Here is a 57,671-nt window from a genome sequence, read left to right as displayed (position 1 = left end):
CCTGATGAGCAAAAGGTTTATGATATTATTACCCGACGTTTTATAGCAGTATTTTACCCTGACTGTAAGGTCGCTAAAACGGAGGTGAATGCTGAGGTAGAAGGTGTCAAATTCATAGCCAGAGGTAAGGAGATCCTGGAAGAAGGTTGGCGCGTACTATTCCCTAAGGAGAATAAGAAAAACAGCTCCGATGGCGATGACGAAAATAATAATGACGATGATGAGGGAATCTTGCCATCGTTCGAAAAAGGAGAGCAGGGGCCGCATGAACCTTCTTTTGTAGAGAAAATGACCAAGCCTCCTAAAAACTATACGGAGGCATCGCTGCTTAGGGCAATGGAGACCGCGGGAAAGCAAGTGGATGACGAGGAGCTGCGCGACCTGATGAAAGCGAATGGTATAGGCAGGCCTTCTACCAGGGCCAGTATCATAGAAACGCTTTTTAAAAGAAAATATACCCAACGAAGAAAGAAGCAGGTAATACCTACTGAAATGGGCATACAGCTCATTAACACTATTCGGAATAAGTTGCTTAAGTCAGCAGAGCTAACAGGGTACTGGGAAAAGAAGCTGAAGGAAATAGAGCATGGAGAGTTTGGAGCAGGGCACTTCATAGCCAATATGAAGAAAATGGTGGATGATCTGGTCACTGAAGTACGTGAGGAAACGGGTAAACCCGTAATTGCACCGCCCCCTAAAGGTGAAAGCAATAAAAAGGAACGAAAAAAGAAAGCGCCTTCGGAGATGAAGTGTCCAAAATGCGGCTCTGGCAATATGCTTAAAGGCAAATCCAGCTATGGTTGTAGTGAGTGGAAGGCCGGATGTAAAATGCGGGTACCTTTCGAATTTATGGGTAAAAAGCTTACCGACAAACAAGTGCAGCGCTTAGTGGATAAAAAAGCCACTACCAAACTTAAAGGCTTTGTGCTTGACGGAGAAAAAGTAGAGGGAATAATAAAGCTTAGTGATACTGGCGAGTTAGAATTTGAAAACAAATCAAAGCCAAAAGCTCCGAAGTCTACCAAAAATGACATGCCGACATGTCCTAAATGTGGCAAGGGTAGACTGATAAAAGGGAAAACAGCATATGGCTGTAGCGAATGGAAGGCAGGGTGTGATTTTAGGTTCACCTTTGCGGATATAAAATCAAAAGCCAATGGGCGTCCACTCACCAAGGAGTTGGTACTGCAAATCATCTCATCATAAGTTGCGATAATGGCGTAAGCCCCTTCAATAAGGTTTACCCTGACCGGTAATGCCTCCGGGTATTCCGTATTCGTGGCAGAGCTCTTTCATCTTTTTAGCAAATGCCTTTTGATAATAGGGCGGCATCTGGTAGCTATTTTGAAAGAAGCGCTTATATCTTTTCTCTAAGTCAGGGAAATGCTCCCTTATGGCTTCCATTACTAAAGTTTTGCTATCAGCAGGTCCATCGCCAAACAAAGTGAGTGTAGCTGGCAGGACATAGCCTACATTCAGAGCTTTAAAGGTTGAGAAAAATAGCTTGAGATTTTCTGTAGTATCTGAAATGAATGGCAGCAGAGGCATTAGGCTCACGCCTGCATGAAAACCCTCTTGAATTGCTTTTTCGAGTGCTTCTAGTCGTTTGGCAGGCTTGGTAGCTCCTTTTTCAAATATACTGGCAACATGGGCGTCCAGCGTTGAAAAGGAAAATGATAAGAGGACTCCTCGACCTGGAGACAACTGCAAATCATGGGGAAGCAAAGCGCTTTTGTCTATTTCATGAAGCAGGTCAAAGTCACGCTCTACCAAGTCTGATTTAGTAATGATATGAACCGGGAACCGGTGCTTGGCTATTACTTTTAAGGCCTGACGGGTGAGTTCAAATTTCTTTTCCACCTGAAGGTATGGGTCAGTAGCAGATGAAAGGACAACATAGCCATATTGTCCCTTTTTTGCTCGATTGGACAGTTGCCGGTCTAAAACTTCAATGGCATTGGTTTTTATAGTCAGACCTTGCTCGAGGTTGGAGCCGTACTTGCTACCACGGATATAGCAGTAAAGACAGTTGAAGGAACAACTGCTATATAGGTTTACGGTATAGTCGTCAAGAAACCAACTGTCCCTTTTTTTGGTTTTGTTCAGAACCGACTTGACCTCTATCTCCTTTGGCATAAGACCTTAATTTCGATCTGAAGTAAATATAAGTACTTTATTACCATCTCTCATATTACCTACCGGCTTAGCGAGTAATGTTTGGGATACTGAAAACTTTAGGTTAGCGAGCTTTTGGGTTATTTTTGTTAGTGGGGATTACTTCATCGAGCTATCTTGAGAATTGGAGGAATGGGAAAAAGTAATCGATAACTGGTTGTTATACCCGTTATCGACTACCGGTAAACGTAGAACTTAATCTTTCTTAATCTCAAAAAAATTAGCCCCTACACCTTTAACGCCTGGTACAGTCGCAAAAACTGCACCTGCCTTTGAATATTTCGATTTTTCCTTATCATTCATGCCAATGCTGGCAGTGGTGATCAACAAAGTGTCAAGGTTAGATCCGCCAAAAGCACACGAGGTTACATTTTTAGCAGGAACTGGTATCCTGGTCAATAGCTGTCCATTGTCAGGATCATAACGAACTACACTAGAACCGCCCCAAAGGGCTATCCAGAGTTTACCTTCGCTGTCAATTGTCATGCCGTCAGGGAAGGCATTTTCTTCTTCAATCTTAATGATGATTCTTCCGTTTTCAATTGCCCCTGTCTCATTATTGTAGTCAAATGCTTTAACCGCTTGCGTAGGTGTATCTATGTAGTACATGGTCTTCTTATCAGCAGACCAGCAAATGCCATTGGAAATGGTAATGCTATCCAGTTTTTGTATAATGGAACTGTCCCCATCGAAACTATACAGCGCAGCCGCATTTGACTCTTCGCTGAGTGCCATGGATCCAACCCAGAACCTGCCGGCAGGATCACACTTACCATCATTGAACCTGATTACTTCAGGGTCAAAGGGCGCTTTTTCCATCAGTTGCAATTCCTCTGTTTCCAGATTGAGTTTATATATTCCGTTTTGCAAGGCAACCAGTACAATATCATCCTTGGATGAAGGAACTATGGTACCGACCCTTTGCCCCACATCAATGATCTTTATTTGATCCAGCTGTGGGTCAAACGTAAATACTTCACCTTTCTCAATATCAAGCCAATGGTAGACTGCTGATTTCTGGTTCCATATAGCACCTTCGCCCAGGGCAGCAATGGTATCTATATAAAGAACGACTGGATTTTTAACAGTATCATTTACCTGCTCAACGGCCATAGCCGGTTCCTTTATCGTCTCTTTTTGCTTTTTGCAACCTATGAATGCAAAGAGTGCCACGACTGTTCCAATTACAATTTTTTTCATTAATTCTGTTGGCTTTCTTTATACACTACACTCACTTCCTGATCTTGAACTACGAAGTTGAATACGCCAGGTTCGGTAACACTCTTGCCTTGCGCGTTGATGAAAGCTAGATCTTCAGGAGAGATCGTGAAAGAGACTTGTTTCGAAGCTCCGGCAGCAAGTTCTATCTTTTTAAATTTTCGAAGTCGTTTAAAGTTTGGAGTTATCGAAGCGTACAGGTCTTTAGAGTAAAGTTCAACCGCTACTTTACCGGCTTTTTCTCCAGAGTTTTTTACCGTTACGGTTAGGCTCAGTTTTTCACCAGCGCTAAAAGCTGCTTTGTCACTTTTTAAGTTACTGAACTGGAAAGTGGTATAGCTCAGGCCATAACCAAATGTCCATTGCGGTCGATAAGCGCCATCAGAGTAAGTGTTGGGCTCATCTTCTCTAACACCCTCAGTGTACTTGTGGTCATATTTGACCAGGTCACCGGTATGTTTAGGGTAAGAGTAAGGAAGTGTCCCGTTGGGGTTATAATCGCCAGTCAATACTTCAGCAATGGCCTGAGCCCCCATAGTAGAAGGTCTGTAGGCCAATAATATGCCAGGGATACCTTTTTCTATAGAGGAGATAACCCTGGGGCGTCCCTCTACCAGCACCAGGATCACTGGTTTACCAGTTTCTATGGCTGCTTCCGCCAAGGCAAGTTGCCTGCTATCCAGTGCAAGGTCATCAATATTTCCAGGAGTTTCGGCATAAGCATCTTCACCCAGGCAAAGTACAATATAATCTGCTTTGGCAGCATCTTTTTTCAGCTGACTAGCATCAAAATTAGCGGCGTTGTCATAGTCTCTTTGAGCTGAACTCATAACGTTGGCTTTACCTAATTTGTCTTCCAGAGCCTCTTTGATGGTTGCAGTTGATTTTGGATACTGGCTATCATCTTTACCCTGCCATACATATGACCATGAGCTGTGTAAAGAGGTGAGGTTGTTGGCTGCAGGACCAGCTAACAGTACTTTAGTATCTTTTGACAAGGGCAGTACTGATTTTTCATTTTTCAAAAGCGTAAGTGTCTCTCTCGCAGCATTCAGAGCAACTGCTTTAGATTTTTTTTCATCCACTTTTGCCAGGGCCGCTTTTTCAGGGTAGGGGTTGTCGAAAAGTCCTAATTTGTACTTCAACTTGATTATTCTGCGAACAGACTCGTCAATGCGATTCTCAGAAATAGCCCCTTCTTTAACAAGTTCTAATAACAGATTATAAAAAGAATAGTCATAGGGTACCATGCTCATATCCAGTCCGGCTTCTACAGCAAGTCTTACTGCCTCTTTGGGAGTATCGGCAACTCTATGTCTGGTGTGTAGGCGGATAACATCCTCCCAGTCAGAAACAGCGACACCTTCAAAGCCCAGCTCTCCACGTAACAGGTCTGTTAAAAGATATTTGCTGGCATGTACGGGTACACCATTAATCTCTCCTGAGTTGATCATTACTGTTGAAGTTCCTGCCTCAACAGCACTTTTGAAAGGAGGTAACAGATATTCACGAAGTGTATATTCTGGTATGTATGCAGGAGTACGGTCTTTTCCACTGGCAGGAAGGGAGTAGCCCAGATAGTGTTTCATACACGAGGCAACGGCTGTGGGGCCTTCCAGGCCATCTTCCTCATAGCCCTTAATGGCGGCAGTGCCCATTTCTGTTACCAAGTGTACATCTTCACCAAAAGTTTCTTCAAACCTTGACCAAAGGGGCTGTCGGCCTAAGCCCAATACAGGGTCGAAGTTCCAGCGTATACCACTGGCACGGGTTTCAATAGCGGTAATTTTTGAGGCTTGTTTCACCAGTTCAGGATTACGGCTTGCAGCCATACCTATGTTGTGAGGAAATAGCGTAGATCCCTCAATATAATTTGCACCATGGATGGCATCAATCCCATAAAGTATAGGAATGTTATTGGGAGTTTCTTTAGTAGCCACTTCCTGAATGCGTTTTTGTATTTTATGCCATGTCTCCATGGAGTATGCATGCCCTTTTACATTGAGGATAGAGCCCACATTTTTATTGATAATAGCTTCTTTTAATTTTTTATTGTTGATATCCACCAGGGAGTTGTCTTCCATTATGACGTCGAGAGTCACTTGAGTCATCTGCCCTACTTTTTCTTCAATAGACATTTTAGAAAGCAAATCATCTACTTTTTTGTCTATCTCCCTTTCACTGGTTTTCTGGGCATGGACGATACCGCACCCCAGAGTTGCAATAACCAGAAGTCCATGCTGCATGACCCTTCTAAAACTGTTTCTGAAATTCATATGCATTATTAATTGTTAAACGATATATGGGACTGTAAAACTTGAAAATTAGGGGCTATATTAACCTTGGTAAATACATCAATTGAAGGTGGTAATTGTTTCAAGCAATTGACATTACATCTATTAATATGGTAATTCATATTTATGTTTAAAAGTATACTGACCATTATACTCCTGCTTTTTTTCTTTTTCAGCAGTGGACAGGAAAACGACTCCAGGTTTTACCCCGTATCCAAAGGGTTGTCGCAACACTCCATTACTGCGCTTTTGCAAGACAGTAAAGGGTTTCTCTGGATAGGCACCCGTCATGGACTGAATCGGTATGATGGTCTGGATTACCTGACCTATGAGCACATCAATGGCGACACCACACTGATCAGTAACAGCACGGTTCAGTGCCTTGCTGAAGATAAACTGGGCAATATCTGGATCGGTACTTATGGAGGGGGGTTAAATTACTATAATTATGAAGAGGATCGCTTTTACGTTTATCGAAATGTTAAAGATAATCCGTACTCGTTAAGTGACGATTTTATTACAGCGGTCTTTGAAGATTTTAATGGAAACCTATGGGTGGGTACTGAAAAAGGAGGCTTGAATCTTTTGAATCAGGAAAAGCGGACTTTTACCAGGTTCATGTCTAACGAAGCTGATCCTTTTAGCATCTCTTCAAACAACATAACATCAATTAATCAGGATCTGAATGGTAATATCTGGGTGGGCACCTATGGTGGAGGCATCAACCTGTTTGATCAAAACAAGAAAAGCTTTATTGCCTTTAAGGGCGGGGAGTCAGAATCTTTGGTCAGCAATGTGGTCAGGTACATTTATAAGACTTCCAAGGGAGCATTGTTAGTGGGTACGCACCAGGGACTTAAACGCCTGGTGTATAATGATGGCCGCTACATATTTAAAGATATACTAACTAACCATCCGCTGGGCAAAGCACTGGCTAAAGTTAGGGTACTGACCATTTGTGAGGATCAGCAAGCCCGCATTTGGGTAGGGACAGAAAATGAAGGATTGTTTATGGTAGATCAGGCTAATGGCAAGGCGCAGCATTTCTTTCATACCCCTGAAAACAATTATGGAGTTAACAGTAATTCTATCTGGTCACTAAGCACAGGGCGACATGGTACCGTCTGGATAGGTACTTATAATCAGGGGTTATATAAAATGGACCCTTATGAGCAAAAATTTGATGGCCTTTACCAGAGTGGTATTTCTGCATACACGCTGAGCCACAATGTGATCAGCTCTTTTGCTGAGGATAACCTGGGCAATTTGTGGGTAGGAACCGATGGGGGAGGTTTGAATTACTTTGATCGAAAAACCGGTAAGTTTTATAGGTATCAGCAAATATCAGGTGATAGCACCAGTTTGTCTAATGATGCAGTAGTGAGTATAATCATTGACAAGAAAAACAACTTATGGGTAGGTACCTGGGAAAGTGGTATTTCTATACTACCGAAAGGTGAAGGTGCATTTAAGCACCTTATTCACAAACCTAATAATGACAACTCCATATCGGGAAATGATATTTATAAACTGTTTGAAGACAGCAAGGGAAGGATCTGGATTGCGGCTTTTCGCGATGGGTTGGACATCTATGACCCTGAAGAGCAACAGTTCTATCACATTAATGAAGATACCACCCCAGGACTAAGCGGAAATAAGGTAAGGTCTATACTGGAAGACTATGAAGGAAATATGTGGATAGGTACCGAAGGGGCCGGGCTTAACCGCATCGAGGTGGATCATGAGATGAACATAATGGGAAAACGCTTTTATTGTCATGGCAATGCGAATAATTCCGGCCTGCACAATAACACGATAACCTATCTGTTCGAAGATTCAGATAATGTACTTTGGGTAGGTACAGAAGGGGGAGGTATATATCATTACAACCGGACCTCTGATGTGTTCTTACCTATAGAGGGTAACCAGAGACTGCAGAATAATGTGATTTATGGTATTCTTGAAGACGATCATAAAAACATCTGGATTAGTACTAACAATGGTTTGGCCAGCTACTCCAAAGAGAATGGGAACATCAAGGTCTACAATGAATCCGACGGTTTACAGTCCTCAGAATTTTATAAGTCAGCTTGTCTGAAAACGAGTGAGGGCCACCTGATTTTCGGCGGAATTAAAGGTTTCAATATGTTTAACCCCAACCATGTAAAGAAAAACCCTAACGCTCCACCCGTCTACATTACTAAATTCCTGCTTTCTGATGAGGTGGTTAAAACGGCTCCTAACTCGCTGCTAACACAGAATATCGTCAACACCAAAAAAATACAGCTCGACTATGATCAGAATGATTTCAGTTTTGAGTTTGCGGCATTAAACTTTTCTCAGTCTGCCAAAAATGAGTATGCCTACAAGCTGGAAAACTATGATGAGGACTGGCAAAAAGCTGGCACCCGAAAGGAAGCGTATTATACCAATGTGCCTCCGGGAACTTATACTTTCAGGGTAAGAGGCTCTAACAACGATGGTATTTGGAGTGATCAGGAAGCTGCTATTATTATTGACATCAGCAAGCCTTGGTATAGTACCTATTGGGCTTATGCGGCATATGCTTTGGTTATACTGGCCATCTTGCTCTGGGCACGTCATACGATTATCTATAAGGAACGTTTGCAGGCACAGTTGCAGCTAGAGCATCTGGAACTCACCAAAATGCAGGAGCTAGATCAGCTGAAATCAAGGTTTTTTGCCAATATTTCTCACGAATTCCGCACACCGCTAACCTTGATCCTCAGTCCGTTGAAATCGCTATACCTGGATGAAACCAAAAACGAATACAAAAAACAAATGCGGATGATGATCCGCAATGCGGAACGGTTACTCAGGCTGATCAATCAAATTCTTGACCTTTCGAAACTGGAATCGGGCAGTGTAAAACTGAAAGCCAGTGAGCAGGATCTGGTTAAATTCCTAAAACCGATAGCTTTTTCATTTGCCTCCTATGCTGATAAGCAATTTATTACCTACAAAACCAATCTGCCCAAAGAGCCGATATACACATACTTTGAGCAGGATAAACTGGAAAAAGTATTCACCAACCTGCTTTCTAATGCCATCAAGTATACACCGGAATTTGGAGAAGTATGCCTGACGGTACAGGAAAAGGGTAATAATGTGGAGATCATCATAGCCGACTCAGGTATTGGTATACCACAAGACCAGGTTTCTTATATCTTCAACAGGTTTTACAGGGCACAACATCATGTAAACCTAAAAGGTACTGGCATAGGCCTGGCTCTCACGAGGGAGCTGGTGGAGTTGCACAAAGGTAAAATAGAAGTGAGCAGTGTAGAAGGCAGAGGCACCACATTTAAGGTGCAACTTCCTTTGGGCAATAAACATTTGGAACCTTCGGAGATCTCTGAGGATCGCATCATACATCAGGCAAATACAGACAACTATGAGCATGATGAACTGTTGATAGATAAAAATCAGGAGCCAGGTGTATCAGCCGAAAACCTTAAAGTGGAAAATGACCTGCCGCTGATACTTATCGCTGAAGATAATGCTGATATGCTGTCTTTCATAAGTAGCTATCTTGAAAGTGAATACCGCATACTGGAATGTAACAATGGGAAAGAGGCTCTTGCTTTGGCTTTGGAGCAGATTCCTGATATTGTTATCTCTGATATTATGATGCCTGAAATGGATGGCTACAAGCTCTGCGAAAAACTGAAAAGTGACGAAAAAACAAGCCACATTCCAGTGATACTGCTTACAGCCAAAGCCTCCAACGAAAGTGTTGAGCAGGGGTTTGAGTTGGGAGCTAATTATTATGTAACCAAGCCCTTCAACCCCAAGCTACTAGCCCTGCGCATTAAGAATATCCTCAAAAGCCGTAAGATGTTCAAAGATCAGGTGCTTAATAATAAAACCATCAATCTGGAACCTAAGCATGTGGTCATCTCCACAGCAGATGAGAGTTTTATCAAAAAAGCCGTGGGGTTTGTTGAAGACAATATGGATAATTCCGAACTTCAGGTAGAAGACCTCTGCTTACATTTAGGGATGAGTAAAATCCAGCTTTACCGAAAGCTTAAGGGGCTTATTGGGCAGTCTGCCAATGAATTCATCCGTACCATTCGACTCAAAAGAGCTGCTCAGCTTTTGAAGCAACAAAACCTGACTATAGCCGAGGTCACCTATCAGGTAGGCTTCAATGATCTATCCTATTTCAGGCAGTGCTTTAAGAAGCAATATGGAGTCAACCCTTCTGAGTTTGCCCAGCAAGGAAATGTGTGAGGCTAAAGGAACTTAACTAATATGGGGCTATTCGTTCTCCACGACGACACTATTCGTAGTCTACCGCAGGGACTACGAATAAATAATGGGGAAAGAGTGTCTGCGACACGGTAAATAGAAGGCCAAACTTCATAGTTCTGATACTTTTTCTAAATTGTCGCCCATGTCATATAGGTATAAAATAAGAAATTAGTTTGGCATTCTACAATAGAATTAGAATGCATTGAATGTACTACAAATAAACCGTGTCACAGACACTCGTTATCATTTTGCATCCTTAGTCACCCTTTCGGTAGACTAAGGATAGATCTGTAAGACCCGCCCTAGACCAGGCTTACTGAATCTAACCACCCAAACTTCCGAAGGTTACTAAAGCCGTTATTACAAGTGCGCTTGCTTGCCTGCCTAATTATGATCTAAAGGTAAAGTTTAAAAAATAAAATATCCTGTTCGATCCGTAAAATGCTGTTATACAGCACTTCAGGAAACGTTTGCAATAAATACCCATCCTAAAAGAAAGGTTTATCCCCGCAAGAATCGCCTTCAGTCGATGATATTGACCTAAACTTAAAACAATACATCGCTTATGAAGAACCTTAACCCCCTTAAAGTGATTATCCTTTTGGCATGCCTCTGGGCACCAATTGTTCTCTACGGACAGGATAGACAGGTATCCGGAAAAGTTCTGGATACAGAAACCAACACCGCCTTACCCGGCGTAAGTATTATTGTAAAGGGTACATCAACAGGTACAACTACCGACATTGACGGAAACTACAGTCTCCAGGTGCCTGAAGAAAATACAACCTTAATATTTTCATTTATTGGTTATGCTACCGAAGAAATAAATATCCAAAACCGCTCTGTAGTGGATGTTAGTCTGACCACCGACGTAACTGCGCTGTCAGAGGTGGTTGTGATTGGTTATGGCGAACAACAAAAAAGTTTGTTAACGGGAGCCATATCCAGCATTGAAGCAGAACAAATTACCAACACCTCAACTCTAAGGGTGGAGCAAGCCCTTCAGGGGCGAACCGCCGGTGTTAACGTGCTGGCCAATTCCGGTTCTCCGGGTAGTGGCCTTAAAGTGCGTATCAGAGGTACAGGCTCTAATGGAGACTCCGGCCCCCTTTATATTGTAGATGGTATCAGAACCGGCGGAATAGAGTATCTTGATCCGAGCGAAATTGCCTCGATTGAGGTGCTGAAAGATGCAGCCTCAGCAGCTATCTATGGTGCTGAAGGTGCCAACGGCGTGGTGCTGATCTCTACCAAAACGGGTAAAGCGGGAAAACCTCAGATCAACTATAATTTTCAGTACGGCATCCAGACCGTGGGGGATCGTATGGAAATGATGAATGCTCAGCAGTATGCTGAGTACCTCAATGAAGCTGGAGCCTCAGGCACCTTGCCTGACCCTGCCGACTTTCAGGGTGTAAAAGGTACAGACTGGCTGGATGAACTCTTTGAAAGTGCTCCTCTCCAAAAGCATAGCCTGAATCTTAGCGGAGGCTCTGAAAACTCTACCTATCTGGTGGGCGGAAGCTTCTACACCCAGGACGGTGTTGCCGGTGGTGACAAAGCTCAGTTCGACCGGTATACAGCACGTTTAAATTCTGACCATCAGGTAAAGGACTGGCTGAAGGTAGGGAACAGATTGTCGTACTCACACTTTAAAAGAAGCACCATTGCTGAAGATGATGAATTTGGCTCAGTAGTGGGTAATGCCATTCTAATGGACCCAACTACCCCGGTAATTTATACCGACGGACTACCTGCACATGCACAGGCTGCGCTTGACGCTGGAGAAACACTTACAAAAGATGATGACGGAAACTACTACGGCATATCAAGGTATGTGCAAGGAGAGATAGGTAATCCGTTGGCAATGATCCAAAATACCAGAGGAGAAATAGTTCAGGATAAGATAGTAGGAAATATCTACGCAGAGCTGACGCCCATCAAGCATATCAAATTCACTTCACGTTTTGGTATAGATGCAGCTTTTCAACTTAATCATGAATGGTTCCCTTCTTATTATTTCTCTAACGAAAGAAAAAACAACACGCCAACGGTAAGAGACAACAATGAAAAGTGGTTTACCACTCAGTGGGAAAACTTTGCTACTTATACCAACAGCATCGCTGAGCATGATTTCTCTATTTTGTTAGGAACATCTGCTATTAACACAGTTTACAATAAACTGAATGGTTCAGGTGGACCCATGTTTGACGAAGACGACAAATTCGCATACTACGACTATATCCCTGATGAAAGTGATCGTATAGGAAGCACCAGAGAAGACAAGAGCCTTTTATCATACTTCGGACGGGTTTCCTATACTTTCTCAGACAAATATTTGCTCAATGCTACTTTCAGGTACGATGGATCTTCTCTGCTTCCTGATGGCAACCGGTGGGATCTTTTTCCTTCGGTATCCGCTGGCTGGGTAGTATCTGCTGAGGATTTCTTTCCCGAAGCTTTTATCAACTTCCTGAAAGTAAGAGCCAGCTGGGGTGAAAACGGTAATCTCAGATCACTTACTCCAGGACAGTATGCCTCTATCATCACTACACAAGGTATACGCTACCCTACAGGTACCGGAGGTTTCTATGTAGGGGCAGAGCCTGACTTCCTTCCAAACCCTGATCTGGTTTGGGAAACCAGCGAGCAGATTGACCTGGGCCTGGATTTCGGGTTACTTGATGACCAGTTGAGGGTTACTGTAGATTATTATAATAAAACTACCAAAGGCTTACTAACAGCTAGTACACCTCCTCACTACATCGGTAACGATGGAGCGACTGTGAATGGTGGAGATGTTAGAAACAAAGGTTTTGAGTTTGAGGTGGCTTACTCCAAGTCTGCAGGTGACTTCTACTATGAGATATCTGCTAATATGACCACAGTAGATAATGAGGTGGTCTATCTGAATCCATTGGTGCCGGATAAGATCCAGGGTGCTGGTGTTGGTACTGGATGGACGGCATCGTATTTTGAAGAGGGCCTGCCTATCTGGTATTTCAGAGGTTATAAAACGGATGGAATTTTCCAGAATCAGGAGCAAATTGATAACTACATCAGCCAAAATGGTATTACAGAATATAGCCCGGTCCCGGGAGATCCTGTAGTCATGGATATAAACAACGATGGGCGTATTACCCCTGAAGATCAAACTTATATCGGTGACCCTCACCCTGACTTTTTATATGGAGGTCGTGTCAATGTAGGTTACAAAGGGTTTGACTTGACGGTGTTCTTACAAGGTTCTAAAGGCAACGATATATTAATGGGCTTTAACAGAACTGACAGAGGTACTGTGAATAAGCCGGAATTCTTTTACAAAGACCGCTGGACTGGTGAAGGAAGCACCAATGATTGGTTTGCTGCGGATACCGACAATCCATATGTCTACAATAGTGACCTAATGGTGTTCAATGGTTCATACGCGCGTATCAAGCAATTGCAATTGGGCTATACTTTACCGGAAAACCTGATCAACAGGTTGAAATTCAATTCTGTCAGAGTTTATGTATCTCTTGAGGATTACTTCACCTTCACTAAATACCCGGGCCTTGACCCTGAAGCTGGTAGTAATGACGACAACAGCCAGGGTATAGACCGAGGGGTATACCCCATTCCTAAAAAGTTCATGACTGGTTTATCACTTAGCTTCTAATTACAAAACGATGGAGATTATGAAAAAGAATTATATAAAAATATGGGTACTGGGCATGTTAAGCACGCTGATCTTTCTGGCTTCATGCTCTGACGACTACCTCGATAAAGAGATTTATGGAAGAAAGTCAACCGAAGAGTTTTATAAAACTGATCAGGATGCATTCAGGGCAACAATCGCCATTTATGACATCCTTCAGTATCATTACAATACGGGCTGGTCTAGCAACTATCTGGTAAAAACACTGCCTTCAGATGAGGGGACTGCCGGTGGTGGGGGTAGCGGCGACCAGCCACAATATCAAAACCTGGATGATTTTGCTTATGACTCCCAGAATGGAGGTGTTCTTGGTACATGGAGAATGGCCTATTTTGGTATATTCAGGGCAAACAAAGTCATCAACCTCGTTGAGCCGGAGAATGATTTCAGAAAAACTCTGATTGCTGAGGCCAAAGCACTTCGGGCATACAATTATTTTGAATTGGTTTCTATGTTTGGCGATGTTCCTATGATACTGACCGAGCCTGACCAATCTGAATACGAACAGGTGCGTGTAGCCAGCAGTATCGTTTATGATCAGATAGAGAAGGATTTGCGTGAAGCTATTGAATTACTTCCCCTGAAAAGTGAATACGGTGCCGCGGACCAGTTCAGGGTTTCCAAGGGTACAGCCCAGGCACTGCTTGGTAAAGCCTATCTCTATCAGCAGGAGTGGGACAGTGCAGCATATTTTCTCGATGCCGTAATTACTTCCAACCAATATGATTTACATGATAACTATGCCGATAACTGGACTGAAGCTGGTGAATTGGGCAAGGAGTCGGTCTTTGAAGTTCAGTTTGTGAGCTCTGTCGGCTATGATTGGGGCAACTTCCCGTGGGATAATGGCAGGCTTCAGGAGAGTAATATCCACATTCAGCTTATGGGCTCTCGTGGTGGGTTTTATGAGCCAGCTCCCGGTGACTCACTGATTGCAGGGTGGGGGTTCCTATATCCATCAGAGAAAATATATAATGTCTTTGTCAATGCTGGCGACAGTGTCAGAAAAGTAAATACGTTGATGTCTGAAGCTGAACTGGTAGCTGCCGGTGGAGCATGGAATGGAGAAAACGTATGGGATTATAATGGTTTTATAAGAAGGAAGTATGGTACATATAGTAACCAAACCAATGCAGATGCTGTGGCAGAACTAAATTATGCTACTAACTGGAGGTTGATTCGTTATTCCGATGTGTTGCTTATGGCTGCTGAAGCATTTTACAATGCAGGAGATGAAGGGCGTGCTCGTACCGAGCTAAATAAGGTACGTGACCGCGCAGACCTTGACGATGTGGTAGCAACGGGCAATGATCTTTTTGAAGCCATAGTTACGGAAAGACAATTGGAACTTGCTTTTGAAGGTTTCCGTTTTCTGGATCTGATACGTTGGGGACGTGGCTCACAAGAGCTTGGCGATCTGGGTTTTGTTGAAGGAAAACACAACTTATTCCCTATTCCCTTTGACGACGTGGTGCGTGGCAATTTAAGTCAGAATGACAAGTGGTAGGCTGGGGCTAGTGGCCTGAGCTGAGAACCTGCTAATGAATATGTGATTATTTGCAATTAATCCCCGGCCGGGAGACGACGTTTGTCTTTTTGGCCGGGGTTATTTATTTGTCTTTAAATAAAGTTTACATCATGTGGGTATATAGGCTAAATTTCCTCTCAACCATAGCTTCAGTTCTAGCGATTCATCCTCGGATAGATAAAACAAAGCTTTCCTGTATTCTTTTCTAAATAGCGGTGGATGAAAGCTAACTTTTCGAAGCACGATCTTATAGTATTCCAGCATGGATGTTTTCATTGCTTATCTCTTTAATATTTAAAAAAATGCCTTCGGCCTTTTCGTTAATCTATAGGCCATGAGAAACTACTATGGCCAAAGGGCTTTTAAGGTTAAATTACTTAATCACTATTTGCCATGTTAAAGCAGCCATGATGTGCCGCTTAAGGCCTAAATGACAATAATGAAAATCAAGGACGGCGTTATACACGCTAAGCCTTTGGTGGGGGCGGGATGACCTCGATTATGTAGTTTCTATAATCTATATTTGGAAATAAGGGCTTATTCAACAGACTATTGTCGGATACACTTGTTACTAAACAGAGCGTGTCATTGTAAAACCAATCTGTATAGCTCTTTTTTGAATTTTTCTCTTCTTTTTGAGAAGTTTCAGCATCTGGTATAGCTTGGTAAATGTCCCATCCCACTTCCAGTACCTGGGTAAAGAAATTGGCTGATTCTTGGGTATCACAGATGGTATCACATACCTGCACATCAGAAACACCAGTTTCTTTTTCAGGCTGCTCTGGCGATATGCCAATGTTAATAAATGTCACAGCGAAGAACAAAGCAACCAGTTTAAATGCTATATTTCCTTGCCTGTTTATCATAATGTTAATAACGCTTGTCAAGCACCCGTATTTTATTGTAAGTAGGGTTAATTACAAGTAGTGCTTGATTTCGGGTAGGGAATTTACAAAAAAAATTAAAAAGATGCCATTTGATATAGTAGTTTTATTGCTCATGTAATATTAAAGATATTTATACAGTCTGAAGCTGTACTTAATCATAGAAATTTGACGATTCTGGTAGTATTTAAAGCTCACTTCTCATTTTTTCCACTATTTCGAGTGCTACATCGGTTCCCATAGCTTCCAGTTGCTCAATGATCTTTTGCTTCGTAGGATCATCATAATTTTCCATCTCAGAAGGAGCCTCCTCATGAGGTTCAATGATGCCAGTCTTAATAAATAGTGATCTCATCCACTCATTTACCTGGCAGTCGATCACCAGATGCACACGGTCTGTTTTCCCCAGGTTTTCCACGCTATGCACCTGACTGAAATCAGCAAACCAACACTCTCCCTGCTGCATTTTAAGCTGCTGGTTGTTTAGCATAAATTTTACTCGGTCATTGGTAGTAACGGGTATGTGTAGTCTGACAAAGCCATCCCAAAATACTAGGTCATAGTCCTTGTGTGGTTTAATTTGAGACCCCGGGGTTAACCGTAAATACCTGACGGCACTTTTAGGAGCTTTAATTTGCTCAATTACCGATCGGGTATAAGGAATGCTTTCCAGTATAGCCTCATCCACGAACTTTTGGCTATCAGCGTGGCCTGCAGACAACTCATGGCTCTCACCTTTGGGTGATCTTAATGGTATACCGCTCCACTCGCCAGAATAATAGGCCGTATTAAAGTGCCTGGTCCAGTTTTGTTTGCAAACTTCAAGCTCCTGATATAGCTGTACGGAATCAAATTGAAAGGGCAACTGTGCATAGCTTTTCATGAAGAATGTTGATTAAATTTAAAGTGTGGTTGGTACGCCTACTCATTAAAATTAGCATTTTTAACCACAAACTTTTAGTAGTGTTAATAATAACGTTAAGCAAAATTTCATATGGCCCTGAATAAAACTGATACTCCTGAGCAAGCTGACTTGGATAAATGGATACCTATTGCCTTGTGATACGGAAAAGGAAGAGGTACGATAGGGGTATGCCGGTGGTGTTGCAGAAAAGCTTCACCAGCCTTTCGGAAGTTTTGTAAATGAGCTGTCTGGTTCTGTTAAGCTGCTAACCAAAATATATTTAAAAGATAAAGTTCTGTAAAGGAGACACTTGTGCAAAGCACTTAAAAATCGAGGAATTTAATAAGCACAACCCTTGTATGGGTGAAAAACCTTTTCTAAAATCAAGTGTTTTTCAATTTTAAGTAAGTAGAAAATAGTATTCAATATCAATCCTAAAGCATTGTAATCCCATGGGGTCAGAAAAACTTAAAATTAGGTTCGCAGGTTTGTTTATGATAGTTGGTATGGTAGCCGGAATTTTTAGTGTGGCCCCGGCCATTGACTCTGGCGACTACCTCACTGAAGCAGCAGCAAACTTCAACCGTGTGATCGTAGGAGCTGTGTTCCAGTTTGTTATGTCTCTTGCATATTTGGGTTTTGCCATTTTGTTATATCCCATCATCAGGAGGTTTAGCGGAAGTCTGTCTGTTGGTTTTTTAAGCTTTCGGGTAATAGCCGCTAACCTGGTAATATTTGGCACTATACTTTTACTATTGATCTTAGCTTTAAGCCATGAGTTTGTAAAAAGCTCTCCCGGGAATGCTCTGGATTTTAAGACATTGGGAAATGCCCTCAAAATAACAAGAGACTACATTAACCATGTTTTTATGGTTTTGGTTTTATGCATTGGTAATGTCATTTTGTATGTTTTGCTAATAAGAACCAGGCTGATCCCCAAATGGCTTTCGGTTTGGGGGTTACTGGGTACGTTTTTGTCAGGAGTTGCCAGTATAATGATCTTGTTTCGTGTAGTGGATGTTATCACCAGCGAGTACTTGGTCCTGAATATGCCAACAGCCGTGCTGGAATTGATCATGGGCATGTGGCTGATAATTGTAGGCTTTAATAAAAAGGTGTTGTATGCTTATCGAAGAAGATAAGAATACTCCATTAGCCATCAAAATTTTCGGGAACGGCAAGGTATAGCTATGCTATTGATTCCATAGCCTGTATCAAATATAACTTCCTACTTGGAAGCAGACATGCCTTGGTCTTTACATGGAAAGTGCTACCCTAAAATATGATAGGAGGGAAAGCTAATCACCGATATAGTCTTCGCTGATTGCCACCCCATTCATGATGTTTCAATGTTCTAAGTACGCCTTGCGTATAGGCGTTAACAATTATATTTGCCTTAACGGTTGGGTTTGATAATATTTTTTCTTTAGCCAAAATGCTACGTTAACCAGGGCGATCAATGCAGGAACTTCTACTAACGGGCCTATTACTCCAGTGAAGGCCTGTCCACTGTTAAGTCCGAAGACCGCGATCGCCACCGCAATAGCCAGTTCAAAATTATTACCGGTAGCCGTGAAAGAAATGGAAGCATTCTGATTGTATTTTGCTCCCATTGCCTTGCTAACAAAGAAGCTGATGAAAAACATGAGCCCAAAATATATGAGCAAGGGTATCGCAATTCGCACCACATCAAATGGTATAGTTACAATCAGCTCTCCTTTAAGGCTGAACATCACCACAATGGTGAACAGCAGGGCTATGAGTGTGATTGGGGATATTGCCGGAATAAACCGCTCTTTATACCACTGCTCACTCTTCACTTTTACAAGTATGAGCCTGCTTAGCAGACCTGCCAGGAAAGGAATACCCAGATAAATGGCCACACTTTCTGCTATAGTTGCTATTGAGATGTTGACAACGGCACCCTCAAACCCAAACAAAGGAGGGAGCTTGGTAATGAAGACCCAGGCATAGAAACTGTAAGCAAATACTTGGAAAATACTGTTTAAGGCCACTAACCCTGCACCATATTCACTACTGCCATCTGCCAGGTCATTCCATACCAGCACCATGGCGATACAACGTGCCAGGCCAATCAATATCAGACCGACCATATATTCTGGGTGGTCTTGCAGAAAAATTATGGCAAGAGCAAACATCAGCATAGGTCCAATGATCCAATTGAGCAAAAGCGAAACCCCAAGTATTTTAAGGTTGCCAAACACTTTGGGTAGCAACTTGTAATTGACCTTAGCCAGAGGTGGATACATCATCAATATCAACCCTATGGCTATAGGGATGTTGGTAGAACCATGGCTGAAAGAATCAATGAACGCAGAAGTTCCAGGAAACATATAACCACCTAAAACCCCTACAGCCATGGCCAGAAAGATCCATAGCGTGAGATGGCGATCAAGAAAGCTTAATTTTTTAGTTGTTGATGACATTAATCGGTTCTTTTGATTTTTTAAAACAGTTGTGAAACTTCAAAAAACAGGGGGCACCCCTGTTTTTCAAATGCGTTAACTGTACTGAAGATCTGATATCATCCACGCTTAGCAACATCCGCCGCCAGGAGTACAGTTATTTTGAACTTCGGAAAGGTTCACCTTTTTCTTCCCTGGCTTTTCGGCATATACAGTTATACTGAAAATACCGGTAGTGCCGCTTTTAAAGTTTTCCAGTTCTGCTGATGTCAAATATTTGCTTAAGATATCATCAGGGATGATAATTGGTTTCTCCTTTTGAATAGTGATAGTCTGAAAACCCTGCTCATGGATGAAGCCGAGGTATTCATCTTTTTGAATGGCACCAGATACGCATCCAGCATACATTTCAGCATCTTTTCGCAATGCCTCCGGAAGCTGGCCTACCAACACGATATCGGAAATACTGAAGTGTCCTCCTGGTTTTAGTACCCGCGATATTTCTGCTATAACTTTTTGCTTATCCGGCACCAGATTAAGTACGCAATTACTCACTACCACATCTGCCGAGTCATCGGAAATCGGCATGTCTTCAATATCTCCAAAGCGAAACTCTACATTGTTGAAATTAAGCTTTTCAGCATTTGCTCTCGCTTTTTTGATCATGGCTTCCGTAAAGTCTACGCCAATGACCTTTCCCGTTTCTCCAGTTTCGTGTCTGGCCACAAAGCAGTCATTTCCCGCACCGGAACCTAGGTCTATTACTACATCCCCCTTTTTTATTTTGGCAAATTGGGTAGGTAATCCACAGCCAAGCCCCAAGTCGGCATCGGCATTGTACCCGTGTAGTTCTGAATAGTCATCGGTCATTATATTGTAGACCTCTGTTGAGCATCCCCCAGCGCCACAGCACGAGGCAGCATTCATGTCCTTGTCCTGTTCAGCGATCTGACTGTATTTATCGCGAACAATTTTTTTGAGTTCTTCAGATGATGTGTTCATAGTCTTTTTTATTGTAATTTTACGATAAGTATATGCAAATTTTTTTAACAGCAATCTCGGCCTGATGGCGTTGTAAACAGAGTAAACAAGTTGTTAAACAAGTTTTTTACTTCTTCCCAACGCTCCGGATTAATACAATAGCTAACAGAAACGCCCTCGGTAGTGCCCTGTATGATGCCAATAGCCTTAAGCTCTTTTAAGTGTTGGCTGATCGTTGGCTGTGCAAGCCCAAGCTCCTGAACCAGGTTGCCGTTTATACAGGTATTAGCCTTGAGCAAATACTGGATGATGGCTACCCGTGCTGGATGCGCAAACGCTTTGGCAACTTGAGCCAGGTCATTTTGTTCTGCAGTAAAAAGTTCGGTTTTCGTTACACCCATCAGCTCATTATTATATTGCAATATTACGATAATATAATTAAACCCGAATACATATTCAGCAAATTTTTACTGTTTTTTTTAGCACTTGCCCTTAGTCCACCCTAATATTGCAAGTACTCTGTGAAGGAGATGCCTTAAAAATTCTCTTCGTCATGGTCATTTTCAAAGCGGGTTTTGAAGTGATACCTTTCGTAGAGGCTTTATTAATCCTACGAAACAAACATCTTAGGGAATAGCATACATAAGATTGTTTTTTGTATCGTTATCTCATGTAAACATTCCATTTTGATTAATCACCATTTCTTTTTCATATTGACTTTATCATTAGATTTCAGGGGGCAATAATAAAAATGGAGTGAGGAGTGGACAAGAAAAAAGGATCCGGCTATAAAAGATGGAGATATTGAGCTTCTCGGACAACTGTGTAATGAAATTGCGAATAATTATGCCTACCTGATAGCTGCATGGTACCAGGTAGGTCTGTCTAATGAGAAGCTTAGTACTAAATTAAAGCAGATCGATTCAATATAATGATCTTCCTTTTGATAGCAGGTTAATTGCAGCTGCCTTACAGTTAAAATAAACCCTTGTCTCAATGGAAGGAAATATTCCATTTTGGACAGCAATCCCTACATTTTCGTGGCATGAAAGAGGATTGCCTTAGCTCATCAAAAAAAGCATTAGGGATAGGCAGCTGATGTATATACCCAATTATTGAGCGGATGCCTGAGCTAACCTTCGGTTGGGCTACGACGAGCGGGATACTTTCTTCGACAGTGCTACTATTTTGTCAATAACAAAACCTAAAATCAGGCCACCAATACCACAGGCCAGAGCCTTGACCAGCCAGGCCACCAACTCGGTTTCAGCTAAAGCATGCTCTAGGTTGTGCAGTATGTTATTGGTAAACGGAATGCCATGGGCAATAATTTCGGCACCCACCCAAAGCATAGCAGCAGTACCCACATAGCTTAGAATGCTTAAAAAGTGGGGCATGAATTTTACAATATTACGACCGAATTTCTGAATAGCAGGATGATATTTGTCCTGGGCCAAGTGTACCCCAATGTCGTCCATTTTAACGATCAAGCCAACAAACCCATATACTGCCAATGTAATGAAAATAGCCACAGCCAGCATGACTATAATCTGATTTACTATCGGTTGACCGGTTATTTGGCTATAAGCAATAGCAACAATTTCTGCAGATAAAATAATATCTGTGCGAACAGCTCCTGTCACCCGCTGCTTTTCCAATTCCTCTGGAGTAATAGGTTTTACTGGCTCACTTTCAATATTTACATCGTGGTGCTTGCTGAACATGGAGTGTACCTTCTCATATCCTTCGAAACATAAGTAAGCACCACCCAGCATTAAAATAGGTGTAATAGCCCAAGGGGCAAAATACCCGAGCAACAGGGCTGCCGGACTTAATATAAATAGTTTATTGATCAGCGATTTTTTAGCGATCTGATATATAATTGAAAGCTCTCGAGATGCATCAAGCCCTACAACATACTTGGGTGTCACAGCCGTATCGTCGATAACAATGCCTGAAACTTTTCCGGTAGTTTGAGTTACCTGGGTGGGTACATCATCTAAACTGGAAGCACTTGCTTTTACCAAAGCAGAAATGTCATCTAGTAGCGCAAAAAATCCTGAAGCCATATTCTATATATTTTCTACTGAATTTTCCTTTACGGTTTATCTCTTTCCCCCTTCAGCAGGCAGTAATGCTGGTTCTACTTTTAGGAATAGGTTTATTGGAAGTTGCGAAATAGTTGATAAAAATCCTTAAATGCCAGACTTAACCCAAAAAGCTTTAACAAGGGGCTTAAAGTGTCGCTTAGAATAACCTCCAACGGTTTGGGTAGTACGTGATCCACTGTAAGCACCCTCATTTTAGAACTACCTAAAAGTATAAAACCTTATAATAACAATTTTGAAGAAAAAAGTTGAATTTAGAGTAATCCAAAAACTGGCTAGGCTTCAGTAGAAGCACGTGATCGCTAAAGAGATAAGATACTTAAAACAGCAAGTAAAGAATTAGAAGGTCGTGGGTATCGTTTGAGGAGCTTGATCTGCCTCATCTTTCAAAAATTGAACGTTATAAGGTTCGAACACAAAGGGCATAAAAAGCAAAAACCACTTCAACTTTGAAGTGGTTTTATTCCTGTGGGCGCTGAGGGATTCGAACCCCCGACCCCCTCGGTGTAAACGAGGTGCTCTGAACCAACTGAGCTAAGCGCCCTTTCCTTTAAATCTCCTTCGCTTGTTGCGAATGGGAATGCAAATGTAATATAGTTTTTTTTATGCGCAAACATTTCTGACAAAAAAACTATAAAATTTATGTCATCGTATTCCGTTTGATGTTTAACAACTAAAAATGTAGCTTTCGGAAGCTTTTCAGCAATAAACATTTTACTCAATTGAGCATCAAGAAAGTACTCAGGAAAACCTTTCTATACCTGCTTCTTGCAGCAGCTGTAGTTGTTGTCAGCAGCGTACTGGTCACTTTTTTGTATCGTGACCAACTCATAGACCATTTCATTAGGGAGTTTAATAAAAATATCAACACGCCTGTTCATGTAGATAAAATCCAGGTTTCTTCACTCAGTAACTTTCCTCAAGTATCCCTATCCTTCAATGACGTAACTGTTGAAGAAAGTTATAAAGATAGCTCCTATCCTCTTCTTTCTGCAAAAAGGATAGACTTTACCTTCAACCCTATTGCTGTTTTTCGTGGCAACTATACTATTGAGGAAATTCATCTAACAGATGGAAAATGCCATTTAAAGATAAACCAACAGGGAGAAACTAACTATGACATTTTCAAGCAACCGGATACCACTCAGCATCAGGCAGTAAAATTAGATCTCTCAAAAGTCAAGCTTAAAGGTGTTACTTTCACTTACACCAACGAACTCAGGAACGTACACCTGGAGGTGACCACAAAATCGACCGCTGCCAACCTCACGGCCTTGGGCAGTGCCTATGATGTAGAAACCACAGGAGATATCTTTCTCCATTACCTTATGGTAAACAAAAGCATGTGGGCTGAAAACAAGGACCTCATTGTGGATTCAAAACTTAAATACGACGATAGTGAAAAGTACCTTACTATCAACTCTTCAACTGTTAAGGTCATGGGTTCGGACTTCAGTGTATTCGGAAGTTATTCCTTTAAAGAAAAACAGTTGATCGACCTTGCAGTAGAAGGGAAAAATACAGACATTCAGACACTGCTCTCCTTGCTGCCAAAGGGTTCCTCGGACAGGTTCGGCAAATACCGAAGCAAGGGCAATGTTTACTTTGACCTGGTAATGAAAGGTGAGTTCAGCGAGAAAAAGTCCCCATCACTCGAAGTAAACTTCGGACTGAAGGATAGCAAGCTCTATCACCCCGATACTGATGCCCAGATCACCCATGCAGACTTAAAGGGCACTTTCCTCACCCCCGAAATGTCCAAACTAAGTATGGCCACTCTGAAGCTTGAAAATGTACAGGGACAACTGGAAGGTAATAGCTTCAAGTCCAACCTTTACCTCAAAAATTTTGATGACCCATATGTTAAGTGCGATTTTAATGGACGCATTGACATCAATTCCCTTTTTAAGTTTTACAAAGCTGAAAACATCAGATCGGGCAAAGGAGTATTGGATGCCAATATCAATTTCGAAGGATTCCTGAAGGATCTGAAAAAGAAAGAGACCGCCCAGAAAATAAAGACTTCCGGAGAAATTAACCTCGAGCATCTGTATCTGGCATTGAGAAACTTCCCTCTGCCCCTGGAGGACCTGCAAGGCAACCTACTGTTCAACAACAATGACCTGGCACTTAGTGATGTATCCGGAAGCCTTGGCAACAGCGATTTCCTGCTTAATGGATTTTTTAAAAATATCATTGCCTACCTCCTGTTCGACAACGAACCTGTCGGGATCGAGTCAGACCTCAAATCTAACTTCATAGACCTTGACCAGTTACTATTGGCAAACAGCGGCGAAAAGAAAGGGGACTCAAAATATTCCTTCAAAATATCTCCTCGTTTGGTTCTCAAGTTTGATTGTGATATCAAAAACCTCAAATTCAGACGTTTCAAGCCAACTTCTATTCGTGGCGACCTAAAGGTGAAAAATCAAATCGCTGTTTCTGATCAGATCAAACTCAATGCTATGGGAGGGTCCATCGCTTTATCGGGTCTTGTTGACGCCAGCAAAAACAAGCTGGTAAAAGTCAATACGAGCTTTTCATTACAAAACATTGATGTGGATAGCATATTCTATGTATTTGAAAACTTCAACCAGGACTTCCTGGAAGATCGCCACCTCAAGGGTAAGATCTTCGCCAATGTAGATGCAGAAATGACCTTCAACGACAATCTTTCCCTATATTCTGAGACGCTGACCAGCAATATCAGCACCTCAATCAAGGGAGGTGAGTTAAACAACTTTGAACCAATGCAAAAGCTGGCGAGGTACCTGGATGAAGACAAACTAGATCATTTGCAATTCTCTGAACTTAAAAATGACATCCACATAGAAGACCGCACCATATACTTGCCTGAAATGGAGGTTAGCAGCAACATTACAGACATTAAAATCACCGGCACCCATACTTTTGATCAGCAGATCAATTATAAAGTGGTAGCCCCATTGAGAAGCCAGCAAAAGATTGATAAAGACGAAGCTTTTGGGGCTATTGAGGAAGATCATTCAGGAAGAACTATGCTGTTTCTGAAGATCGTGGGCACTACATCAGACTACAGGGTGATGTATGATAAAGAGAGTGTAAAGAAAAAGGTGGTTAGCGACCTGAAAAAAGAAGTGAAAGAGCTTAAGGATGCTTTCAAAAACAAAGGACGTGACGAGCAGAAAACCATCGAACTTGAAGAAGACGATTACTTTGACTGGGACAACTAATACGCTGTAATTTAAAACAAGCGGCCAAGTTTCAAGCCACCTTAATATTTTGTATCTTCCGTAACAAATATGCCGTACAACCCTTAGTCTATTTAATCAACTAAAATTTTCCCTACCATGAAAAAAATACTATTTCTTACGGGCGATTTCACAGAAGACTATGAAACCATGGTACCTTTTCAAATGCTGGAAATGGTAGGTTATACTGTCCATGCAGTTTGCCCCGACAAAAAGAAGGGGGATACTGTAAAAACAGCTATCCATGATTTTGAAGGTGACCAAACCTACACCGAGAAACCGGGGCACAACTTTGCACTAAACTACAGTTTTGATGATGTTAAAGCAGAACAGTATGACGGACTTGTAATTGCCGGAGGAAGAGCACCTGAATACCTTAGGTTAAACAAACAAGTGATCGATATTGTAAAGCATTTCTTTACAGAAAATAAACCGGTAGCTGCCATATGCCACGGCATCCAGATATTGACGGCTGCCGGAGTAGTTAAAGGCAGAAAGCTCACTGCCTACCCTGCCGTAGGGCCTGAAGTTACACTCGCAGGAGGTGAGTACCAGAACATCGCGGTTGATGAAGCTTATGTGGATGGCAATCTCGTTACTTCGCCTGCATGGCCGGCACACCCTAAGTTCATAGCTGAATTTTTGAAGGTCATGGGTGCAAAAATTCAGATCTAGCATAATCACCTCAATTAAAAACACTCAAAAGCCGATCTTCAATGTATCGGCTTTTGCTTTTAATAATCCATTAATATGACGCGAATAGAGCCTATTATAGGTGTAAATGATGTTGAAAAAAGCTCACAATAGTTCAGCACCTTCTTAACTGCAAGCATTCTTTGCAGGTAATAGCCATCAATTAAAAGACCTGAATAGGAAACAAACTAAAGACCGGTCACCATTTACTCAAGTGACAGGTCTTATACTAACCACAATTAAGAAACTACCTATTCATACCTTAAAGCCTTCACTGGATTACTTAAAGCTGCCTTAACCGCATGGAAGCCCACCGTTCCCAAGGCTATGAATAGCGATAGCAAGGTAGCCATGACAAAAGTGATGAACCCTATATTGATTTTGTAAGCAAAGTCTTCCAGCCACGCGTCCATCAGGTACCAGGCTATAGGGCAAGCCAATGCCGCAGAAATAATAACCAGCCAGGTAAAATCCCTGGTCATCAGGCCTGTAATATTCAAAATACTAGCACCAAGGGCTTTTCTTACTCCAATTTCCTTAATTCTTCTCTCAGCAGCATAAGCAGCCAGAGCAAATAACCCAAGGCATGAAATGATAATCGAAAGCACGGCGAAATAATTAAAAATAATCCCGATACGTTCCTCAGCCTCATATTTTTCGCTCCATTGATCATCCACAAACTTATATTCAAAAGGGTATGCAGGAGCATACATTTTATGGTACTTTTCCATTACAGTAATGGCTCCATCCATATCTCCACCCCTTGCCCTGACTACTACATAATTGAACCAGTCCGGTTCAAGAGCAATCAACAACGGCTCGATTTCATCATGCGACGATGAAAAATTAAAATCTTTAATTACTCCCACAATCTTACCTTTTCGATCTCCCCAAAGTGTTAAGGGCTGCTCTGCCGCATTACCCTCAAACCCCATTTTTCTTGCAGCCTCCTCGTTAATTAAGAAGTTAGCCGTGTCCGTACTATACTGCCTGTCAAACCCCCTGCCCTCTGCTAGTTCCATCTCAAAGGTTTGGGTAAAATCAAAGTCAGCAGAAATGTTATTGAACAAAATCATTGCATCAGGATCCTTGCCTTCCCACTCCAATCCATAGGTTGAATTACCAAAATTAAGAGGCGCCATGTTCATAGCGGTTACATGCTCAACGGCAGGATCGTTTAGCAATTCCTTTCGGATAGTTTCATAATTTTTACCCACGTCCTGATGCATTTCCATATACAAAAGGTGATCTCGGTTAAATCCGATATCCTGATTTTGGAGGAAATTCAATTGCTGATAAACCACAATAGTACTTACGATCAATACAATGGCTAAGGTGAATTGAATCACTACCAGCACTTTCCTAAAGCTAGCAGCTTCTCCTCCCGAACGAATGATCCCTTTAAGTACCCTGGCGGGTTGGTACCTGATGAGATATAGTGCCGGGTAACTGCCCGCAAACAATCCGGTAAAAACAGTAATAAGCAACATGTAAAAAAGCAACTCACTGCTAAGGATGTCGAAAGTAAGCTTCTTGGCAGTCAGTTCGTTAAAGTAAGGCAATAGTGCATACACAATTAAGCCAGCAAGCACTGCTGCTATCAATGAATAAAGTAATGACTCTCCTAGAAACTGAAAGGTCAATTGCTTGTCATAAGCTCCAACAACTTTTCTAAGGCCTACTTCCTTAGCTCTTTTGGTCGCCTGGGCCGTACTCAGGTTCATAAAATTAATACAGGCAATCAGTAAGATCACAAATGCTATTATGGAGAAGATCTTAACATTGGTAATTCTACCGCCTACCTGCTTCCCGTTTTCAAATTTAGAATACAGGTGGTAATCACTAACGGGTTGAAGAAAAAGTGTGACATTAGACCCCTCATTTTTATCCTTGATATCATCTGCTATCTTCTCTTCAAAAACCTTGGCACGGGTATTATCTGCTATCTGCACAAACCCACTAACATTGTTATTTCCCCATTGGTCTAGCCACGATTTATTTTCATTCCAAAATTTTTCAAAGGTCAGCAGGTATTCAAAAGTAAGGCTTGAGTTCGCAGGCAAGTCTTTGATGACTGCCGTTACATTAAGCTCAGTGGTATCGTTTAAGGTTATTGATTTGCCCATAGCCCGTTGATCACCAAAATATTTTTTGGCAAGCGACTCTGTCATTACTATCGCATTAACAGGATCTAATGCCGTGTTCAGATCTCCTTCTATAGGCTCAAAAGTGTACATCTTCAGAAAATCCTTATCCACATGTCTCCCCACTTCAAAATTACCGTCTTTATCTGCTCTAAGCAGATTTTCCACGGGCCAGGTATACCTACTGGCATATTTCACCTCAGGGTAGGTCTCTTTCAGATAGGGAACCAGAGGTGCGGGGTTAGATGAAGTAGTAAAAATATTTCCATCCGTATACTGCTGATTCTCCAATATCCGGTGAATACTATTTAAGTTTTTATGAAAATGGTCAAACTCCAACTCGTCCTGAACCCAAAGAATGATCAGTAACGTAGTCGCCATCCCAAATGAAAGGCCGAAAATATTGATTAAAGAATAAATATTATTTTTGACGAGCATCCTGTAGGCTATGGTAAAATAGTTCTTAAGCATGGTATTGTTAGTTTTAGTGCGTTAAAGACAGTGGTTTGACAAAAAGGATGCATAATATTGCAGAAAGAAATACTTCAAAATCATAAATAGGTTACAAGCCCAACATGTCTGATAAAGAATTAATAGAAGAAGATGACGAGTTATTCGAACATCACCGGATAGTTGCAGATCCTAAGCAACAACTGCTGAGAATAGATAAATTCTTAATGGACAGGTTGCCCAATGTAACTCGGAATAAGCTGCAAAATGCCATTAAAGATGGCTTTGTAAAGGTTAACGATACTGAAATAAAGCCCAACTACAAAGTAAGACCGGATGATGTGATCACCATTGCATTACCGGAACCTCCGCGCGATACGGAAGTAGTGCCCGAAAATATTCCTTTGAATATTATTTATGAAGATGAAGATCTGCTAGTAGTCAATAAAGAGGCTGGTATGGTAGTACACCCGGCTTACCAAAACTGGACAGGCACATTGGTAAATGCGCTTACCTATCATTTTCAAAACCTTCCGGAAATGAAAGGTAATGAAGGCCGCCCAGGATTAGTCCATAGAATCGACAAGGACACCTCAGGGCTTTTGGTAATTGCCAAATCAGAAGCTGCTATGACTGGCTTGGCCAAGCAGTTTTATGATCACTCTATTGAAAGAACTTATCTGGCATTGGTCTGGGGTATACCTGCGGAACCGAAAGGAACTATAGATATTAACCTGGGGCGAAGTCTGAAAGACAGAAGGGTAACCGTTGCCTATGAAGATGAGTCCATTGGCCGTAATGCAATAACTCATTACGAATTAGTGGAAGACCTCCGGTACGTATCACTGATCAAGTGTAATCTCGAAACAGGAAGAACACACCAGATACGCGCTCACATGAAGCACTTGGGGCATCCGCTTTTTAACGATGCCACTTATGGTGGAGACAAAGTGCTTAAGGGTACTCCATTCTCCAAGTACAAGAGCTTTGTTGACAATTGCTTTAAAGTAATACCCAGACAGGCCTTACACGCTAAATCCCTGGGGTTCATTCACCCTGTAAAGAAGGAATTTATGCAGTTTGACAGTGAGCTACCGGAAGACTTTAAAGCTGTACTGGAAAAGTGGAGACACTATGTGCAGTACACTTAAGAAAGTACCAGCTCCGCTTCTCCCTTTTCGTTCTTTAAGGCACGCTGTATTTCACGCATGGCCTGCTGTTTAACTTTTTGATAATTTGAATCATTAGAAGGATTGTAAAGTAGGTCTTTGATATAATCAAGGACCTTTTCCATCTCCGAAGCATCCATGGCTTCCAGAGATTGCAGGATAGCTTGTTTTTTTGTGATTGCTTTCATTTTTAGTAGTGGTTGTAAGTAAAACTAATGCTTTCTCCACTACGAGGTAAGTCCCGAAAGGAAACTTAACAATTTAAAAACATAGCTATCACTAGCCTCAAAACACCAAAGCATTTGCTTGTTCAGGTTTAGCATCAAAGGATCTAAAAAACTTTCGGACCACCAACACAGCTGCGATATCGCAACATTAGAGATTATGTTTTCGTCCGCCTATTTAAACAACTTCAGTTTTTCGGGAATAGTAAATTTGATATCAAAATTGGAAGCAAAGTGAGATTCGTTATCAGTCCAGTTTCGCTCCAGACCCGCAGATATATTGCCCCAAACACCATCCATAATGAGAAACTCGCCCCCTAAATTGGCGAAGTACATGTTGGCCCCCAGGTTTTCATCACGCTCATATTGCAGCTCGAGGAATCCCTTGTATTTATTCTCGCCGCCATATATTCTGCTGGCAATAGAATTGGTTGTATAACTATCCCCTCCTTCAATGTTGCCTGAAACATAGTTGAAATTCCATCCCAGCAATAACTGTCCGTGCTGCCCCAGTGGTGTACCATAGGTTGCCCACACAGAAAATTTATTGAATTTCGTATCCTTTGCCAGGCTATCCGGTGAGGTCCCTAAAACTGCTACGGCAACATCCAGCTTTTTCTTATTCCAGTTTTTCTCCTTATAAGCAGTATTCAGAGAGTCTATGGCCGCGTCATAGTCTCGTTTAAGCTGTTGGTTTACATAGTTTTCCTGCTGCTGTTCCAAGCTAGCTTTTTCAGCTACCTCCTGAGCGGTGAAATTATTTTGCTTGAGATATTCTAACTGGTAAGCATCCTTGGCCTGAACTTTCTGGTCGAGCAGATCAAAAAGCTGCTGTCTGTATTGCTTGTCATTTTTAAGGTCTCCGTCATCAATCAGAGTCATGCGCGCACCCAATGCCAGGTTTGTAGTAATATCATTGGCGGGATCACGCTGGGTACCAATAGAAATACGCAAGCTGTATAGCTCTGAGTTATTATCATACTCCCTAAGGGTCAGACTATTGGATTTAAGCAAAATATAAGGGGCAATTTCAGCCGCAAAAGAAGACGGTAAAATAACCTGCCCCCCTTTTCCAAAATCAGAAACCATCGCGGCAAGCGCTTTGGGAGACGAAGGCCTGAGTATATTACTAGGGTTTGTGCCCATGATCTTAAACGCCGGCAGATCAGGAATAGCAAAGTTCAGTCTAAAGTTTTTTACCAGAGTAGTATCCTCCGGACTGATTTGAGCTGAAATGCTGCTCCAATAGGCACACAAAAGTACGATTAGTGTTGCGCGGATATACTTCATTGCTTGCTAAGTAATATGTAAATGAGAGAGCTTTGTGACTTGCCTGTATTATCACCAGCATCTTCGTCTTTTCCCAGAGACTGATCTCCCTGAAACACTTCTGCTGTAATGGTGTATTGCTTTACATTTTCCGGATCAAGTGCTTTGAATTCTGTTCTAAGTTGTATCATCCTTCCATCACAGCTTGCAACTGGGGGCGGTAGTACATAGCTGTCATCATCGGGGTTTTGGTTGTTACCTTTTTCATACACCACCCGGTTATTGCTGTTGGTCTCCCAAAGTGTATATGAATAAGAAGCCACAATAAGACCTTCAAATTTAAATGATACCTTAAGGTCTTCTCCGTTAGGGTTAAACTTAATCGTTTTTATCATGGTTAAATGGGTTATGATTGATCAGGTCTTGGTTCAGCAGTATTTGTGTCGGAATTGGTGCTTCCCCCCGTGTTAGCACCAGCATCTGTTTGATTCTGAGGAGTGGTATTTTTATTTTCCCTGGTCTTTACAAACGAATAGGTACCGGAACTCAGTCCCAGTAATATCAGCTGATTTTCACTAAACTCTGGCATAGCAAAATTACTAGCAACATAACGGATAAAGATCAACCCAAAAATCATGTTGAAAATAAGAGTTTGCAGCCTATGAATGCTAATTCCCTCATGATCAGAAAGTACATCAACAAACCAACCCTCTGTAGCTGTATTTTGATGGCGATCTTCAGTAGGTTCGCTACTATCAATAGTTGTTCCCACTGCAGCGGTGGCTGCACTTATACCTAATAAGGTAACCGCCGTTAAATTCAATAAATCTGTTTCCCCGGTAACAAGGTATATAAATAGGTATGATGTTAAAATGATGAAAGTCCACCAGGCCAGTTGAGATCGTGACAAGCTATAGGTCCTTGTCTTAAGAGGTTGGGTACTTTTATCCCGTATCAAGGATGTTTTCTTACAAAGTACCAGAAGGACAATGAAAAGTATCACACTAAAAATGGATGATATGATAAATTCATCCTTAAACTTAGTCAGGCCAATAAATATTTTTTTGCTACACTTATAAAATACATCGGCATTTTTGATCTGGATACCGATCCCAACCTCTTTCACAAATAACCCCGGCAGTTTCTTAATGTAGCTCTTCTCCTGCGAATTAAGCAAGCGCTCGTTGATGATAAAACAAATTTCATTTTTGTCATTTACACATCTTATCGGAATCAGGCTGGTTAAAGCGAACTCATTAATGTATAAAGTTATTTCATTAAGGCTAACCTTATCTTGATTCAGAAGCACATCCATATGTTCCAGCTGAACTACTAAAGTGTCTCCAAAATCAAGTGTATCCGGAGCATTAATATTTCTTCTTTGATAAGATCTGGTAGCTTTTGTGCCTCGGCTTTTATAAACGTTTATAACATAAACACCGGTAAGAGAAACATCCTTCTCTATGTTTAACTCAGAGCTATCATTTTCATTTTGAACCGGTTTGGCTACCACATGGACTGTAAAAGCAAGAAAGAAAATTACCGAGATTATTTTTTTCATAAAACACTATAAGTAAAGATGGATATGTAAGTCTAATCATTTTTCGCTGGAAAAAAAGTTAAAAATAATAGGTCAAACTTACATCAACATAAAGCGCCTTAGCGTTTAATGACCATAAGCCGTTTCTGCCCCTCAGAGCAAGCCCCCCACGGTATTCCCTTTGAAAAGAAAAAGGCATCCCCGACTGTTGTCAAAGATGCCTATTTAAGTACAATCAAAACCAATCTGTATTTTTGGTGCCATTTTACAAATGGCAGATTCATTTATTAAGCATACTGTATTTTAGCCAATAATGGAATTTTACAATCTTCATATCTCATTGGCTCCTTGTTTTTAGCTACATGAAGGTCTTCTTCTTTCAGTGCCTTTTTAATAGCATATATTAGCGAGTTGTTCAAGTAAGGCTTGATTAAAAAAGCACTGGCACTGATATTTTTGGCAGTACTTATGTAATCCAACTTCAGCTCTTCATGAAGGAAAATCATTGGCATTTGCCTAATCTCTCTTTCACGCCGGATCATTTTACACATTTCGAGACCATTTAAGATGGCAATGTTCACCTCACTGATGATCAAATCCGGATTTCCAGATTTCGCCGCATACAAGCCGTGCAGACCATCATCTGCATAGGTCAGGTTGAAATCAAAATGAGAAAGAATATCGTGCATTTCTCTTCTGGCCTGATCGTCTTTGTGGATTATTAAAATATTCTTCTTCATTACCGCGCTGTTTAATTAGCAACAAGTTATGAATCAGCAAGCATTATTTTTTGGAGTTACATATTGGAAGAGAACATTTATTACACTAAAAAGTGTACTAATCGCCTATTTTAACCTAAACAAGGCGATTTTAAAAATGAGTATAAGTATGCTAATTAGGTAAATTTACCTATGAAATTAGGTAAATTTACCTAATGGAAAATGTTAGAGATTCGGAGGCTTGTATTCGAATGTAATCACTCCAGAAGGCCGGTGTCGTAAGCAAACCTCACCAGTCCAACAGTATTCCTCACTCCTAATTTGTCCATGATTCTTGCGCGGTGGTTATGAATGGTTTTTTCTGAAAGTGAAAGCTTTTCTCCAATTTCTTTCATGGTCAGTTCGCGGCATATCAACAGCAAAATTTCTGTTTCACGATCCGTCAAGGTAACATTACTTTGGAACACTGGGCGTCCTTCAGACTTCTTCTTATCCATGGCACCTTTACGAAGAGCATTCACAACTATTTCGTTTTGGTAGAAGTCATTCTTCATTACTGCAAGAATAGCTTCTTGTACCTCTTCCGGTTCAGCATTTTTGAGAAGAAAAGCATGGGCTCCCAGTTCCATAAGATAAAAAATATGCTGTTGGGTGTCATGCATGGATAATACCACAATCTTGATATTAGGGTAACGGTTAATGACCTTTTCAGTGGCTTCAATACCATCCATTACGGGCATTTCCAAATCCATCAATATTACATCGGGTTCTTCTTCCTTGATCAACTCAAGTAGTTCCTTCCCATTGCTGGCCTCCTTAACTTCACTCACATTAGGAAACGACCTGACCAACCTTCCCATACCTTTTCTGAAAAGTGTCTGGTCATCCGCAATGTATACCTTAATCTGGTTCATGGTCGTTTTTTATTGTGATGTTAATTGTAGCTCCTGCTCCAGGCTGGCTTTCAAAGAATACCTCTCCCCCGATCAGGCTGGCCCTGTTTTCAATGCTATATAACCCGACCCCTCTCTTTATATCGCCCCGTATTTCATCCGGATTAAAGCCCTTACCATCATCCTGTACTGTAACTGTCAAAGGGTCATTCCAGCTGATATCAACATTAATAACTGAAGCCTCCGCATGTTTTAGAGCATTATTTACCAATTCTTGAATCATACGATAAATCAGCAACTCCTGTTGTCTAGTCAGGGTAACCTCTTCACCTTTAACCTCATACTCTACATGCGTCTTCGGGTTGTCGAGTTTCTCGCAAAGTTCCTGAACGGCTTTTGATAATCCAAAAACTTCTAACGAAGAAGGCAACAAATCTTTGGAAATTCTGCGAACGGTTTCAATGGTCTCATCGATCATGTCTTTGGTCTCTCCCAGTGCCTCTGCTAGCTCCTCCTTGGGTATAGCCCCACTCTTCAACATATTGAGGTTGAGCTTAGCAGCAGACAACATGGCTCCTACCCCGTCATGCAGGTCGGAGGCTATACGCTTACGTTCCTTTTCCTGAGAATCGATAGTAGTTAAAAGCAATTGTTTTTGATACCCAGACTCCAGCTCCTGAGTAGCAATTTTATTCTGGAGCATACGCTTTTGGTAATAGATAACAAAAAATACGATGGAACCAGCCAAGAGTAACATTACTGATGTCCCTACTATTAACAACACTAAAATATTTGATGCCTCACTTTCCATATTCAAATAGCCTTAACGTACCGGTTCTTCCAAAAGCCTACTGCAAAAAGTACATTTTTCAAAACCAACAATATATTATGAAACATATATGATATGACAGCTGATGCTTCATTGACTTTTGCAAGAGGCTCAAAGAAAAGAAATAAAAACAACACCCCCGAAAAGTATAATAATACTGCAGAATTAGCCCAAAAAAGAGGGTCCATAATTGGGTTGGGAACATTCATTTCCAACATCATCTTTCGAAAATAACTTATTGAATAAATACTGAACAGTACACTATTTGTAATGCGTATCGGGGTTGCTTCAAATTTCAACACAAAGAAAAATAAAAATGGAAGTAGAACCTGTAGGCTTCTGACAATTGCCCTATTATATCGACTATTGAAAATATTCAAATAAAACTCAAGAATTATAATTAGTTCGAGAATCCTATAAGTTGAACCTATATAAGGCACATGTATATGAAATAAATCTGTAGTTACGCCTATTAAAAGGTCAGCGGTAAAGGAAATGAACAAAATAACCTGAATAAACTTCAGATCACTTCGTAGGATTCCTTTCCTTAAAGAAAAAACTATGGCACCAAGAGTACTTGCCAGAGATAAATAAAAGATAACATTAAAAAGAAAAAGATAACTCATTTAATTGAAATTACTTGGATAAGATTACCCCGAGCAAATTTCACAAATTAAATTCATAATTTAACAAAAACTGCAGCATTACAGCTGCAGTTCTAAATATTAAGCCAAAGGATCATCAGGATCCTGAGGACAATTTGGAGGGCAAGGTTTTCCATCATCTAGAATCAGTCCCCCTCCATCCTTTCCTTCATGCTTTGGCAAGATATTGTTTTGCTTTGCGTCAGCTCCAGTTAGGATCAACCTTGGGTTACCGTCATCATCAGTTGCAAAATATACTCTAATGCCCTCGCAACACCCATCGCCTTCTAGCAAAAGTTGCTTGATATAGTCTTTCCCAAAGAAAAATGCTTTGACCTTTCCTGGGTTTTCATCCCTGTATCGTTTGGTCCATCTTTTTGCCATACCTAATGAGATCGGCTTACCTTCTTTTCCATTAAATGCCATAACTATAATTTTTAGTAAAACATAAGTAGTAATAAAATTCTAAATATATAGATATTTAAATAAAGCAGTATAATTATTAGAATTTTTAACAAAAAAAACTGTTAAAAAAGTAAATTAATGTGGAATGAGTTCAGCTCAACTCCACATTAATTCATATGTTTGAAAATATAGCAATAATTCCAACACCTACTTAATGAAACCATCAAGATGGTCTTTGTAGGAGCAGGCTATATACTTTCCCTAGCCAAATTTAATTTCCACTTGATGCTGTGCTGGGATCAATTTCCTCAGGACAAGGGGGGCAGGAATTACCACGATTTCCAACCACTCCTTCTATCATCAATTCCCCATTTTCATTAACTGCAATTAACACTAAATGCTCAACCTCATCCGCAGAAAGGCCACGAGCAAAGTATATACCGGCACTCTTTTCCTGTGCTAATATTTCCTCCGCAAGTGCTTTTCCATACAAATGTGATTTTAATTCTCCTGGATTGGCTGTGGTATATGCCTCCATCCAGTTGTTTGCCATTTCATCACTAATTTTATTACCGATTGAGACTACACGGGGATCTATTTCTTCCGGATCTTCCTCAGGGCAATAAGGAGGGCAAGCAGAACCATCATTGTAAAAAGACCAGATTTTCCCACCAGCATTATCAGTCCCATTCAGAATGAATTTAAAAGTACCTGATTCTGTCAACCCATAAGAAATTCGAATACCTTTTACACCCTCTGCGGAAAGCATTTCCTGAAGCATCACCTTCCCGTAAGTAAAGCCTTTTGGTTTATCCGGGTTTTTACTTTTGAAAGTTTCAATCCATGATTTGGCCATTTCATTATCTATGACCCTGCCAATTTTTGAGATATCTGAATGCTGTTGAGATATGGCCGCAATTGGAACCAGAAACAACATGAAAATTAATAATTTAGCTTTTCTCATAAGAGTTTTGTGTTTTAGTTGGTTACTGAAATATAAATCATTTTATCAAAAACCCTTCAACCACTTAGTACATCTTATCATTGCAAGATATAACTTTAATTGATTTCTAATCATTATTTTTGAACGCTGACATAATATGATACCCTCCCCATATAAAATAAGCTATTGACTATATTTTGTTTACGGTAAAAACTTATTTTGTAACAAATTAATAATATGACCCTCATTCAACTAGAATATGTAATAGCGGTGGATAACTACAGGCATTTTGGAAGAGCCGCTGAAGCATGCTTTGTCACCCAACCAACGCTGAGCATGCAAGTACACAAACTTGAAGAACAGCTTGGTGTGCTTCTGTTTGACAGAAGCAAATCTCCTGTAACTCCTACAGACATTGGCAAACGTATAATAGAGCAGGGTAGGGTAATATTGGCCGAGTCAAAAAAAGTGCAGCAAATAGTAGATGAGGAAAAGGGTGAAATGGCCGGGGAACTAAGAATAGGTATTATTCCTACTTTATCTCCTTACATACTGCCTCTTTTTATTAATCGCTTCATTGAAAAATACCCGAAAATAAAGTTAAAAGTTGAGGAGTTGATCACTGAGCAGGTAGTAAATAAGCTCAAGCATGAATTACTAGACATAGGAGTCATAGTGACTCCTTACGATGATCCAAACCTGGTCACCAAACCGGTTTTTTATGAAGAGTTCTATGCCTATGTATCGCATCGTAGCCCCTTCTACAAGGAAAGCGAACTCTCTATAAATGACATCCCTGCCAATGAGATTTGGCTGCTCAATGAGGGGCATTGCTTTCGGGATCAGGTTTTAAGTCTTTGTCAGACCTATAAAGACCGCGAAGCTCAGTTTAAATATGAAAGTGGCTCACTGGAAGCCCTAAAGAAAATAGTAGACAAACATGGGGGTATGACATTACTTCCTGAATTGGCAACTCTAGATTTTGATAAATCTGCCAAAGCCAAGCTAAGATCATTTAAAGACCCTAAACCCGTAAGAGAGGTCAGCCTGGCGATGCATAAAAGTTTCTTAAAAAGAAAACTTGTAGAGGCTCTTCATAAAGAAATACTAGACTCTATACCGGATTACATCAATGTTCAGAAACACGGTGCAGTTATTAAATGGAAATGATGAAAAGTAATAGCAAAGCAACACAATGTGTACATAGCGGTTCTATAGTAGACCCTATAACAAAAGGAGCCGTTACCCCTATCTACACGTCTACTGCCTATGATTATATAGATGTAGACATCCATGCTTACCCAAGGTATTTCAACACACCCAATCAGAGGGTGGTCTCTGAAAAGCTCGCGGCCCTTGAAAATGGTGAGCGTGCCATTATCTTCGGCTCTGGTATGGCTGCTATCTCTACGGTACTATTTGCATTACTTCGTCAGGGAGACCACGCCATTTTCCAAAATGATCTCTATGGAGGCACTCATCATGCCATCACCAAAGAAATGGAGAAATATGGCATAGAGTATACACTCGTTGACGGTATAGAGGTTTCCAGTTATGAAAAAGCTATCAAACCTAACACGCGGCTACTTTACATTGAAACTCCCTCTAATCCACTTCTGAAAATTATTGATATCAGGGCTATGGCTAACCTGGCCAAAACGAATAATATGGTGTCGGTGATTGATAATACTTTTGCCTCACCCATCAATCAAAATCCTATTGATCTGGGTATAGACGTAGTGGTACATAGTGGCACCAAATACCTGGGTGGCCATAGCGATATTTGCTGTGGCATTGCAGTTTCGTCCAATGACCTGGGGCAGCAAATTTGGGAGTCCGCCATCCATTTCGGTGGCAGCCTAAATGCTCAAATGTGCTATCTGCTGGAGAGAAGTCTTAAAACACTGGCTTTAAGGGTTAATCAGCAAAACAGCAATGCTCAGACCATTAGTGAATTTTTAGCCTCACATAGTAAAGTAAACAAGGTTTATTATCCGGGGTTAATCAATCATGAAGGTCATGAACTGGCCAAATCACAGATGAGTGGTTTTGGAGGAATGCTTTCCTTTGAAGTAAAAACAGACCCTGACAAGTTTGTAAAAACACTCCGGATGATCAAGCCCGCTATGAGTCTTGGAGGTATAGAGAGCACCATTACCTCTCCGCCACAGACTTCACACTCAAAAATTTCAGCGGAAGAAAGGGCTAAAGTTGGGATCTCTGATTATCTCCTTCGTTTATCTGTGGGAATCGAAGATGTCAATGACCTGATCAATGATCTGGACCAGGCACTAAACCATGAGCAATAACATACCTCAGGAAATACTAGATTTTTGTAATGCCACCTGCGGTGAGTTGGCCTCCTTCAGGCCGGCATCGGGAGGGTGCATCAATAACGGTGGTAAAATCGAAGCTGGTAAGGGCACTTTCTTCATGAAATGGAATGATTCAAAGTCCTTTCCAAGGATGTTTACTGTCGAATCTAAGGGGCTGAGTCTGTTAGCCGAAACTCAATGCTTACAAATACCCGAGGTAGTGGAAGTTTATGAAGGAGCTCACCACTCATGCATTGTTATGGAGTATATCGAAAGCGGCCCCAGAACTAAAACCTACTGGACAGATCTTGCTCGGGGTCTGGCATGCCTGCACAAAACCTCCGCCAACCAATATGGTCTGAAGCACAACAATTACATCGGATCTCTTCAGCAGTACAACAATCATGAAGATCACTGGATAGATTTCTTCATCAACAACCGGCTACAGCCGCAGGTAAAACTGGCTATGGATCATGGCCGATTAAACCGTTCTGATCTCAAAAAAGTCAGTCGTTTTGAAAAAGTCATTGCTGGTATATTAAATGAAGAAAAACCAGCCCTGGTTCATGGAGATCTCTGGAGTGGCAACCTGATGATAGGCCCACTCGGAAACCCGGTATTGATAGATCCGGCTGTGGCTTACGTACATCGTGAAACAGAATTAGCCTTCACTCAATTGTTTGGAGGCTTTGACCGAGAGTTTTACGATGCGTATCAAAGCATTTTTCCAATGGAATCTGGATATCAGGAGAGGTTTGATATTTACAATGTTTATCCGCTTCTGGTGCATGTAAATTTATTTGGAGGTGGTTATTATCAACAGGCGATGAGCGTTGTTTCCAGATTCTCCTGAATATGTTCTCTTTGAACTGGCTTCCTGCCTTCAAACATTTTGCCTCTTATTTGAGCGGTACTGGTAAAGAGCATTTCAATCGTTAAATTTACTGTTGCAAAACAAACTTCAGTATTTATGAGAAAATTTTTATTCCTGCTTTTTACAGCCGGGGTTATTAGTCTTTCTTCCGCCCAGGACAAGAAGGATATCACCGTAGTCGACATATATCAAAAGGGCACGTTTAGCCAAAAGAGTGTATATGGCATCAACTGGATGAATGATGGCCGTTATTATAGTGCCCAGGAAGGCAATGATATCGTAAAGTTTGATGTAACAACCGGCGAAAAGGTTGAGACTATTCTGGATGGCAATCAGCTTGATCCAAAAATCACTTTTAACAGCTATAGTTTCAGTGCCGATGAAGGCAAAGTACTGTTAATGACAGACCGCGAAGGTATTTACAGAAGGTCTTACAAGGCACAGTTTTATGTATATGACCTGAGCTCCAAAAAGCTAAACAAGCTCTCAAAGGGTGGCTCTCAATCATATGCCACTTTCTCCCCTGATGGCTCCAAAGTAGCTTTTGTAAGAGAAAACAACCTTTTTTATGTTGACCTGAGTGACATGAAAGAAGTACAGGTCACCAATGATGGCAAGTTTAATCATCTCATCCATGGTAGTACTGACTGGGTATATGAAGAGGAGCTGTCGTTCACCAGGGCGTTTGAATGGTCTGGCGATGGTAAAAACCTTTTTTACCTGACTTTTGATGAAAGCGGAGTACGGGAATACAACATGCAGGTATGGCATAACGGACAGCTTTACCCTGAAGACTACCGATTTAAATACCCTAAAGCAGGTGAAGACAACTCTGCGGTCACCGGAACTGTATACTCTCTGGCAGATAACAAAAAGCAGTCTGTTAAGCTTAGCAATGAAAAGGAGTTTTACATTGCCAGGATCAAGAGAACAGAGTCCCCTTCAACGTTATCCTTGATCAGGTTGAATCGCTTGCAAAACAAGCTGGACATTCTGCACCTGAATACCAATACCGGAGAGATAAAGGAAATTTTATCGGAGAAATACGACACCTATGTGGACGTTGACTTTGTTGACGAACTTACTTACCTGAAAGATGGTAAACACTTCATTCATGCCAGCGAGAAAAGTGGCTTTAAGCATCTGTATCTTTATTCTATCGATGGTCAGTTGAAAAACCAGATCACCAGTGGAAACTGGGAAGTAAGGTCTCTGGAAGGGGTTAATGAAAAAGGTAAAAAAGCAACCGTATATTATACCTCTACAGAGAAGTCGCCCATGGAGAGACATTTCTACGCTATCGATCTTAAGGGAAAAAACAAAGTACAACTGCGAGCTGAAAAAGGTGTTCATGGTATTGACATGAGTGGCGATCAGAAGTATTATATTGATTATTATTCGAGCTCCACGCAACCCTTAAAAGTAACACTTTACAAAACTGGAGGGAACCAAAAAGTAAAATTGCTTGAAGACAACAAGAAGCTGGAGTCCGTTGCTGGCGAGTATGGTTTGCAGCCAAAAGAATTCTTCACCTTTAAAACCGTGGATGGCTCCATCTTAAATGGCTACATGCTTAAGCCAGAGGGTTTTGATGCCAACAAAGAGTACCCTGTCCTGATTTACCAATACAGTGGCCCGGGATCTCAAAACGTGCTGAACTCATGGGGTGGCAGCCATTACTACTGGCATCAAATGTTAACACAAAAGGGTTATATCGTAGCCGTGATCGATACACGAGGAACAGGCGGACGTGGAGCAGCATTTAAAAAGATCACTTACAAACAACTCGGTAAATACGAAGTGGAAGACCACATTGAAGGCGCAAAATATTTGGCCTCTCTCCCTTATATCAACGGAGATCGCATCGGTATCTGGGGTTGGAGTTATGGTGGATATATGTCATCATTGGCGCTGTTTAAAGGTGCAGATGTATTTAAAGCAGCTGTAGCAGTAGCTCCTGTAACTAACTGGAGGTTTTATGACACCATTTATACCGAACGGTATATGGACACTCCTCAGAACAATGCGTCAGGTTATGACGACAATTCACCTACGAGCCATGTAGACAAGCTAAAGGGCAATTACCTGCTCATCCATGGAACAGGTGATGATAACGTACATTTTCAAAATGCTGTGGCTCTCCAAAATGCATTGATTGCATCAGGTAAGCAATTTGACTCTTTCTATTATCCCGATAGAGCTCATGCGGTATATAAGGACAATGCCCGCATGCATTTGTTTACTTTGATGACTGACTGGGTATTAGAGAATTTATAATTAGAAAGGGGCCACATCAACAAACGCGTGGCCCCTTATCATTCACAAACCATGAAGAACGAGAAGCAGCTCTATTTCATTGCCATCATACCTCCAGAACCCATCTATGGTGAGATTACGCAGTTCAAACTCCACATGGCAGAGCAATACAATTCAAAGGCTGCCCTTAAGTCTCCTCCACATATCACGCTGCATATGCCCTTCCGATGGAATGAAAACAAAGAGGATAAAATATTTGCTGCGCTGGAAAATGTAACGGATAACCGACAGGCCTTTGACCTCTCTCTTCAAGGGTTCGGAGCATTTAAACCACGGGTTATTTACATCGATATTCAAAAACATCCCGCTCTGGAAGTACTACACAGTGATCTTAAAAAAGAAATGAAAGTTTCTCTGAATATCTTCAACGCCGAATATAAAGACCGGGGCTTTAATCCTCATATGACACTGGCGTTTCGTGACCTTAAAAAAGCTGCTTTCTTTGACGCCTGGAAGGAGTTTGAAAGAAAAGAATTCGGCGCTTCATTCATGGTAGACCGGGTTGCACTTTTGAAGCATAATGGAAAAAGTTGGGATGTATATCGGGAATTTGACCTTAAAAAATAAGGCTGTCTCAAATCTTTAGTGACAGCCTCATTTTCGTAAGATTAATCCTATTCCTTATTTAGTTTGTATTCCCTGAGGTATTGTTACTAAAAGTATTACCTGACGCTGTCAGTGTTGAGCCAGTCTCTGCAAATATACCATATCCGGCACTGTCAGAGATTGTTGAGTTTGTCACGGTTAACTGATCCCCGTTTTCAACACCTACATTAAACCTTGCATATAGCCCAATCCCCAAATCAGCACTTCCTCCATGTCTGATAACTGCATGGTTAATCAGGTTTCTTACGTCATTGGTAAAAAACCCTATCCCTCTCCATGCTCCAGATGCTTTGGTTTTACCACTGAAGTTTACCTTATTGGCAGCTGCCCCTTCTACACTTAAATACCCATCTCCGCTAACCGTAATTCTCACGTCTGTACCTGCCTCAAAGTTGGCGCCCGCATTTACAACCAGTCCAGACTCAATGTCCACATTGCCTGAAAGGAAGTAAGGTGTTTGGTTTGACAAAGCTACCCAGGTCACTTCCGTTGCCCCATGTTCCATAGTAGAGCTCAAAACCTCAACACTATTGTCTCCATTGTTAGTGAACGTTGTGGCTCCGTCTAACTGGTGAACCTGATTAGCGTCCAGAGCCATAGCAACTCCTGAATTATTTTTAAACTCATTATTAGCAAAAGCCTCGAGAGCACCACCATTCTCCACATACAACCCATAGCCATTGCCGTCTCTAATAATGGTATTGGTCACTTTGGCTCTGTCACCGTTTTCTATTGACAAGTTGGCCAACTCATATAGACCTGCACTGGGTACATTACTACCTCCATGCGCTATTTCTACATAATCAAATTCATTTTTAGTATCGTTGGTAAAGATCTGCACACCCCTCCAGGAACCCGCTACACCAGCTTTGCCCAAAAACTTAACCCTGTTTGATGCTGTTCCCTTGGCAATGATATAACCTGTACCTATTATAGGCATTGCCAAATCCGAACCAAACTCCACAACCACACCTTCATTAACTTTTAATCCACTTTCAACCCTTATATTTCCGGTTGCCCAATAGGGTGTTCCGTCAGCAAAAGCTCTCCAGACAGACTCTGTGCCCAGGCTGAGCGTTGAACCCAAAAGTTCTACGTATTGAGTACCATTTCCTGTAAATGAAGAATTCGCATCCATCTGAGTCATATTGTTAGCATCAATAGCCAATGGAATGCCTCCATTATTTTCGAAAGTGTTGTTGGCAAACCCAGTGAGCTCACCGCCATTCTCTACAAATAAACCATATTCGCTACTTTGACCGATTGTACAGTTAGTCACCTTAAGCTTGTCACCATTTTCCACACCAACATTAAAGCTGGCATACAAACCAACACCATATTCCGTACTCCCTCCATAATACACCTCAACGAAGTCCATTACATTCCTGACGTCGCTGGAGAAAACACCAACGCCTTTCCAAAACCCATTGCTTTCCGTTGTGCCTGTCATCACAATAGGTTCGCTGGCTGTTCCTTCAGCCAGTATGGCTCCTGATGAACCAATGTTAAGTGCTACATTACTGCCGAATACTATTTTTACACCGGGTTCTATAATCAGATCGGCGCCCATATTCACATTGGTAGAGGCAATATAGTCCGGTTTCCTCGGGTTGGACACTCTATTCACCAGGGTTAGAGCCGTGTTATGTGTACCTCCTATTTCTTCAGGTGCTATAGCCTCTTCAACAGATATGGTCACCTCATCAGCGCTGTTTCCTTTTTCATTGGCAATGGTTAGCTCAATGGTATAGGGGCCTACAACATCCGGGGTAAATCCGGGAGCGGGAGAGGTAGGATTGCTTAATGCAGCTGTGCTGCCGGCAGGAGAGCTTATAATTTGCCATTGAAAAGTAAATGGATCACCATCTATATCCGTCGAACCACTGCCATCTAAAACAACGGCATCACCAACCGATACAAGCTGGTCAGGCCCGGCATTAGCATTTAGTGCCCCTGAAGGAGTGGGCCCACTATCATCGTCCCCGCATCCAACCAGTAACGTTGCCGCTAACAACAAGCCTCCCAAGACATTAAAAAAATTGTTTTTACTTAGTTTCATATTTTTCTTCATTTTTGTTTCTAAAATTGTTTTAGCAGCCTTTATGCAGTGGTATTTAGAATTGTAAACTTTTTTATAAAAAAAATTATGTATTTGTTTCAGCATAGCGCTCTAAATCGATTTTAAGTGCTTTGCATGTTTACAAATCAATTTTCAAAAACATTAATGAGTCAGAAAGATTGGATCTGATAGATCAGAAGGTAGTCGATAGAATCAAGGCTGGTGATGACCAGGCTATTATAGCCTTATATGATAATTACCGAAAGGAGTTTCTCCATTGGTGTTACAATCATTATAGCCTGCAGGAAGACGAAAGTGCTGATGTTTTTCAGGATGCTGTCATAATTTTTTACAATAATGTAAAGAGTGGCAAGCTTGAAGAGCTTTCCAGTTCTTTGAAGACTTATCTGTTTGGTATAGGTAAAAACCTCGCCTTAAAAAGAATTCGTCAAAATTCTAAAACGGTTGCTAGCGAAGATCTTGCTCAGCTGGATCACGATCATAGCGAGCAAGACCCTTTTGAAGCTACGGAAAGGCAGCACATAATTGCCGAAGTTATGAACAAAATGGGAGACCCATGCCAGTCCATTTTGCGCATGTTTTACTTTGACAAATTTACCATGGACGCTATTGCCTCCAGATTAGGTTATAAAAATGAGCATGTGGTTAAATCTCAGAAGCTACGATGTTTCAATCAATTGAAAAAGATGATAAGCGAGCGGTTTAATATGGAAGACCTGTAATATGAGTGATAAAGATTATACCGATTTGATACACCGCTACCTGGTTGGAGATATGTCTCCCGGAGAAAAAAATGCTTTTCTAAAACAGGTCGAAAAAGACCAATACTTATCCGAAGAGCTGGATTTGATGAGGGATATCAGGAAAGGCATTGAATTGCATGGACATCAAAGGCTGAAAGCAATATTACAAGACAGAGAAAAGAAGCATCAGGCAAAGCCTAAACCAATTATATGGAAAGTAGCAGCATCCTTGTTCATTGCACTGGGGTTAGGCTACTCCATTTTTCAGTTTTATGGTCATAAAGGTGATCTTTATAAAGAGTACTATTTACCTTACCCAAATGTAGTGAACCCAATAAGCAGGTCTGCTGCCCCTACTACAGGTGATGGCATTACATACTACGAACAGGAACAGTACTCAGCTGCCTTGGATAAGTTATTGAAACAGCTCAAAGAAGAACAGGACAACGATACCGTAAAATTTTATCTGGCTCAAACTTATTTGGCCCTCGATAAGAGCGCCGATGCCATTACCTATTTACGTCAAGTGGAAGAAAAGTCCAGATTCTATGAGCCCGCTCAATGGTATTTGGCCCTGACCCACTTAAAAAACGAAAATATCAAGGAAGCCCGAACCCAATTGAAACTAATCATAGCTTCGCAAAGCAGTTATTCAAAGGAAGCTTCTGAACTATTGGATCAGCTATAGCTGTGCTTTGCGTTTCCTTCTGACATAAATGAAGAACATAGCGATAAAAACCAGCAATACACCCCCTCCCACATAAATATATCGACCGGTATTTAACTCTTCGGGCAGGTTGCCGATATAGACAAAACCACTCCAGAAATAGGGAGCCGCCGTATATGCATCGGCAGATTCCAGATAATCTAGTTTAGCCTTGTGGAGGGCCTCTGCTTTAGAATATCCCTGCTTCAGGTAAGCATAAAAATCCTGCATAATTATAGAAGTAGACTGGTCTGGAACCGACCAAAGGCTCATCATCACATTGGGCGCACCGGCATACATAAAGCCACGAGCCAGGCTCATGGGGCCTTCCCCGGTGTAATACTTCCCTACCCCCGTATTACAGGCGCTTAAACTAACCAGATCTGCTTTCAATGACATGTTGTACAGCTCATAAGTATGAAGCAATCCATCCTCAACGGTATCTTTACCCGGCGAAAACACCAGCTTGGAATAAAGCGGATTCTCGTGATCTATTATTGCATGCGATGCCAGGTGTATTATCCCTGCCTGAGGCGCATACTTTTTAAAGTCTGCTTCTGTGGCCTGACCTCCGGTTTTTGCCTGCGTACCGTACAGCACTGCCACTTGAGTTGCCTCTTTTTCCGCCTTAGGAAGTAAGGGCAGGTTCATAACAAGGGCACTATCATTAGCACTTCTGGAAGTCAGTAGCGGACCTGAGCTCTTGCTAAATGTGGGAGCATAAGCCAACATCCTGTTCTCGGTATCTTCAACGATACTTTGAGAATTTAATGTGATCAAACTCGCTGAGAAATGATAACTAACAAGATGTGTTCTGATTAAATAAGGAAGCGTCGAAAATGTAGCCGTTTGACCTGCCTCTCTGGTAAGTAACGCCTCAAAAGGAATTTCATTGAGTTTTCCATCCGGCATGATTATCAAATGTTCAATCCCTGGAAATTCATCGATAAGTGGTTTAACCAATTGATCATACGCCTCATAACCTGCTTTTTTATAATGTTCAAGGTCAGCATTTTCCAAGACCAGTTGATCCGGCGAAATCTTATTAAGATACTTAAAGTCCGCTTTGACTGAGGACATGGCCAATACATAGTAGCCTTCTTTGCCCTCATAATACTGAATGGCAAGTGCATTACTGGATAAAAGAGACTGAAACCCCGTCAGGTCTGTTTGCGACACGTTAACCTTGTAGTTGAAATAGCGAGGATATTTTCTTCTCACCAGTATATTCAGTTCGTCGAGTTCCTTTTCTGCTGAAATGATAGAGTCTCTGACGTCAGTTACACTTTCCCCCTCCTTCTTCAGGTCGATATAATTCTTTTTATGATTCTCAATTTTCTTCGCCAATATAGCGTATTTACTCCTCAACTCATCTGGCAGCAATTTCTCACTTGCAGGTATGGCATGAAGGTTCTGGTACAAAACATAAGCTTTATTTGCCTCTATGATTTCAAATGCTTTCTCAATGTATTTTTTCTCTCCTGTCTGAGTATACAGCTTTTGCGCGGCATTGAGCGCACCGGAATAAATATCTTGCCCTGTTTCAGAAAGGGCAAACTTAATACCTTCTGAAGTAGCTGCATTGATCTGCTTTTTAAAAGACTCTAAGGCAGTCATATAACAGGCTAAAGCCCTCTCAACGGTAGCCACACCGGAATCACCTGTCTGCATGGCCAACAGCGCATCCCCTTTCCTAATCAGCGCCTCAGAAATCACAACTCCGCCATAGTTATATGGAGCAAATTGAATATCCGGATTTTGCCAGAGTTCTTCCGGTTCGAAGGAAGGGAAAAAATAGCCTATAGCCTTATTATAATATTTAATAGCCTGCTCAGGCACTCCTTTAGCCATAGCCACATCGCCCAATCCCATATAGGTAAAATACAGGTCCCATGACTGAGTTTCTCCTGATTCAAGGATTTCAAGAGCCTTCAGAAAACTCTTTTCCGATGCATCAATTTTGCCCAACTTTAAATTAACCTTCCCGATCAACTCATAAGAATACGCAATCTGAGGGTGATTTTCAGGCATGCTTTCTTGGCGCATGGACAAAGCCTCCATGTAATTTTTTAAGGCACCCTTGTAGTCCTTCAAGCTCAACAATATCAGACCGCGGTTATTCAAAAGACTGGGGTTATCCTGCCCTGACCTCTCATTTAAGGCAATCGCTTCATTGACTAGTTTCAATGCCTTTTCAGGTTCCCCTTGCTGATCATATATCCGACTGATATTATTTTTTATTATCGACAGTACATAATAATTTTCTGGCTGAAGCTCATTTACAATATCGTAGGTCTTGGAATAGTAGAGCATCGCTGCGTCATAATCATTCATTGACCTGAAAACCAAACCAATGTTATTATAAATCTCGGCGGTCTCCATACTATTTTCTCCATAGAGCTTAATACTCAGGTTTAATGATTCCTGCAGATTTTCCCTGGCCTCATCGCGGATACCCAGGTTACCAAGCATCAACCCTTTCGTCATCAGCAAGTCCACCATCTCCTTATCGTCTTTACCATGAACCTTTGGATTTATCTCTATCAACTTATTAACAGATTGGAATACAGGCAGATAAGCATTTAATGCCCTAAGGGAATAGTTGTAAGTTTTTAGCACATCATAGTACTCCCTTCCAAAATTTTGATGATAGTCAATGCTGTCCAGCTGTTGCCCTAAAAGAGTTCTTACGTCTTTAAAATCCCCTCTTCTGAGCTTCTCCTGTCCCCATGCATTTAAAGATTTTAAAAGAAAGACTGTGTCGCCATTACTTTTAGAGATTCTATAGGCCTGGTCATAATAGTAAATGCTACTATCCTGTTTTTGCTGCCCAAGCTGAAATGCCTCCTCAGCAGAGAGTTGCTTTTGAGCGTGAAGGCTTTGAACAACAGAAACAAATACAATGAAACTTAAGCTAACTAATTTGAGACATGAAGAGCTGTACTGAAAAAAACGATGATGCACTGTTTACAACTTTATTTTGTGATAGATTAAAACAAAATAACAAAATATGCATCAGGATAAAAACTATCCTTTTCAAGGCAGATATAAACTAAACCTAATAATAGATTAAGAATCGATACAAAAAGAAATTAAAGCAAATAGTAATAGTTCCAAGAGGGGACTCCTCCAGATAGGCACCCCTCTTACCTTTTAATATTCCAATTGATCCGTTTTATTGCTATTGGTAAGCTTTAGGCTTTTGATCTTCTTATCAACTTCCACGTGCACCAGGTTAACCTGATCGTCATGTTCGCGTGTAAGTATAGCACTATACACCTGGATTGAGTTTAACTTCTTTACTTTTTCAATTTCCATATAAGCGTATAATGCATCCCCCTCCACTTCATGGCCCAAATAGCTATATGTTTCAGCTTTATTATTCACTGAAATTTTAAAATGAGCTTTCAGGTAAGCTTTCACCAGGTTATCTGTAGTTGTACCTTTTGGGCTTAACAGATCAATCATTTGATCACCCTGTTGGTTTCTGACAGCCAGTTCAAGGTCATCCAGAAATATGCGCTGAACGATTTCAAGAGCATTTCGCTCTTTATCAAACTCTATGTCGCACACACTCACATGGATAGGATGCTTAAAAGACGATAAAAAAATCACCGCCACTAACATGAAATACTTACGCATTGGTATAAATAATTTGACAAGTCTCACAAATATAGAGTAAACTTGGGTCCTAAAACAATTAATCATTTATGTCGGAATTTGGATTATATTTTGAGCTGGGAATTGATCACATCCTGGATGTAAACGGTTATGACCATATCCTTTTTGTCATTGCTCTTTGTACTATATACTTACTTCAAGACTGGAAACGTGTGCTTATTCTCGTTACAGCCTTCACCATTGGCCATTCCATCACTTTAGCGTTAGCCACCTTACGGCTCGTTAACTTTGATAGTGACCTGATAGAATTCCTTATTCCTGTTACTATTTTCCTTACGGCATTTTCAAACTTGCTAAAAAAGGAACGCTCCATACAGTCAAGCAAAATACAGACCAACTATTTGCTGGCGCTATTCTTCGGGCTGATCCATGGATTAGGGTTTTCCAACTTTTTAAGAAGCATTCTGGGGCAGGAAAAGTCCATTGCATCCCCGCTATTAGCCTTTAACATTGGCTTAGAAGTAGGCCAAATAATAATAGTTGCCGTTTTCCTTATAATTAGTTTTATATTGGTTGATATTTTCGGTGTTAAAAAGAGGGACTGGCGAATGGTCATTTCCTCAGCCACCGCTGGTATTGCCCTAATGTTGATAGTAGAAACGAATTTTTTGAATTAAATTTTTAACCGAATGAAGAGAGTAATTTTAAGCTTGGCAGTACTGCTACCTTTTCATTTTTCCTTAGCACAGGAAAAACAATGGGAAGGTAAGTTTGAGCAATTGGGCACTGACCTTCCAACTCCAAATGAATACAGAACCGGATCAGGAGCTCCGGGAAAAGCATATTGGCAACAGCAAGCCAATTACGAGATTGATGTTGAATTAGACGACAAAAACCAAAGTGTCACCGGGAAAGAAAAAATAACCTATATCAATAACTCACCTGATGTATTGAGATACTTGTGGGTACAGTTGGATCAAAATGTTCGTGAATCCGGCACTAATACATATAAAATACAAGAAACTTCTATCAGAGATTCAATACCTGCAAAGTTTGCGACACAGGGTCTAGGTATAACAGATTATGATGGTGGGTTTAAAATTAAATCCGTGACTGATGCAGCGGGAAAAACACTGCCTTACATCATCAACAAAACCATGATGCGTGTTGACATTCCTCAACCATTAAAGTCAGGTGATTCCTTCACTTTCGGCGTTGAGTGGAGTTATAATATAAACGACAGAATGCAGCTAGGCGGAAGAAGTGGATTGGAGTATTTTCCTAAAGACGATAATTACCTTTACACCATTGCTCAGTTCTTCCCTAGAATGGCGGTTTATGACGACTATGAGGGATGGCAAAACAAACAGTTCCTCGGCCGTGGCGAGTTTGCCTTACCTTTTGGAGATTATAAGGTTAAGATCACTGTTCCTTCTGATCACATTGTAGCTTCTACAGGTACGCTGCAAAACCCTAAAGATGTACTTTCAAAGCAGCAAATAGAAAGGCTGGAACAGGCTGAGAAGTCTTTTGACAAACCGGTGATCATCGCTACTCAGGCAGAGGCTATCGAAAGAGAAAAATCAAAATCAAACAAAAAATCTACCTGGGTTTTCCATGCTGATAATGTAAGGGATTTCGCCTTTGCTACCTCAAGGAAATTCATCTGGGACGCACAAGCTGTAAAAATTGGAAATAAAACACCAATGGCGATGTCTTATTACCCCAAAGAAGGAAACCCCCTGTGGGAGCAAGAGTCTACCAAAGCAGTAAAGAATACTTTAGAAACTTACTCTAAGTATACCATCGATTATCCATATCCTAAGGCAATATCAGTACACTCAGCATCAATAGGTATGGAATACCCAATGATCTGCTTTAACTTTGGCCGCCCTAATGAAGATGGCACATACTCGGATATTACCAAATACAGAATGATTGGGGTAATTATTCATGAAGTAGGTCACAATTTCTTCCCTATGATCATCAATTCGGATGAGAGACAGTGGACGTGGATGGATGAAGGTTTGAATACATTTGTTCAATACAGAACTGAGCAGGAGCAGTATGACGACTTCCCATCAAGAAGAGGACCTGCCAAAGGCATTGTAGATTATATGAAGGGTGATAAGGCTTTTATTAGACCTATCATGACAAACTCTGAGCAAATCATGCAATTTGGAAACAATGCATACGCCAAACCTGCAACGGCACTAAGCATACTTAGAGAAACTATCATGGGACCTGAGCTATTTGATGCTGCTTTTAAAGAGTATGCTCAAAGATGGGCTTTCAAGCACCCTAAACCTGCTGACTTCTTCAGAAGTATGGAAGACGCCTCTGCTGTCGATTTGGATTGGTTCTGGAAAGGCTGGTTCTATACTACTGACCATGTTGATATAGCTGTTGATGAGGTGAAATGGTTTAAACTGAGAACAGAGGAATCGGATATAGAAAACAAAGGAAAGAAAGTTAAAAAGGGTGACCTTACCGCCAAAGAAGGCGAAGGAAAGGCTATGGACTTCAGCAATGGTCCGGAAGAGTTTTCACTGGTAGAGACTGATCCTAGATATTATGGTGAGTTCATGAACCGTGTTGATGATAAAGCCATCATTCAAAAATTCGTTGATAAAAATCTGTATCAGGTAACTTTCAGAAACGAAGGTGGATTAGTAATGCCGATAATCGTCGAATTTACTTTTGCTGACGGATCAAAAACCATAGAGAAAATACCTGCAGAAATATGGAGAATGAACGAAGAGAAAGTTAGTAAGGTGTTTGTTTTTAATAAAGAGGTAACCAATGTGGTACTGGACCCTAAAGAAGAAACAGCTGACACTGATGTTGAAGATAATATATTCCCAAGAACTGAAGTTCCATCTAAGTTTGATGAATTTAAGGACAAAAAGGGGAAATAATATAGCTCTACAATTACAAAAAAGCCTCTGAAAATCAGGGGCTTTTTTTATTCCGGCACATTTTAAGACCATTTGTAAAAGTTTTAAACATAATTAGTACAATTAGGAACTAACCGTTCGACTAAATGATTTAGATTAGCGTGTTATTCGACAAACTATAATATCAATAAGATGAGAAACAAAAGCGTTTTTTTGCTGCTTCTTACTTTTCTATTTATCAATACCACATTTGCGCAAGAAGAATGGGGGCAGAAGTTTGAGCAGTTGGGCCAGCAGTTACCTACACCAAATTCATACAGGACCGGCTCCGGAGCACCCGGGGTTAATTACTGGCAGCAGCAGGCTGACTATAAAATAGATGTTGCCATAGATGACAAGAAACAAATTTTGACTGGTTCGGAAACCATAAAATACTACAATAACTCTCCAGATGTACTTACCTACCTTTGGGTACAGCTAGACCAGAATGTAAGAGCAAGTGGGAATCTTAACTCACAAACCAAAACAGGTGAAATCAAAGATTCTACTGCTACGAAATCCTTCCAATCGCAAATGGCTTCTGCAGATTATGAGGGAGGCTATAAAATTAAAGCTGTAAAAGATGAAGCTGGTAAGCCATTGACGCATATCATCAACCGTACTATGATGCGCATCGACCTGCCTCAGCCAATGAAAAAAGGGGATACTTTTACATTTTCCATAGACTGGTCATACAACATCTATGACAGAATGACGATTGACGGCCGTGGAGGGTATGAGTATTTCCCTGCCGACGATAACTATGCTTATACATGTGCACAGTGGTTTCCGCGTATGGCTGTTTATGACGACTATGAGGGGTGGCAAAACAAGCAATTCATAGGAAGAGGAGAGTTTGCACTTGTATTCGGAGACTATCAGGTGAATATAACCGTGCCAGCAGATCACATTGTAGCTGCTACCGGTGAACTTACCAATGCTAAGGAAGTACTTACAAAAACACAATATGAACGACTTGAGCAAGCCAGGAAAAGCTATGAAGCCCCGGTGTTCATCGTAACAGAGGAAGAAGCAATTGCTAATGAGAAAAACAAAGCCACAAAAACCAAGACCTGGAAATTTGCGGCAAAGAATGTAAGAGATTTTGCATTCGCCTCATCAAGAAAGTATATCTGGGATGCCCAGGCAGTGAAATTGGAGACTAATACACCTTTGGCTATGTCATTTTACCCGAAAGAAGGAAATCCGCTTTGGGCTGAATCCACAAAAGCTGTTAAAAACACCCTTGAAGTGTACTCTGCAAGGACATTTGATTACCCCTATCCTGTTGCCATTTCTGTAAATGCTGCAAACCAAGGCATGGAATATCCAATGATCTGCTTCAACTTTGGAAGACCAAGAAACGGAGTGATTTCTGAAAGACTCCGCGATGGCATGGTAAGCGTTATCGTTCACGAAGTGGGACATAATTATTTCCCAATGATCGTTAACTCAGACGAAAGGCAATGGACATGGATGGATGAAGGGTTAAATACGTTTCTGGAAAAAGAAACTAAAAGAGAACGTTACCCTGAGTTAGACCTGGAATGGGGTACCCCTAAGGGTATAGTAACATACATGAAAGGAGATAAAAGCAATATCAGGCCTATCATGACAAACTCTGAACAAGTAGTACAGTTCGGTTACAATGCCTATGGTAAGCCTTCAGCTGCACTAACGGTATTACGAGAAACGGTAATGGGCCCTGAGCTATTCGATGCGGCTTTTAAAGAATATGCTAACCGATGGAAATTCAAACACCCTAAGCCCGCTGACTTTTTCAGAAGTATGGAAGATGCCTCTGCTGTTGATCTTGACTGGTTCTGGAAGGGCTGGTTCTATAGCGTCGACCATGTAGATGTAGGAGTTGAGGAGGTAAAGTGGTTCCGCTTAAGAACTGAAAGCAACGATATAGAGAACAAAGGCAAAAAGGTGAAAAAAGGGGATCTTACGGCTAAAGGTGAAGACAACAAAGCTATGGATTTCAGCAATGGCCCTGAAGAGTTCTCATTGGTTGAAACTGATCCAAGGTATTATGGAGAATTTATGAACAAGGTAGATGATAAGGCGATCATGCAAAAGTTTGCTGATAAGAACCTCTATCAGGTAAAGTTTGCCAATAAAGGCGGCTTGGTTACTCCATTAATTGTTGAATTTACCTTTACAGATGGAAGCAAAAGTACGGAGAGAATCCCTGCTGAAATCTGGAGAATGAATGAGAAAGAAGTGACTAAAGTCTTTGTCTTTGAAAAAGAAGTCGCCTCAATCAAATTCGATCCCAATGAAGAAACTGCCGATACTAACCCTGATGATAACTCCTTCCCTCCAAGAGAAAATGCATCAAAGTTCGACAAATTTAAGCGGAAAGTAAATTAATTAAATAGTACTACTATTAGTCGGTGGGGAAACCTCTCCACCGACTAATCTTATAAAACCAGACTCAATAAGAACGCTTTCTCCTATCTCTGGTATATATCCATAAGGAATTATCTCCTGATCAAAACTTAGAGCTAAACATATGCCACAAAGCACTTATTTTATTGATTCCACAGTCGCTCGAACTCCTTTGATCTTCTCCGAGTCAGCTATACGCAACAGAAACCCCGTACTATGGCCCCTCCTTCTCCCGGATTATCACATAACTCTATACAATCAGATCTTCCTTTCTGAGCTTTAAGAGCTGCCTCAATAGAGTAAACTATTATTTCGCAAATCACCGGAACTTATATTTGGTGTTAATGTGCTTTTTTCTCCTAAAAGCAACTTAAAAAGGTAACTCTTTCAAATCTACATTACCCCCACTGATAACAATCCCTACATTTTTACCAGCAAACTGATCCTTATTTCTAATCAAAGCAGCCAAAGGAACTGACGAAGAGCTCTCTACTACTATTTTCATTCTCTCCCAGATCATCTGCATAGCAGCTATAGTTTCAGCATCATCTGCTAGTAAAATATCCTCTGTATGTCTCATGATAATCTCAAAAGGCTTTTTGCCAAGAGAAGTTCTTAAACCATCTGCAATGGTTTGAGGATTGATCTGAGGCACTAGTTTCTTCGATTTGAAGGAGCGGTATGCATCATCCGCACCTGATGGTTCACAACCAATAACTTTAGTTCCTGTTGAAAAGTAATGTGCCGCTAAAGATGCCCCACTTAGCATGCCTCCCCCTCCAACCGGAGTTAAAATAAAATCAAGCTTTTCATTAACATCCTCGATCAACTCTTTTGCAGCGGTACTTTGCCCCTCTACGATTCGATGATCATCATAAGGGTGGACTAATGTAGCCCCGGTTTTTTCAACAACCGTTTGTAAAGTTTCTTCTCGCGCCTGTAATGTAGGTTCGCATTCAATCAGTTCTGCACCATACCCTAACACGGCTGCTTTCTTTACAGTAGCGGAGTTAGATGGCATTACTATATAAGCTTTTACGCCATTCTCTTTTGCAGCCAATGCCACAGCTTGGGCATGGTTGCCCGAAGAATGTGTGGCCACACCGGATTTCCTTTCTTCGGATGAGAGCGAAAGAATAGCGTTCATTCCTCCTCGAGCCTTGAATGCGCCTACTTTTTGAAAGTTCTCACATTTGAAAAATAGATTCGCGCCAGTTATTTTATTTAAACTTTCACAAGTATAAACTGGTGTACGGTGAATAAATGGAGCAACCCTTTCATGAGCTGCTATTATTGATTCCCGATCAGGTATGTTCGACATATTATGTATTAACTAAATTTTAGTGTGCTTTTAACCAGTTTTCGCCTACACCAGCTTCCACTTCCAAAGGCACTTCCAGGTTCACGGCCGACATCATAAGCCTGATCACGTTCT

The 57,671-nt window shown here is 41.2% G+C and carries 43 protein-coding genes and 1 tRNA gene (2 of these 44 running past the window's edge); 18 read left to right on the top strand and 26 right to left on the bottom strand.

Going from position 1 to position 57,671, the window contains the following annotated elements; all coding sequences use genetic code 11:
- Positions 1 to 1,206: the 3' portion of a type IA DNA topoisomerase gene (locus tag JMN32_RS08475; protein WP_202855874.1), read on the top strand. Its footprint begins 1,113 nt before the window's first position; only the last 1,206 of its 2,319 coding nucleotides appear in the window; the start codon falls outside the window, past its left edge; its stop codon occupies positions 1,204 to 1,206.
- A gap of 24 nt (positions 1,207 to 1,230) precedes the next feature.
- Here JMN32_RS08475 and JMN32_RS08470 read toward each other — a convergent pair whose 3' ends face one another.
- The 3 genes from JMN32_RS08470 to JMN32_RS08460 form a co-directional block, all read right to left on the bottom strand.
- Positions 1,231 to 2,136, bottom strand: a complete 906-nt coding sequence (locus JMN32_RS08470; RefSeq protein WP_202855873.1) for an SPL family radical SAM protein — start codon at positions 2,134 to 2,136, stop codon at positions 1,231 to 1,233.
- Positions 2,137 to 2,370: 234 nt separating this feature from the next.
- Positions 2,371 to 3,375 (bottom strand): SMP-30/gluconolactonase/LRE family protein, encoded by a 1,005-nt coding sequence (locus JMN32_RS08465; protein ID WP_238354385.1) that lies wholly within the window; start codon positions 3,373 to 3,375, stop codon positions 2,371 to 2,373.
- Complete coding sequence (locus tag JMN32_RS08460) at positions 3,375 to 5,669, bottom strand: glycoside hydrolase family 3 N-terminal domain-containing protein (RefSeq protein ID WP_238354384.1); 2,295 nt, start codon at positions 5,667 to 5,669, stop codon at positions 3,375 to 3,377. Before JMN32_RS08460 ends, JMN32_RS08465 begins: the two co-directional genes overlap by 1 nt.
- A gap of 144 nt (positions 5,670 to 5,813) precedes the next feature.
- On the opposite strand from JMN32_RS08460, the gene JMN32_RS08455 reads away from it, so the two are divergent.
- The 3 genes from JMN32_RS08455 (at position 5,814) to JMN32_RS08445 (ending at position 15,169) form a co-directional block, all read left to right on the top strand.
- Positions 5,814 to 9,944 carry a two-component regulator propeller domain-containing protein gene (locus tag JMN32_RS08455; protein ID WP_202855872.1) on the top strand — a complete coding sequence of 1,377 codons (4,131 nt, stop codon included), beginning with the start codon at positions 5,814 to 5,816 and terminating at the stop codon, positions 9,942 to 9,944.
- A 586-nt stretch (positions 9,945 to 10,530) separates the two neighbouring features.
- On the top strand, positions 10,531 to 13,623 hold the full coding sequence (locus JMN32_RS08450; RefSeq protein WP_202855871.1) for a SusC/RagA family TonB-linked outer membrane protein: 3,093 nt from the start codon (positions 10,531 to 10,533) through the stop codon (positions 13,621 to 13,623).
- Between the two features lie 19 nt (positions 13,624 to 13,642).
- Positions 13,643 to 15,169, top strand: coding sequence for a RagB/SusD family nutrient uptake outer membrane protein (locus tag JMN32_RS08445; RefSeq protein ID WP_202855870.1), 1,527 nt, complete (start codon positions 13,643 to 13,645; stop codon positions 15,167 to 15,169).
- Positions 15,170 to 15,298: 129 nt separating this feature from the next.
- Here the strand turns inward: JMN32_RS08445 and JMN32_RS08440 are convergent, their stop codons facing one another.
- From JMN32_RS08440 to JMN32_RS08430, 3 genes are all read right to left on the bottom strand, one after another.
- On the bottom strand, positions 15,299 to 15,466 hold the full coding sequence (locus tag JMN32_RS08440) for a hypothetical protein (RefSeq protein WP_202855901.1): 168 nt from the start codon (positions 15,464 to 15,466) through the stop codon (positions 15,299 to 15,301).
- A 191-nt stretch (positions 15,467 to 15,657) separates the two neighbouring features.
- A complete protein-coding gene (locus tag JMN32_RS08435) occupies positions 15,658 to 16,056 on the bottom strand; it encodes a hypothetical protein (RefSeq protein ID WP_202855869.1) in 399 nt (132 codons plus the stop codon).
- Positions 16,057 to 16,261: 205 nt separating this feature from the next.
- A complete protein-coding gene (locus JMN32_RS08430; protein WP_202855868.1) occupies positions 16,262 to 16,957 on the bottom strand; it encodes an aspartyl/asparaginyl beta-hydroxylase domain-containing protein in 696 nt (231 codons plus the stop codon).
- Positions 16,958 to 17,430: 473 nt separating this feature from the next.
- On the opposite strand from JMN32_RS08430, the gene JMN32_RS08425 reads away from it, so the two are divergent.
- Positions 17,431 to 18,120, top strand: coding sequence for a DUF4386 domain-containing protein (locus JMN32_RS08425; protein ID WP_202855867.1), 690 nt, complete (start codon positions 17,431 to 17,433; stop codon positions 18,118 to 18,120).
- Between the two features lie 243 nt (positions 18,121 to 18,363).
- Here JMN32_RS08425 and arsB read toward each other — a convergent pair whose 3' ends face one another.
- The 5 genes from arsB to JMN32_RS08400 form a co-directional block, all read right to left on the bottom strand.
- Entirely contained in the window at positions 18,364 to 19,425 is a 1,062-nt protein-coding gene (arsB, locus tag JMN32_RS08420) for an ACR3 family arsenite efflux transporter (protein ID WP_202855866.1), read from the bottom strand.
- Between the two features lie 108 nt (positions 19,426 to 19,533).
- Positions 19,534 to 20,406 carry an arsenite methyltransferase gene (locus JMN32_RS08415; protein WP_202855865.1) on the bottom strand — a complete coding sequence of 291 codons (873 nt, stop codon included), beginning with the start codon at positions 20,404 to 20,406 and terminating at the stop codon, positions 19,534 to 19,536.
- Between the two features lie 44 nt (positions 20,407 to 20,450).
- A complete protein-coding gene (locus JMN32_RS08410) occupies positions 20,451 to 20,786 on the bottom strand; it encodes an ArsR/SmtB family transcription factor (RefSeq protein WP_202855864.1) in 336 nt (111 codons plus the stop codon).
- Positions 20,787 to 21,533: 747 nt separating this feature from the next.
- Positions 21,534 to 22,454, bottom strand: coding sequence for a DUF808 domain-containing protein (locus tag JMN32_RS08405; protein ID WP_202855863.1), 921 nt, complete (start codon positions 22,452 to 22,454; stop codon positions 21,534 to 21,536).
- Positions 22,455 to 22,962: 508 nt separating this feature from the next.
- Positions 22,963 to 23,037 (bottom strand) — tRNA-Val (locus tag JMN32_RS08400).
- A gap of 178 nt (positions 23,038 to 23,215) precedes the next feature.
- On the opposite strand from JMN32_RS08400, the gene JMN32_RS08395 reads away from it, so the two are divergent.
- Positions 23,216 to 25,705, top strand: a complete 2,490-nt coding sequence (locus JMN32_RS08395) for an AsmA family protein (protein ID WP_202855862.1) — start codon at positions 23,216 to 23,218, stop codon at positions 25,703 to 25,705.
- A 117-nt stretch (positions 25,706 to 25,822) separates the two neighbouring features.
- A complete protein-coding gene (locus JMN32_RS08390) occupies positions 25,823 to 26,398 on the top strand; it encodes a DJ-1/PfpI family protein (RefSeq protein WP_202855861.1) in 576 nt (191 codons plus the stop codon).
- A 269-nt stretch (positions 26,399 to 26,667) separates the two neighbouring features.
- On the opposite strand, the gene JMN32_RS08385 is transcribed toward JMN32_RS08390, so the two are convergent.
- On the bottom strand, positions 26,668 to 29,031 hold the full coding sequence (locus JMN32_RS08385) for an ABC transporter permease (protein WP_202855860.1): 2,364 nt from the start codon (positions 29,029 to 29,031) through the stop codon (positions 26,668 to 26,670).
- A gap of 104 nt (positions 29,032 to 29,135) precedes the next feature.
- On the opposite strand from JMN32_RS08385, the gene JMN32_RS08380 reads away from it, so the two are divergent.
- Complete coding sequence (locus tag JMN32_RS08380; protein WP_202855859.1) at positions 29,136 to 30,161, top strand: RluA family pseudouridine synthase; 1,026 nt, start codon at positions 29,136 to 29,138, stop codon at positions 30,159 to 30,161.
- Here JMN32_RS08380 and JMN32_RS08375 read toward each other — a convergent pair.
- The 9 genes from JMN32_RS08375 to JMN32_RS08335 all read right to left on the bottom strand — a co-directional run bounded on the left by JMN32_RS08375 (position 30,158) and on the right by JMN32_RS08335 (position 37,666).
- A complete protein-coding gene (locus JMN32_RS08375) occupies positions 30,158 to 30,367 on the bottom strand; it encodes a hypothetical protein (RefSeq protein ID WP_202855858.1) in 210 nt (69 codons plus the stop codon). The two genes, JMN32_RS08380 and JMN32_RS08375, sit on opposite strands and share 4 nt — an antisense overlap.
- A 210-nt stretch (positions 30,368 to 30,577) precedes the next feature.
- Positions 30,578 to 31,693: a hypothetical protein gene (locus tag JMN32_RS08370; RefSeq protein WP_202855857.1), complete on the bottom strand. Its 1,116-nt coding sequence runs from the start codon at positions 31,691 to 31,693 to the stop codon at positions 30,578 to 30,580.
- The gene (locus tag JMN32_RS08365) at positions 31,690 to 32,067 is read right to left on the bottom strand and encodes a hypothetical protein (protein ID WP_202855856.1); all 378 of its coding nucleotides are present in this window, start codon (positions 32,065 to 32,067) and stop codon (positions 31,690 to 31,692) included. The genes JMN32_RS08370 and JMN32_RS08365 overlap by 4 nt, the downstream gene beginning before the upstream one ends.
- An 11-nt stretch (positions 32,068 to 32,078) precedes the next feature.
- Positions 32,079 to 33,233, bottom strand: a complete 1,155-nt coding sequence (locus JMN32_RS08360; protein WP_202855855.1) for a hypothetical protein — start codon at positions 33,231 to 33,233, stop codon at positions 32,079 to 32,081.
- Between the two features lie 266 nt (positions 33,234 to 33,499).
- Positions 33,500 to 33,952, bottom strand: coding sequence for a response regulator (locus tag JMN32_RS08355; protein WP_202855854.1), 453 nt, complete (start codon positions 33,950 to 33,952; stop codon positions 33,500 to 33,502).
- 236 nt (positions 33,953 to 34,188) lie between these two features.
- Positions 34,189 to 34,845 (bottom strand): response regulator transcription factor, encoded by a 657-nt coding sequence (locus JMN32_RS08350; protein WP_202855853.1) that lies wholly within the window; start codon positions 34,843 to 34,845, stop codon positions 34,189 to 34,191.
- Positions 34,832 to 35,635, bottom strand: coding sequence for a sensor histidine kinase (locus JMN32_RS08345; protein ID WP_202855852.1), 804 nt, complete (start codon positions 35,633 to 35,635; stop codon positions 34,832 to 34,834). Before JMN32_RS08345 ends, JMN32_RS08350 begins: the two co-directional genes overlap by 14 nt.
- 743 nt (positions 35,636 to 36,378) lie before the next feature.
- Complete coding sequence (locus JMN32_RS08340) at positions 36,379 to 36,723, bottom strand: hypothetical protein (protein ID WP_202855851.1); 345 nt, start codon at positions 36,721 to 36,723, stop codon at positions 36,379 to 36,381.
- Positions 36,724 to 36,973: 250 nt separating this feature from the next.
- Positions 36,974 to 37,666, bottom strand: a complete 693-nt coding sequence (locus JMN32_RS08335; protein WP_202855850.1) for a hypothetical protein — start codon at positions 37,664 to 37,666, stop codon at positions 36,974 to 36,976.
- Positions 37,667 to 37,882: 216 nt separating this feature from the next.
- Here JMN32_RS08335 and JMN32_RS08330 point away from each other — a divergent pair, with 216 nt between their 5' ends.
- From JMN32_RS08330 to thpR, 5 genes are all read left to right on the top strand, one after another.
- Complete coding sequence (locus tag JMN32_RS08330; RefSeq protein WP_202855849.1) at positions 37,883 to 38,815, top strand: hydrogen peroxide-inducible genes activator; 933 nt, start codon at positions 37,883 to 37,885, stop codon at positions 38,813 to 38,815.
- Positions 38,812 to 39,954, top strand: a complete 1,143-nt coding sequence (locus tag JMN32_RS08325) for a trans-sulfuration enzyme family protein (protein WP_317191769.1) — start codon at positions 38,812 to 38,814, stop codon at positions 39,952 to 39,954. The genes JMN32_RS08330 and JMN32_RS08325 overlap by 4 nt, the downstream gene beginning before the upstream one ends.
- The gene (locus tag JMN32_RS08320; protein ID WP_202855848.1) at positions 39,944 to 40,813 is read left to right on the top strand and encodes a fructosamine kinase family protein; all 870 of its coding nucleotides are present in this window, start codon (positions 39,944 to 39,946) and stop codon (positions 40,811 to 40,813) included. The genes JMN32_RS08325 and JMN32_RS08320 overlap by 11 nt, the downstream gene beginning before the upstream one ends.
- Before the next feature lie 117 nt (positions 40,814 to 40,930).
- Positions 40,931 to 43,111 (top strand): S9 family peptidase, encoded by a 2,181-nt coding sequence (locus tag JMN32_RS08315; RefSeq protein ID WP_202855847.1) that lies wholly within the window; start codon positions 40,931 to 40,933, stop codon positions 43,109 to 43,111.
- A 51-nt stretch (positions 43,112 to 43,162) separates the two neighbouring features.
- Positions 43,163 to 43,717, top strand: coding sequence for an RNA 2',3'-cyclic phosphodiesterase (gene thpR, locus JMN32_RS08310; RefSeq protein ID WP_202855846.1), 555 nt, complete (start codon positions 43,163 to 43,165; stop codon positions 43,715 to 43,717).
- Between the two features lie 58 nt (positions 43,718 to 43,775).
- On the opposite strand, the gene JMN32_RS08305 is transcribed toward thpR, so the two are convergent.
- On the bottom strand, positions 43,776 to 45,815 hold the full coding sequence (locus JMN32_RS08305) for a PKD domain-containing protein (protein ID WP_202855845.1): 2,040 nt from the start codon (positions 45,813 to 45,815) through the stop codon (positions 43,776 to 43,778).
- Between the two features lie 131 nt (positions 45,816 to 45,946).
- Between JMN32_RS08305 and JMN32_RS08300 the strand changes: the two genes are divergently transcribed.
- Positions 45,947 to 46,558, top strand: coding sequence for an RNA polymerase sigma factor (locus tag JMN32_RS08300; protein ID WP_202855844.1), 612 nt, complete (start codon positions 45,947 to 45,949; stop codon positions 46,556 to 46,558).
- A gap of 1 nt (position 46,559) precedes the next feature.
- A complete protein-coding gene (locus JMN32_RS08295) occupies positions 46,560 to 47,267 on the top strand; it encodes a hypothetical protein (RefSeq protein ID WP_202855843.1) in 708 nt (235 codons plus the stop codon).
- Here JMN32_RS08295 and JMN32_RS08290 read toward each other — a convergent pair.
- Together JMN32_RS08290 and JMN32_RS08285 are read right to left on the bottom strand one after the other, a co-directional pair.
- The gene (locus tag JMN32_RS08290) at positions 47,262 to 50,249 is read right to left on the bottom strand and encodes a CHAT domain-containing protein (protein ID WP_202855842.1); all 2,988 of its coding nucleotides are present in this window, start codon (positions 50,247 to 50,249) and stop codon (positions 47,262 to 47,264) included. The genes JMN32_RS08295 and JMN32_RS08290 overlap by 6 nt on opposite strands.
- Positions 50,250 to 50,438: 189 nt before the next feature.
- The gene (locus tag JMN32_RS08285) at positions 50,439 to 50,927 is read right to left on the bottom strand and encodes a DUF6702 family protein (protein WP_202855841.1); all 489 of its coding nucleotides are present in this window, start codon (positions 50,925 to 50,927) and stop codon (positions 50,439 to 50,441) included.
- A 68-nt stretch (positions 50,928 to 50,995) separates the two neighbouring features.
- Between JMN32_RS08285 and JMN32_RS08280 the strand changes: the two genes are divergently transcribed.
- The 3 genes from JMN32_RS08280 to JMN32_RS08270 all read left to right on the top strand — a co-directional run bounded on the left by JMN32_RS08280 (position 50,996) and on the right by JMN32_RS08270 (position 56,218).
- Positions 50,996 to 51,583, top strand: a complete 588-nt coding sequence (locus JMN32_RS08280; RefSeq protein ID WP_202855840.1) for a HupE/UreJ family protein — start codon at positions 50,996 to 50,998, stop codon at positions 51,581 to 51,583.
- 12 nt (positions 51,584 to 51,595) lie between these two features.
- On the top strand, positions 51,596 to 53,824 hold the full coding sequence (locus JMN32_RS08275; protein ID WP_202855839.1) for a M1 family metallopeptidase: 2,229 nt from the start codon (positions 51,596 to 51,598) through the stop codon (positions 53,822 to 53,824).
- A 171-nt stretch (positions 53,825 to 53,995) separates the two neighbouring features.
- Positions 53,996 to 56,218 carry a M1 family metallopeptidase gene (locus JMN32_RS08270; RefSeq protein WP_202855838.1) on the top strand — a complete coding sequence of 741 codons (2,223 nt, stop codon included), beginning with the start codon at positions 53,996 to 53,998 and terminating at the stop codon, positions 56,216 to 56,218.
- Positions 56,219 to 56,606: 388 nt separating this feature from the next.
- Here JMN32_RS08270 and JMN32_RS08260 read toward each other — a convergent pair whose 3' ends face one another.
- Together JMN32_RS08260 and polA are read right to left on the bottom strand one after the other, a co-directional pair.
- Positions 56,607 to 57,557, bottom strand: coding sequence for a threonine ammonia-lyase (locus JMN32_RS08260; protein WP_202855836.1), 951 nt, complete (start codon positions 57,555 to 57,557; stop codon positions 56,607 to 56,609).
- Between the two features lie 19 nt (positions 57,558 to 57,576).
- Positions 57,577 to 57,671 carry the 3' portion of a DNA polymerase I gene (polA, locus tag JMN32_RS08255; RefSeq protein WP_202855835.1) on the bottom strand. 2,704 nt of this gene lie beyond the right edge of the window, so the window shows 95 of its 2,799 coding nt (coding positions 2,705–2,799); the start codon falls outside the window, past its right edge — the gene reads right to left on this strand; it ends in the stop codon at positions 57,577 to 57,579.

Source organism: Fulvivirga marina, assembly GCF_016775155.1.
In the GTDB taxonomy this organism is placed as follows: Bacteria; Bacteroidota; Bacteroidia; order Cytophagales; family Cyclobacteriaceae; genus Fulvivirga; species Fulvivirga marina.
This window is presented reverse-complemented; position numbering and strand designations above follow the sequence as displayed.

Excerpts from the sequence above, each read along its gene's own strand:
- JMN32_RS08350 (WP_202855853.1), bottom strand. The coding sequence starts at position 34,845 with ATGAACCAGATTAAGGTATACATTGCGGATGACCAGACACTTTTCAGA.
- JMN32_RS08430 (WP_202855868.1), bottom strand. The coding sequence starts at position 16,957 with ATGAAAAGCTATGCACAGTTGCCCTTTCAATTTGATTCCGTACAGCTA.
- JMN32_RS08360 (WP_202855855.1), bottom strand. The coding sequence starts at position 33,233 with ATGAAAAAAATAATCTCGGTAATTTTCTTTCTTGCTTTTACAGTCCAT.
- JMN32_RS08390 (WP_202855861.1), top strand. The coding sequence starts at position 25,823 with ATGAAAAAAATACTATTTCTTACGGGCGATTTCACAGAAGACTATGAA.
- JMN32_RS08440 (WP_202855901.1), bottom strand. The coding sequence starts at position 15,466 with ATGAAAACATCCATGCTGGAATACTATAAGATCGTGCTTCGAAAAGTT.
- JMN32_RS08425 (WP_202855867.1), top strand. The coding sequence starts at position 17,431 with ATGGGGTCAGAAAAACTTAAAATTAGGTTCGCAGGTTTGTTTATGATA.
- JMN32_RS08460 (WP_238354384.1), bottom strand. The coding sequence starts at position 5,669 with ATGAATTTCAGAAACAGTTTTAGAAGGGTCATGCAGCATGGACTTCTG.
- JMN32_RS08280 (WP_202855840.1), top strand. The coding sequence starts at position 50,996 with ATGTCGGAATTTGGATTATATTTTGAGCTGGGAATTGATCACATCCTG.
- JMN32_RS08415 (WP_202855865.1), bottom strand. The coding sequence starts at position 20,406 with ATGAACACATCATCTGAAGAACTCAAAAAAATTGTTCGCGATAAATAC.
- thpR (WP_202855846.1), top strand. The coding sequence starts at position 43,163 with ATGAAGAACGAGAAGCAGCTCTATTTCATTGCCATCATACCTCCAGAA.
- JMN32_RS08315 (WP_202855847.1), top strand. The coding sequence starts at position 40,931 with ATGAGAAAATTTTTATTCCTGCTTTTTACAGCCGGGGTTATTAGTCTT.
- JMN32_RS08405 (WP_202855863.1), bottom strand. The coding sequence starts at position 22,454 with ATGGCTTCAGGATTTTTTGCGCTACTAGATGACATTTCTGCTTTGGTA.
- JMN32_RS08305 (WP_202855845.1), bottom strand. The coding sequence starts at position 45,815 with ATGAAACTAAGTAAAAACAATTTTTTTAATGTCTTGGGAGGCTTGTTG.
- JMN32_RS08470 (WP_202855873.1), bottom strand. The coding sequence starts at position 2,136 with ATGCCAAAGGAGATAGAGGTCAAGTCGGTTCTGAACAAAACCAAAAAA.
- JMN32_RS08345 (WP_202855852.1), bottom strand. The coding sequence starts at position 35,635 with ATGGAAAGTGAGGCATCAAATATTTTAGTGTTGTTAATAGTAGGGACA.
- JMN32_RS08325 (WP_317191769.1), top strand. The coding sequence starts at position 38,812 with ATGATGAAAAGTAATAGCAAAGCAACACAATGTGTACATAGCGGTTCT.
- JMN32_RS08330 (WP_202855849.1), top strand. The coding sequence starts at position 37,883 with ATGACCCTCATTCAACTAGAATATGTAATAGCGGTGGATAACTACAGG.
- JMN32_RS08335 (WP_202855850.1), bottom strand. The coding sequence starts at position 37,666 with ATGAGAAAAGCTAAATTATTAATTTTCATGTTGTTTCTGGTTCCAATT.
- JMN32_RS08270 (WP_202855838.1), top strand. The coding sequence starts at position 53,996 with ATGAGAAACAAAAGCGTTTTTTTGCTGCTTCTTACTTTTCTATTTATC.
- arsB (WP_202855866.1), bottom strand. The coding sequence starts at position 19,425 with ATGTCATCAACAACTAAAAAATTAAGCTTTCTTGATCGCCATCTCACG.
- JMN32_RS08365 (WP_202855856.1), bottom strand. The coding sequence starts at position 32,067 with ATGATAAAAACGATTAAGTTTAACCCTAACGGAGAAGACCTTAAGGTA.
- JMN32_RS08355 (WP_202855854.1), bottom strand. The coding sequence starts at position 33,952 with ATGAAGAAGAATATTTTAATAATCCACAAAGACGATCAGGCCAGAAGA.
- JMN32_RS08370 (WP_202855857.1), bottom strand. The coding sequence starts at position 31,693 with ATGAAGTATATCCGCGCAACACTAATCGTACTTTTGTGTGCCTATTGG.
- JMN32_RS08295 (WP_202855843.1), top strand. The coding sequence starts at position 46,560 with ATGAGTGATAAAGATTATACCGATTTGATACACCGCTACCTGGTTGGA.
- JMN32_RS08285 (WP_202855841.1), bottom strand. The coding sequence starts at position 50,927 with ATGCGTAAGTATTTCATGTTAGTGGCGGTGATTTTTTTATCGTCTTTT.
- JMN32_RS08385 (WP_202855860.1), bottom strand. The coding sequence starts at position 29,031 with ATGCTTAAGAACTATTTTACCATAGCCTACAGGATGCTCGTCAAAAAT.
- JMN32_RS08320 (WP_202855848.1), top strand. The coding sequence starts at position 39,944 with ATGAGCAATAACATACCTCAGGAAATACTAGATTTTTGTAATGCCACC.
- JMN32_RS08435 (WP_202855869.1), bottom strand. The coding sequence starts at position 16,056 with ATGATAAACAGGCAAGGAAATATAGCATTTAAACTGGTTGCTTTGTTC.
- JMN32_RS08455 (WP_202855872.1), top strand. The coding sequence starts at position 5,814 with ATGTTTAAAAGTATACTGACCATTATACTCCTGCTTTTTTTCTTTTTC.
- JMN32_RS08340 (WP_202855851.1), bottom strand. The coding sequence starts at position 36,723 with ATGGCATTTAATGGAAAAGAAGGTAAGCCGATCTCATTAGGTATGGCA.
- JMN32_RS08275 (WP_202855839.1), top strand. The coding sequence starts at position 51,596 with ATGAAGAGAGTAATTTTAAGCTTGGCAGTACTGCTACCTTTTCATTTT.
- JMN32_RS08380 (WP_202855859.1), top strand. The coding sequence starts at position 29,136 with ATGTCTGATAAAGAATTAATAGAAGAAGATGACGAGTTATTCGAACAT.
- JMN32_RS08410 (WP_202855864.1), bottom strand. The coding sequence starts at position 20,786 with ATGGGTGTAACGAAAACCGAACTTTTTACTGCAGAACAAAATGACCTG.
- JMN32_RS08465 (WP_238354385.1), bottom strand. The coding sequence starts at position 3,375 with ATGAAAAAAATTGTAATTGGAACAGTCGTGGCACTCTTTGCATTCATA.
- JMN32_RS08450 (WP_202855871.1), top strand. The coding sequence starts at position 10,531 with ATGAAGAACCTTAACCCCCTTAAAGTGATTATCCTTTTGGCATGCCTC.
- JMN32_RS08260 (WP_202855836.1), bottom strand. The coding sequence starts at position 57,557 with ATGTCGAACATACCTGATCGGGAATCAATAATAGCAGCTCATGAAAGG.
- JMN32_RS08445 (WP_202855870.1), top strand. The coding sequence starts at position 13,643 with ATGAAAAAGAATTATATAAAAATATGGGTACTGGGCATGTTAAGCACG.
- JMN32_RS08375 (WP_202855858.1), bottom strand. The coding sequence starts at position 30,367 with ATGAAAGCAATCACAAAAAAACAAGCTATCCTGCAATCTCTGGAAGCC.